Here is a 57671-nt window from a genome sequence, read left to right on the forward strand (position 1 = left end):
AACCTGTATACCTGCATGTTGAAACAACCAATGGTGCGTATGCGAACCATTTTGATCAACGTGTCTTTAATGCTGGAACGTTTTTAAGAAATATCAAAGTAGTCTTTGAACATGCCAAACTTAAGGGCGGTGGCAAAGAACCATTCAGAGTGGGTTTGAAACTACAAGATAATGGATGGGTTTATGTACAAGGACTGACACATTATGAAGTGAACGAGGATAATGAATTCTTGCTCGCTGGTTTTAATTATGAAGGGCAATTAGCGGCAGCACTTGAAATCAGTGCTGTACCGTTTGAAATATAAGGAGGACGTATCATGTCAGAGGAAAGTCATGTATTAGTTATATTTCCGCATCCTGATGATGAGACGTTCTCATCAGCAGGAACATTAGCACATTATATTGATGAGGGTGTTCCAGTTACGTATGCTTGTTTGACTTTAGGTCAAATGGCACGTAATTTAGGAAATCCGCCATTTGCGACACGTGAATCTCTGCCGAAAATCAGAGAGCGCGAGTTGGAAGACGCAGCAAAAGCGATTGGTATTAAAGATTTAAGAAAGATGGGTTACCGTGATAAAACAGTGGAATTCGAACCACATGAAAAAATGGACGGGATGGTTAAAAGTCTGATTGATGAATTGCATCCTTCAGTAATCATTTCATTCTATCCAGGTTATGCGGTACACCCAGATCATGAAGCAACAGCAGAAGCGGTAGTTAGAACAGTAGGACGTATGCCTAAAGCAGAACGTCCACGTTTACAATTAGTTGCTTTTAGCAATGATGCGATTGATGAGTTAGGTATGCCTGATATCATTAACGATATTACTGATTATAGAGAAGTAAAATTAGATGCATTCAAAGCACATGCATCTCAATCTGGACCATTCTTGCATCAGTTAGCTGAACCGCAAGTTCCAGATACAGCCAAAAGTTTCTTAGAACAAGAAACATATTGGACTTACAATTTTGAATCATGAGTGGAGGGGCACACAGATGACTGAATTTGATTTATCGACACGAGAAGGTCGTTGGAAACACTTCGGTTCTGTTGATCCTATTAAAGGTACAAAACCAACAGTAAAAGAAGAAATGACAGATCTACAAAGCACGCACAAAGATTTTTTATTTGAAATTGAAGAAGTCGGGATTAAAAATTTAGTATATCCCGTGATTATAGATGAATATCAAACGGCAGGTACTTTCGCATTTTCAACTAGCTTAACGAGAGAAGAAAAAGGTATTAATATGAGCCGTATCCTAGAAAGTGTTGAGAAACATTATGATAACGGTGTAGCATTAACATTTGATAATCTGCATACGGTATTAGATACACTTCAAAAACACATGAAACAAACTTCAGCAGGGGTAGATGTTTCAGGTAAGTGGTTCTTTAATCGCTATAGTCCCGTTACGAACTTAAAAGCTGTCGGCAATGCGGATGTAACGTATGGCATGGCAGTTGAAGGGGACAAAGTGACACGTAAAGAGCTGACAATGGAAGCGAAAGTAACTACTTTATGTCCATGTTCAAAAGAAATCAGTGAGTATTCTGCGCATAACCAACGCGGAGTAATTACTGTAAAAACGTACTTGAATCGTGAAGCGACACTACCGTCTGACTATAAAGAAGTAATTTTAGATGCGATGGAAGCTAACGCAAGTTCAATTCTTTACCCAATCTTAAAACGTCCAGATGAAAAACGCGTTACAGAACGTGCTTATGAAAACCCTCGTTTTGTGGAAGATTTAATCCGTTTAATCGCTGCAGACTTAGTAGAAGTGGATTGGATTGAAGGTTTTGACATTGAATGTCGTAATGAAGAATCTATTCATCAACACGATGCTTTTGCGAAGTTGAAATATAGAAAATAATAGAATGAAACAAGGCCTTCTTAAGAATGGTATGACATTGCTTGGGAAGGTCTTTTAATATGTAGAAAATGGGCGTGAGTTTAAAAGTTCACTGAATTCATGATAAATATCGCAAATAAAAATAGAGCACTGCATCTAACCTGTTGGGACTTCAGGTTGCTTGTGAGGAGGGACAGCCTCGTAAGCTAAGCAGCGCTCTATTTTTTAGGGTGATCGACAATTTACGTCAGGGGAAACATACTTGTCGATTTTAAATTCAATGATTAGATTAACTGTTAATGCCGTCGCATGCATATTTTAGGATATGTTCTATGATTAATTTAGGAGGTTAGTTGCGACTTTAAGCATTGTTTATGTCGGTGTAGAGGAAACGTCTGTCCTTTTGTTTGGGTGGGTAGAAAGGTGTAACGATTATTTATAGAATATGCTTTTAGGATTGATTTAGGATGCATACATTACTTGCGTTTCCTCTACATTGATTATTGTATGATATCTCTACATAAAATACATGAGGCTATGGTATCAACTTTATCTAGGACTAATTGCCGAGAGCGTTACAATTGATTTTTGAGATTGAGTTGTTCAATAAAATGACTCAACAAAGCGATTAGACGATTTTTTCACGTACTTTACCTGAAATATAATCCACAATACCGACCATAATGACTAAACCGATTAAGATAATGCCGACACGGTCCCATGAACGTGTTTGTAAGGCGAAGATTAACGGTGTACCGATACCGCCTGCACCAATCAAACCTAAAATGGAAGCGGAACGCAAATTCAACTCAAAGCGATATAAAATCAAGGATAAGAATGTCGGTAAGATTTGTGGGACGACCGCAAAGACTAACGTCTTCATTTTATTCGCACCGCTCGCTTTTAATGACTCAGTAGCACTTAAATCGATGTTTTCAATATCTTCTGCGAATAATTTACCAAGCATACCTACTGAGTGAATACCTAGTGCGAGTACACCAGAGAATGACCCTGGTCCAACGGCTTTTATAAAAATCAAAGCCATCACAATCTCTGGAAAGACACGAATGATACTTAAAATAAATTTACTGACGCCTGATACAGGTCTGAAACGTATAATATTTCTTGCACCTAAGAAGGCTAAAGGAATACAAATGACTGCTGCGATAATGGTACCTACAACCGCAATCGCAAAGGTTTCTAATAATCCGCGTAATAAATCTTCACCGCCAGGCTGATAGACAAATCCCCAATCTGGATGTGTTAAACCATGCATAATGGATCCAAGGATTTGTTGCGACTTTTGTTTGATTTCTAAGGCGGGCATACCCGCAAAGGCCCAAACCAATAAGGCTATTATTACCACGGAAATAATGCCATACTTTAACTTTGTGCGAGGACTGCCATAATGTTTTAATAATTCTGCTTTAGATTGTGTCATGTGAGTTGTTCCCTCACTTTCGAACTGATGTAATCAATAATCACCACAATGACCAATGTAAATAAAATAATCATAGCCGTACGGTCATACTGGAATAATCCCAGCGTCTGATCGTAAAACAATCCGATACCTCCGGCACCGACTAAACCTAACACTGCAGCGGCTCGAATATTGATTTCGAACGCAAAGAGTACGTAAGAAACATAAGAAGCTAAAGCTTGCGGTACAACACCGAATATAATCCACTTTGTTTTATTCGCACCGACAGCCGTCATCGCTTCAAGTGGTCCAGGTTCAATAGCTTCTAGTACTTCATATAATAATTTCGCGACAATACTGATTGTTAAAACAATCACTGCTAATACCCCGGGGATTTGGCCGATACCAAAGACTGCTACAAAGATAGCGGCTAATAATAAATCGGGGATAGTACGCACGATATTTAAGATGAAACGTGCTGGCATCGCAATCCATTTAGAACGTGAAATATTTTTTGCACACAATAAGGCAATAGGTACTGCGATGATAGAACCGATAAATGTCCCGACAATTGCCATTCTGATTGTATCTAACATGGGATTAAGTATCTGTTCAAGATAACTCCAGTCAGGTGGAAACATTTGAGTGAATAGGGTCCCGATTTGCGGTAAACCATAAATCAAATCACTAAAGCTGAATCCCGTATATAAGACACTCCAAAACACTAAAAACAATACCAATATAGTGGTCATCGCTGTTTTAAACGACATTTTATGATTCAGCATTTCTGCATAATTTTTGTCGGGTGTCATATTAATTCACCCCTAACTTCTCATCATCATTAATCGAACGTCCATAAATTTTATTGAATGCTTCATCTGTTGCTTCATCGACTGCACCGTCAAAGACTAATTTACCGTCACGTAAGCCAATAATACGTGTGCCATATTCGCGTGCTAAGTCCACAAAGTGCAAGTTAATGATGATGGTAATTCCTAATTCTTCATTAATACGTTTCAAATCATCCATGACTTGTTTAGTTGTTAAGGGGTCTAAAGAAGCCACAGGCTCATCTGCCAGAATAATAGAAGGTTCTTGGCAGAGTGCACGAGCAATAGAAATGCGCTGTTGTTGACCACCTGATAATTCATCTGAACGTGATTTATATTTATCTAAAATGTTTACACGGTCTAAAGCCTCTAATGCTTTGATTTTATCTTCTTTAGGGAAAAGGCCTAAGACCATTTTCCAAGTAGAGTGATAGCCGACCCTGCCACTCAGCACATTACGCATTACAGAAGAACGTTTCACCAAATTAAAGTTTTGGAAAATCATGCCGATATTACGACGCATTTCTAATAATTTCTTACCTGATGCTTTGGAGATGGATGTTCCATCAATCACAATATCGCCTTCGGTAATATCATGCAGACGGTTAATCGCCCGTAATAAGGTTGATTTACCAGCACCCGATAGCCCGACGATAACCGCAAAATCACCTTTTTCAATATTTAAGTTGATATGGTCTAAACCGACATGGCCATTATCATATACTTTACTTACATCTCTGAATTCAATCTGACTCATAATAGTAGTCCTTTCTAAATTAAGTATCGAGATAAAAACATAAGCGTACTCAAAAGATTAACTTCTGCACATACTTGCTAACAGAGTTCAATCTTGCTGAGATACGCTTAGGTTCAGTCAGTTTTTCTTAACTTGAATTATTTCATTTCTTTAACTTTTTTGTCGTACTCTCTTACTGTATCGAAGTTAGAATCTTTACTGTCTGTATAGCCTTCATGTGAATAAACATCACTGATCACTTGATGTCCTTCTTTTGTTTTAGCAATATCTTTAAAGGCTTTTTTCAATTTGTCTCTCCATTTTTGATCCATGTCGCTACGTACTGAAATCGTGTCATTTGGAATGTCTTTTGTTAATTTCAATACTTTTGTATCTTTGTAGACATTAGGTTCATCTTTTTTCACAATTTTACGTGCATCTTGGAATACAGCAGCCGCATCTACATCGCCATTCATCAATGAGATAATCGCTTGATCATGACCTTTCATGTTAACGACTTTCATATCTTTAAGGACGTTCACGCCTTCTTTATCCATTTCAACGGCAGGGAATGTATAACCCGCTGTAGAAGTAACATCTTGTAATGCGATTTTCTTACCTTTTAAATCTTTCACGCTGTTAATGCCTGAATCCTTTTTCACTAAAATTTCTGATTTGTATTTGTCTGTTAATTCTTTAGAATCAGAACCATCTTTGTTTACACCGAAACGTTGTGCTTGTAGTAATACATCAGCAGCTTTTTGATCATGCGCTAATGTATATGCAGTAGGAGGTAAGAAACCAACATCTACTTTTTTAGATTTCATCGCTTCTACAATTGTGTTGTAGTTTGTAGAAACAGAAACTTTTACTGGGATGCCTAATTCTTTAGATAATAATTTTTCTAAAGGTTTCGCTTTCGCTTCTAACTTATCCGCGTTTTGTGAAGGTACAAACTGTACAGTTAATTCTTTAGGTTTGTAATCTCCGCCTTTACTGTCGCTTTCTTTCTTGTTGTCTAATGAACTTCCTTTTCCACATGCTGAAACAAATAAAATAACTGCCATCATCAAAATAAGTAATACCTTAAAAGATGAACGTGCTTTCATTACGCTGTTAACCCCTTCCATATGTATAAAATTTGATACAGGTTCATTATATACACGGTGTAAATATGATACAATATATTAATTGTTAAGTTTGGGTAAATATTTAATATAATCAATTATTTAGTTTAATATTGTTAAATCTAAATTTAGTTATTGTAAATTTGCGTTCATCTTATGTCTCTAAACTATGACAGGTTCTATAATAAAGACAGAATTTACATTTGGAGGTATTTTAAAAGTGAGAAAATTAAACAAAATTTTTGCAGCTTTAGCTATTTCTACAATTTCCATCACTACTGTTACAATTGATACATACTCAAATGCTGCACAAGCAGCACCGACTATCGGTACGAACCAAAAAGGAGAAGTAGTATTTGATAATTCACACGGGCAAACTGCGGGAGCAGCAGATTGGACGATTGATGGCGGCTTCTCAGATTATGCAAACAGTATTACGCAACAAGGGTATAAGGTGACAGAACTGCGCGGGGAATCTAATATCACACCACAAGCCTTAAAAGGTAAAAAGATATTGGTTATTCCAGAAGCAAACATTCCTTTTAAAACCTCAGAACAAAAAGCAATGACTGATTTCACACAACAAGGAGGCAGTATTCTATTTATTTCTGATCACTATAACGCCGATCGCAACTTAAACCGAATTGATTCATCAGAAGCGATGAATGGTTATCGCAGAGGCGCATATTCAGATATGACAAAAGGTATGACGGACGGGGAACGTAAATCTAAAGCGATGCAAGATGTTCAAAGTACAGATTGGTTAGCACAAACATTTGGCGTACGCTTTAGATATAACGCTTTAAATAATTTAACAACCTCTCATATGTTACAAGGGAAAGAAGGTTTAGGAATCACAGACAATGTCAAAAGTGTCACAATGCATGCAGGTTCTACACTTGCGATTACAAATCCTGATAAAGCTAAAGGAATTGTTTTCACACCTGAGGGTCTGACTGCTAAGCAGAAATGGGGACATGCGGTAGACGAAGGTGTTTATAATGGCGGCGGTCAAGCAGAGGGGCCTTATATTGCGGTTTCAAAAGTCGGAAAAGGTAAAGCAGCCTTTATTGGAGATTCTTCATTAGTAGAAGATAGTTCTCCTAAATATAAACGTGAAGATAACGGTCAAGCTAAGAAGACATATGATGGGTTTAAAGAAGCAGACAACGCACAATTGCTTAAAAATCTTACGACATGGTTAGGTAAATCAGAAAATGCAGATTCAATTACAGGATTAGGTGTTTCAAAAGATAAAGCCACTGCACTAAAAGATTTCGAGCAACCTGAAAATTCTACAGAACCGCAACAAGAGCCTTGGAATACACCACCAAGCCATTATAAGTGGTATGACCGTTCTACTTTTGCGGCAGGCAGCTTTGGTGCAAAAGAAAATAAGGATGATACTGTAAAACCAGAACAACCAGAAGACAATCAAGAACCGGATGGCAACACATCTAATACGAAATTAAACAGCAGCGGGGTGTCTTTCGAATTACCAAGTAATTTAGAGGCGGGCAGTACATTTTCAGTTAAAGTAACATTAAAGCATCAACCGAAAAATCAAACACTCTCTAATATACGTCTAGGTATTTATGCAGAAGGCGGTCAACAATTAGGTATATTTGGAGAAAATACAACGCCAGGTTACAGTACACCGCAACAAGTGAAAACAGATAGTCAAGGCAATGCTGTATTAACATTCGAAGGTAAAACAGCTTCTGATTTTAAAGGTGACGCAAATGTAAGGTTAAAACAAGGCGATACAACGATTAAGACACAACCTATTCAAATCAATTAACGTATTTCAGGAGGAATCACAGTGACACAGATAGCTTTTTACATCGTCAGTGATGTGCATGGATATATTTTCCCGACGAATTATCAAGAAAGACAACAACAATTGCCGATGGGTTTATTACATGCGGAACAACTCATCAATCAGGATAAAGTCAATTACCCGCTTCACGTTCTCATTGACAACGGTGACTTCTTACAAGGTTCTCCGCTGGGTCATTATCTAGCCAAAGAACTTGGTTCAGCAAAACAATTAGCGTATATTTATAACCATTTCAAATTCGATGCAGGTGTGATCGGCAACCATGAATTCAACTTCGGTATGTCGTATTTAAACCAGACACTAGAGGCACTCAATTATCCTGTACTGTCTGCTAATATTTTAAAAGATGGCGAACCGTTCACAGGCCACGGTGTACGCTATATTGAACGCGGCGGGTTGATTATCGGAATCATCGGATTAACGACACAATATATTCCTCATTGGGAACAAGCAGCACATATTGAAGGTCTTACCTTCGAAAGTGCAGCAACCGCTTTAGAACGTTGGCTGCCAGAAGTGAAAGCGCATGCGGATATCATTGCGGTTTGTTATCACGGTGGTTTTGAATGTGATTTAACAACAGGCGAACCGACGGAAGACCTGACAGGAGAAAACGAAGGTTATGCGATGTTGAAACAGTTCCATCAAGATATTGACTTACTCATCACAGGACATCAACATCGTGAAATTGCGGAAACTGTTTATGATATCCCAGTCATCCAGCCCGGTGCGAAAGGTGAAAAGGTAGGAAGAATCATCATAGACGTTGAAAGAGGCAAAATACAAAATGCGGAAGTCAGTCTGCTTAGTAATGAAACATTAACACCTGCTTCTGATACAGAGCCTGAATTCGCACAAAAAATGGCCGCATTTGATGCGGAAGTGGATGCTTGGCTAGATGTGCCGATTGCGCGATTAGAGGAGACGATGATTGTAGATGATGCATTTGTCGCCCGCACAACACCGCATCCTTACATTAATTTCTTAAATTACATCTTAATGGATGTGAGCGGTGCTGATATTGCAGCATCTGCGTTGTTTGATTTGTCTAGTGGATTCGGAAACGAAGTGACTATGCGGGATGTCTTAAATAATTATCCATTTCCTAATACGTTCAATGTACTTGAACTGACAGGACAGGATATTAAAGATGCGATTGAATTAACTGCAGAATATTTTTCTGTCAAGGATGGCCAAGTCACTGTGAACCCAGAATTCATTTATCCTAAGCCGCAACATTACAATTATGATATTTACTCAGGTATCAGTTATACCATTAAAGTCAGCAACCCTGTCGGTTCACGTGTCGTGCAATTAGATTATCAAGGGAATCCGATCCATATGAAAGAGACTTATAAGGTTGTCTTAAATAACTATCGTGCAGTAGGCGGGGGGAATTATCCGATGTTCAGTGCGGATAAAATTGTTGAAGATATTCAAACTGAAGGAGCACAACTGATTATTGATTATCTGCAAGCGCACCCAGAACTTAAGATTCCAAATGTTACTGATTTCAAAGTGGAAGTATAACTAGGTGTGTATTTATATGAATAGTACCAATTGGATACATCCAAATAATAAAGCCTAAGAAAAGATCTGGATTTTCCTTGGCTTTGAAACACAAACGTGTATTAGAAGGTTTATTAAATAGTAAAAGGACGATTTTCATTTTGCGAAAATCGTCCTTTTGAATATTGGAACATTTATATTCTGACATTCATTTTATTGATTATTAGATTAAACTTCTTGAACGTCTACATCGATTTTTTCGATACGGTTATAAGCACCGTGGTCTACAGGACCTACGAAGTCGTTCATTTTCCAACCATTTTTAATTGCAGATGCGACGAATGCTTTTGCGTTAACAACTGCATCTTTAGGTGATTGGCCGTTTGCTAGGTTAGCAGTTGTGGCTGCTGCGAACGTACAACCAGCACCATGGTTATAACTTTGTTGGAACATATCTGTTGTTAATTGATAAAATTTATCGCCGTCGTAGTATAAGTCATAAGATTTTTCTTGATCTAATGCTTTACCACCTTTGATGACTACATTTTGTGCACCTTGATCATAAATGATTTTAGCTGCTTTTTTCATATCATCGATAGATTTTAATGTGCCTAATCCAGATAACTGACCAGCTTCAAATAGGTTAGGTGTTGTAACTGTTGCTTTAGGTAATAGATATTTAATCATTGCATCTGTATTACCTGGGTTGAGTACTTCATCTTCACCCTTACAAACCATAACCGGGTCAACAACGAAGTATTTCGCACCTGACTCTTCAAATGCTTCTCCTGCACGTTTGATGACTTCTTCAGTACCTAACATACCTGTTTTGACAGCGTCTGGTCCAATAGAGATTGCTGTTTCTAATTGTTTGTTAAATACGTCGAAAGGAATTGGTGTTACATCGTGTGACCATGTTTCTTTGTCCATTGTCACGATTGCTGCTAAAGCAACCATTCCATAAGTGTCTAATTCTTGGAATGTTTTTAAATCTGCTTGCATGCCGGCTCCTGCACTTGTATCTGAGCCTGCAATTGTTAATACTTTTTTCAATGCCATATGTTCATACACTCCCTAACGTTTCTTTTACTCTATAATAACATGTTTACAAGGGTGGATTGAACTTTTTGATATATCGTGTGTTATCATAGTTTTGAGGTGATACCATGGAGTGGTCTGAAGTATTTCATGATATAACAAGTCGTCATGATTTCAAAGCAATGCATGATTTTTTAGAAAAAGAATATACGACAAAAATAGTTTATCCTGATAGAGAAAATATATATCAAGCGTTTGATTTAACGCCTTTTGATAAAGTAAAGGTCGTTATCTTAGGCCAAGACCCATATCACGGCCCTAAACAAGCGCATGGACTAGCATTCTCTGTTCAGCCAGAAGGAAAGTTTCCACCTTCTTTACGCAATATGTATAAAGAACTAGAAGATGATATCGGCTGCAAGAGAACAGTATCTCACTTGCAAGATTGGGCGAAAGAAGGCGTGTTATTATTAAATACTGTCTTAACTGTGCGTAAAGGTGAAGCTCATTCACACCGTGGTATCGGTTGGGAAATCTTTACGGATGAGATTATTAAAACCGTTTCTGAACAGCGTGACCATGTGGTCTTTATTTTGTGGGGTAAACCTGCACAACAAAAAGAGAAGTTAATAGATACGTCTAAACATGATGTGATTAAGTCAGTACATCCAAGTCCATTATCAGCGTATCGCGGTTTCTTTGGATCTAAGCCGTATTCTCAAGCGAATGCTTATTTAGAAGCACATCATCAAACACCAATAAATTGGTGTGGTGAGGAGGCTATGGATGAATAAAGAGAAGTTAATTGCGTTAATTGAACGTGAATTAGTACAAGCGGATGAAGCGGCGAGTGAAGCGGAATTCAGCAAGCATATGTATGCGATTCATACACTGACTTCACTGTATACAGATAGTGATTCAAGTGACGTGCCTGCACGTTCATCAAAACAAACAAGTATGACGTATCAGCAAGCGCCTTCAGTGACGTCTCCAAGTTATACGACAAGTTCACATTCACAAGTATCAGCGGCAGAAATTAAAGCGATGGGTGGGAAAGTGTCATCACAACAGAACTCATCGAATTTATCGACACCACCGGGGAACTCTAATAAAATGGTAACTGATGACGAATTAGGAAATGGCGATTCTATTTTTGACTTTTAATGACAAAGGAGAGACTTTATATGAACTTTAAAACGATGAAAACGTTCGTAGCAATCGGTGCTGGGTGTGCAGCACTTTCAGTTGCGACTGGTGCGTTTGGTGCACACGCATTAGCAGATAAATTATCACCGCATTATTTAGATGTGTGGAACAAAGCAACAACGTATGAAATGTATCACAGCTTAGGTTTAATCGGTATTGGTATCTTAAGCGGTACAACTAAATTGAACTTAAAAGCTGCAGGCTGGATGATGCTTGGCGGTATTGTTATCTTCAGTGGCTCATTATACACTTTATCATTAACACAAATTAAACCATTAGGTGCAATTACACCAATCGGTGGAGTGTTATTTATCGCTTCTTGGGTAACTTTACTCGTACAAACACTAAAATTAAAAAAATAAACTAATAAACGGTTCAAAAATTCACCTCACAGGGTATAATGTATCGAATGAGGTGAATTTTTATTATGGGAAAAATAGAGAAAAGACACCATAAAAAAGTAGACCGAGGAGATTTACAACAAAACCTATCTGAGAAATTTGTATGGGCCATTGCCTATGGTTCATGTATAGGTTGGGGGTCATTTATTTTACCAGGGGACTGGATCAGTCAATCTGGTTCTATCGCAGCAGCAATCGGGATTACAATTGGTGCATTACTAATGATTATTATTGGCGTGAGTTATGGCGCATTAGTGAAACACTTCCCAGTATCTGGGGGTGCATTTGCGTTCAGTTATTTAAGCTTCGGGAGGTATGTCAGCTTCTTCTCATCATGGTTCCTGACATTCGGTTATATTTGTGTGGTCGCATTGAATGCCACCGCGTTTAGCTTACTCTTGAAGTTTATGATGCCGGGCGTACTTGAACATGGTAAGCTATATACCATCGCTGGATGGGATGTTTACATTACCGAAATTATTATCGCAACAGCTTTACTTTTACTCTTTACATTTATTACCATTCGTGGTGCACAAGTTTCAGGTAGTCTGCAGTACTACTTCTGTATCGCAATGGTAGTCGTTGTTTTATTAATGTTTTTCGGATCATTTTTCGGTAGTGGTTTCTCATTGAGCAACTTACAACCTTTAGCTGAGGAGAAAAAAGGATGGTTTACATCAATTATTATGATTGTAGCTGTCGCACCTTGGGCGTATGTCGGATTTGATAATATTCCACAGACCGCGGAAGAATTCGACTTTGCGCCGAATAAAACATTTAAATTGATTGTTTATAGCTTGCTTGCGGCAGCTGGCACATACGTTTTAATGATTTTATATACGGGCTGGTTAAGCAGCCGTGGCGCAGAAAACAGCGACTTATGGGTAACAGGTGCTGTGACACAACAATCCTTTGGCTATATTGGTTTATTTGTCTTAGCTGTAGCAATTACTATGGGGATTTTCACAGGACTTAATGGTTTCTTAATGAGTTCAAGTCGTTTGTTATTCTCAATGGGACGTTCAGGTATTATGCCTGGTGTATTCAGTAAAATCCACCCAAGATTTAAGACGCCATATGTCGCAATCTTATTCTTAGGTGCTTTAACATTAATTGCACCTTGGTTAGGACGTACTGCATTGACATGGATTGTAGATATGTCTTCAACAGGTGTATCTGTCGCATATCTTGTGACATGTTTATCAGCAACGAAATTATTCAGTTATAATAAAGAAAGTAATACTTACGCACCGATTTATAAAACATTTGCGATTGTCGGTTCAATCTTTGCGTTTATTTTCTTAGGATTACTTTTAATCCCAGGATCACCAGCCGCTTTATCAACACCATCTTATATTGCGTTGATTGTATGGTTAGTTCTAGGCTTAGCATTCTTCGTTGTACGTTATCCAAAATTAAAAAATATGGATAAAGACGAACTGAGTCGACTAATCTTAGATACAAGTCAACAAAAAGTAGATGAAATCTTAGATGAACCAGACTCTGAACCTACTCAAACAAAAGCATAAATTATATATTAAGAGCGATGTTCTAATTAGAGGTTCATCGCTCTTTTCTTATGAAATCATAAGTTTTAAAAGATACAACTGTACTATAATCACGCATAATTACTTGCATTAACTAAAGGAATAATATAAGTTATTAAAAACAAATAAAATGGAGATTCCATGGTATTTGTTGAAAATCCACTTAGGAGGAACGATATGGAAAAGATGGTCGAGCAGTTTATCGATCAATTTGGTTACCTCGGTGTATTCTTATTAATCGCATTAGAAAACATTTTTCCACCCATTCCATCAGAATTGATTTTAACTTTCAGCGGTTTCTTGACGTTACATTCTGATATGAATATCGTAGGTGTAATTATTGCGGCAACATTGGGTTCTGTATTCGGAGCAATTGTACTTTACTTTGTTGGTCGTTTATTATCTACAGAACGTTTACAGAAATTAGCGAATGGTAAAACTGGAAAAATTCTGCGTTTTAAAGCGAGTGATATCGAAAAGGCAGATGACTGGTTCGATAATCACGGTAAAAAGATTGTTTTCTTTGCGCGATTTATTCCTGTCATTAGAAGTTTGATCTCTATACCAGCAGGAACGACCAATATGCCTTTAACATCGTTTATTATACTTACCACACTTGGTACATTAATATGGAATACAGTGCTCGTAATTTTAGGTCAGCAAGCTGGAGAAGCATGGCCGAAAATTTCAGCCGCATTTGATTCTTTCTCAAATATCGTACTTATTGTCTTAGTTATTTTACTTATTATTGCGATTATCTATTTTGTGAAGAATCGTTTTAAAAACTCAAAATCAGATGAATAATCAATCGCCGTTATTTCCTCAGTAGTAAAAAGGGATAACGGCGATTTTTATATTATAATATGTATGAATATGTAGTTTGATGTCGTTATTTTAAGACTGAAAAGAAAGGCACTATTTTGTCTGAAGAAATAGTGAGGTGACACCATGAATATCACAAAATTAGTTGTAATCACTGTAATAATTGGAGTAATACTTGCGGTGAACTATAAGCTGGATATCTTTGAGCCTATCCCATTGATACTTGGAGCAGCTTGTGTAATGGTATTTAATATCGTTATGAAACGATTTAAGTCGAAAGATAAGTAAAATAAATACGCATACCTTCTAAACGATGAAAGTATGCGTATTTATTTTATGGTTTTAGTTATGTTTATTTGCCTTTCTGATTTGAATCAAATATAAGACAATAAAAGTAATGACACCATACTCTAGTAAATCGATACAGTTATTTTTGTCTAGTAATGCAGGACTATGTGATAAGTAGTTGGTTATTATCAAATAGCCCCCGCATATTAGAATAATAATAAGCGTAATTAAAAATATTGAACGTGCTTCCAATTCATGATGTTACTTCCTTCATGATGTTAAGTGTCTAGAAATGCATATAGACAGGGAATAAGTCCCATTGTGAATATACAAAAATGTGATCTGGTTGAATATTTAAGGTGTGGCTTAAGGTGTTGATAAGTACTTCTTTTGGCTGTTTACTATATAAATTATAATAATACTTTCCATTTTTCTCAGTCACAAAACGCCAAGCTCCTAAATGTTGCAGGGGTTGAATATCAGGCTTTCCATCCATTGATTGTATAGATACTGAATAGCTGAGATAAATTTCATCTACTTGAGTCGGACAAGTTGTTTTAATACGATAGTTGATGATAAATGTGAGTATGAATAATCCTAATAAAATAAGCAACATAAACTTTAACGGTACAGCAGCTATAGAATTTTTATAGCTTTGTTGAATCAAATACATCCATAAACCAAGGCATATAAACATGATGGCCATGGTGATGCCTAAGAATATATTTTGAAGATGTTTTAAATAAAGATTCTCTGTCATTCGAGTATCCGTACTGTTATAAATCGGGTTGTCTTTATCTTTTAAATACGTATAGACAATGGCGTATCGAGATAAGTCGAGCTTTTTAGTAGTAATCGCAAAGAATGGAGAAGTGTCTTTAATGTTATGTTCATTTTTAAGATGCTTAGTTTCTATAAAGTGCGTTTGAAGCTGAGTGTCCTTAACTTTCGGATTGTGCTTAAATGTATAAACACCATTAATGACACCTGTTAAATAATAACCTTCTGCTTTTTTCTGTTCTAGAAATTTCTTCTCAGAAAGCGAACCTTTAAAAACAAGTTTGAACTTTTTCATGATGTTATCCTTCTTCCTGATGTTATGTATACCTTTATTTACATTTTAAATTTTCAGATAATTAAACGCAAGCGCTTTTATATTATTTTTATGTAGAACAAGCTTGTTTTGATACTTAAATTAATTATTTTGAAGTGGGAGAGACGTAGAAACAACCCCTTATAAAGCGCATTTCACAATAGCTTTTATAAGGGGTTGTGATAGATTAGTGTTTTGTTTTAGGCGTTAGCTTGCTTTTGCTGGTAATGACTAAGCGTGCAATCTGATCAGCAAAGAGTAAACCCATTGCGATAGCTCCAGCGATTAAAGTAACCTCCAACATTGTAGGTACAGCTTTGCTGAATTGTAATATAATCAAGCTTTTGGTTGTATCAAAGGCTAAGCCTCCAGGTACTAATGGAATAATACCAGGAATCATAAAAATAATGACAGGTTCTTTCTTTAAACGTGCCATAATATGACTGATTAAGCCGAGTGTGAGACTTGAAAAGAAAGAGGCGTAAATAGTATGGATATGGAGTCCGGAATATAAAATAATATAGACCGTCCAACCACATGCACCTACAAAACCTGCATAAAAGTACATGCGTTTCGGTGCATCGAATATAATACAGAAGAACAGTGACGCAATATAACTAAAGAAAAAATGTGAAATCCAAAATAGCATCTTGTCATCACCCTCCTAAAATATTAATAGCATTGTGCCGACACCGGCGCCTATGCCGAATGAAGTCACTAATGCTTCTAAAGATTTGGTTGTAAACATCATCATATGACCGCCGAATAAATCTTGAATTGCATTCGTAATCAAGACTCCAGGTACAATCGGCATGACGGCCGCGATGATAATCGCAGAAAGCGATCCGTCTGGTACTAAGTTATGACCGAGTATCGCAATGCCTCCAATGACAACAGAGCCTAAAAACTCTGGGATAAGTAAAGTTTTTAAGTTCGCACGATATAACATTTCGACTAACAAATATCCCAAGCTTCCAGCAAAAATAGTAGCAACAATATCTACAAAATTACCAGTCTGTAAATATAAGAAGCTGATTGAAATAATTGCGGCTGCGATGCCTTTATAAATTAAATCATGGGTTTGTTTGGCATCATAAATCCTTTTTAAAGTCTCATAGGCTTCTTCTAGGTCAATTTTTCCTGCCGAAAGCTTACGAGAAACAGAGTTTGTCTGTGAAATTTTGATTAGATTGGTATCACGTGACTCAATACGATACATGCGTGGTGTCGTTTGATTATCTAATAAAAAATTGATAACTGTATTTGTGACGAAGCTGTTGCTTTCGTAAAAACCAAGTGTTTCGGCAATACGTGTCATTGTTCCCTCTACACATGTGCCTTCAGCGCCGGACTCTAATAAAATACGTCCTGCTAACATGATAGTATCTTTCGCAAGGCGTTCTTTCGGGGTATCTTCTATATAACTTATTCTATTATCTAGTTCCATAACATCACTCATTTTCCTTTGTTGTATATGTAATATTAAACTTTTTAGAAAATTCAATTAGTATACCTATTATGTCGGAAAATACATAGAGAAACAACCTAAGATTTCGTTTCGATTATGTAAACTTTTTTCAAGAACAGTGACATAGGAGAGTGGAAAGAGGTTAAAATGATATATACAAACAATAAATGATAAATGTAAAATATTATGTGTATAATTTCTAATTAGGTATCATAATATGCTTGCATACTATATCTAATGTTTCAAATATTTCAAAACGGTTAAAGTTATAATGGTTAGCTGTTAAAGCATGTTAACTGAGTAGCGACAGTAGCTGCTTATCAGTTAACCAGCTAAACAAGTAGTGGCAGAGTTCTCCAAGGACACTACACGAGGGATGAGCGGCACTGTATTTCAAGCCATACATGTGTACGCTTAGACGGCAGAAGCTACCGACATTAAGAGTGGATGATGCCGAGAAGAACGTGCCGCTAACGTACAGGCTGTGTCGACAGCGTACATGTGGTACATAGGTGTCGTTCAATTCTTAATGCTGGTCTAGTCTTCTGCTTTAATTAATGAATAACACCATTACTATAGATTACTTGAAGAGAACTTACAGCGAGAGGGGCGTTGTAGAGTTCTCTTCCATCTTAATAACGTACGTTATCTTGTAGCCCTTGGAGGAGTTTATACATAGAAGTGCACCTGTTCTTTGATTTTAGAGCAGGTGCTATTTATATATGAAAGAAGGGACTGATATCGATGTCAGTCCCTTAGTTTCGTTATATTATTTTGTGTAGCGTTATTTAAATACTGAAGAATTTTTCTAGACTGTCTTCAGGTAATCTATGGCCGATAAAGAAGCTACCGAATTCTCCATAACGTGCTGTTGTTTCATCGAAACGCATTTCATAAACGATTTTTTTGAATTGCAGTACATCATCAGAGAATAGTGTAACGCCCCATTCGTAATCATCAAAGCCGACTGATCCTGTGATGAATTGTTTGATTTTACCTGCATATTTACGTCCGATCATACCGTGGTCATACATCAATTTTTGACGTTCTTCCATTGAAAGCATGTACCAGTTATATGTTTCGTTACGACGTTTATTCATTGGGTAGAAGCAAATATATTCTTTTTCTGGTAATTCAGGGTAAAGACGTGCTTTTACATGAGGGTTCTCATATGGGTCTTCGTCTGATTTTCCAGCAAGATAGTTACTTAATTCAATGACAGAAACATATGAGTATGTCGGGATTAAGTAATCTGCGATACGTAATTTGTTCAATGCTAGTTCTATTGCATTCAATTCTTGCATTTCAGGACGTAATACCCAAAGTAAAATGTCAGCTTTTTGACCTGTTACGTTATAAAGTACATGGTCACCGTTATGATGCTCACGTACTGAACCTAATTTTTCTAAGAAATCTTGGAATTCTTTGACAATTTCTTGACGGTCTTCATTAGGTACAAGACGTAATGTCGGCCAATCGATTGCATATAATAAATGGAGGCTGTACCAACCATCTAATGTTTCTGCTGCTTGACTCATTAATATCGCTCCTTTTGAAATATCTTTTAATTCAATTCAAATTTTATCATAAAGACAGAGACAAAGCATACAAATCGATTAAAGGTCGGAACGTGGAAATTACTTCGTAAATGGCGTATAATTATGGATGAAAAAATATTAAAAAGCGAGATTTTCAAGGAGGATATTATGCCTAGTTTATTAGATGTATTGAAAGACAAACTTTCAGGAAAGAATGTACGTATTGTATTACCTGAAGGTGAAGACGAACGTGTATTGACTGCAGCAACAAAATTACAAGCTTCAGATTTCGTAACACCTGTTGTATTAGGTGACCAAGACAAAATTGAAGCATTAGCGAAAGACAAAGGTTTAGATATTTCAGGTATTGAAATCATCACACCTTCAACAAGCGACTTGAAACCAGAATTAGTAGACGCATTTGTAGAACGTCGTAAAGGCAAAGCGACAAAAGAACAAGCTGAAGATATGCTTAACAATGTAAACTACTTCGGTACAATGCTTGTTTATGCAGGTAAAGCTGAAGGACTAGTCAGCGGTGCTGCACATTCAACAGGCGATACAGTTCGTCCAGCACTACAAATCATCAAAACTAAACCAGGTGTTGCGAAAACATCAGGTGTGTTCTTCATGATTAAAGGCGAAGAACAATATGTTTTCGGTGATTGTGCAATCAACCCTACATTAGAAGCAACAGACTTAGCTGAAATTGCGGTAGAAAGTGCAAAAACAGCGAAAAGCTTCGGCATGGATCCTAAAGTAGCATTATTAAGCTTCTCAACAAAAGGTTCAGCAAAATCAGACGATGTTGAAAAAGTAGCGGAAGCAACAAAAGCTGCACAAGAAAAAGCTGAATCAGAAGGCTTAAAAGATGTTGTTATCGATGGTGAATTCCAATTCGACGCAGCAATCGTTCCAGAAGTGGCGGCTAAAAAAGCACCAGATGCACAAATTAAAGGTGACGCAAATGTATTCGTATTCCCAAGCTTAGAAGCAGGTAACATCGGTTACAAAATTGCGCAACGTTTAGGCGGATATGAAGCAATCGGACCTGTTTTACAAGGTTTAAATTCTCCAGTAAACGACTTAAGCCGTGGTTGCTCAACTGAAGATGTATACAACTTATCAATCATCACTGCAGCGCAAACATTACAATAATGGATTTAGCTGAACGTTATTTTGACGGTAAAGATTGGCGCTATGTAGACCATTCAACAGGGTTTGCGCCTATGCAATCTTTTGCGTTTGATGACACATTTTCAGAAAGTGTGGGCAAGGATTTATCTTGCAGTGTAGTCCGCACTTGGATTCATCAACACACCGTTATTTTAGGTACACATGATGCACGTCTGCCACATCTGAAAGAAGGCATTCGTTATTTAGTCGATGAACGCGGCTATAATGTGATTGTCCGTAATTCTGGTGGATTAGGTGTTGTATTAGATCAAGGTATTTTAAACTTTTCGTTGATTTTTAAAGGAAAGACAGAAATTTCCATTGATGAAGCATTTAATTTAATGTATTTAGTTGTAAATAAAATGTTCGAAGATGAACATGTAACGATTGAAACGAAAGAAATTGAACGCTCCTATTGCCCGGGAAAATTTGATTTAAGTATCAATGATAAGAAATTCGCGGGTATTTCACAACGCAGAGTCAGAGGCGGCATCGCCGTTCAAGTATACTTGTGTGTGGAAGGTTCAGGTGAAGAACGTGCTGAAATGATGAAGGCGTTCTATGACAAAGCTCTACAAGGCGAAGAAACAAAATTTAAATATCCAGATATCGATCCATCTTGTATGGCTTCGCTTGAAACGTTGTTCGGACATGAACTGACAGTTCAAGATGTGATGTTTAAACTACTCTATGCCATCAAAGATTTAGGTGGAACATTGAATATGGAGCCTATCAGTGAAGAAGAGTGGGAACGCTTTGAGAAATATTTCGAACGTATGATTGCACGTAATGCTAAAATCAACGCTAAAATGGACGATTAAGCACAAAGGGATGTAAATAGCTGAGAAGCTAGGTGCATCCCTTTTATATTGTGCGCCTTGAAAAATATTCTTGTAATTTACCCATGAAAGTGAAAATTATGACCGATATATGAACAAATCGTTTAAATCATCATCAATTTTCGGTAAAATGGGGAAGTAGTTTAATATCAGGTATTAATTTTACAACCTAGGTATGATAAAACAATGCAAAAAATAGGGTATAATAAAACGGTGTTTGAATAAATATATCAAAAGAGAACAAGCTAATTGATAAAAATTAGAATGTCGGAAATAAATTATGGATATATCAATGACAAAAAGACGCAGACAGCATCTTTTAATCCTGTCATTTTCTATCAACCCAGATAAAGAGAGTGACTGGATGTTTTAACATGCAGAGAAACAGGGTGGAATATAGATATACCATGACAAACTAGGAAAGTGCTAAAGGTGATGCGATATGACACGAACAGGCTACGGAGAATCTAATGGGAAAATAATATTAGTAGGGGAACATGCGGTAACATTTGGTCAACCTGCAATTGCGATGCCATTTTCTTCTGGAAAAGTGACAGTAACAATTGAAGAAATGCCAGAATTGGCAGTGTCAACGATGATCAGTGATGTATTCGAAGGTGAAATTGCAGATGCCCCTGAACATTTACATGCTTTAATCAGCAGATTCGAAGAAGAAAATCATATTGAATCACCTGTAATGATAAAAATTGATGCACAATTACCGCCTTCAAGAGGGTTAGGTTCTAGTGCTGCAGTAGCGGTTGCTTTTACGAGAGCAGCATTTGATTTTATGGATCAGCCACTATCTGATGAAACATTAATTGAACATGTAAACTGGGCGGAAATGATCGCACATGGTAAACCAAGTGGCATTGATGCACAAACGATTGTTTCTAATAAACCGACTTGGTTCCAAGAAGGTGTCTTTACGCCTTTAAAAACTTTGAATGTGGCAGGTTATATGGTCGTTTTAGATACAGGCATAAAAGGGAATACCAAAGAAGCTGTCAGCGATGTGCATGAATTAGTGAAAAACAATCAAGAAAATATGGCGTTTATAGAACGCATTGGACGTCTGGTGCATAAAGCAAATCAAGCGATTAATACACATAATTTTGAATCTTTAGCAGAGATTTTTAATGAGTGTCAAACATACTTATCTACATTGACTGTCAGTCATCCGAAGATTGACCGTTTACTGCAAGTGGCGAAACAAGCAGGTGCAGTAGCTGGAAAATTGACAGGAAGCGGACGTGGCGGCAGTGTGATTACTTTAGTGAAAGATTATGCGACAGCGAAAAAAGTCGCTCAAGCAGTTAAAGAAGCAGGCGCGCAACATACATGGATTGAGAATTTAGGAGGTTAATTCAATTGGTGAAGACGGGCAAAGCGAGAGCGCATACCAATATTGCGCTGATTAAGTATTGGGGGAAAGCTGACGAAGCATTGATTATTCCGATGAATAACAGCCTATCGTTAACTTTAGATAAATTTTATACAGAAACACGCGCAACATTTGATGCGCAATTAGATCGAGACTACTTCTACTTAAATGGTGAAGAAGTGGATGAAAAAGAAACTCAAAAGATTTCAGCATACTTAGATCTTGTCAGAGAACGTGCAGGAACAGCGTTGCACGCACGTATCGATAGTACAAACTTTGTACCGACAGCAGCTGGTTTAGCTTCTTCAGCGAGTGCTTTTGCGGCTTTAGCTGCTGCATGTAATGAAGCGTTAGAAATGAACCTTTCTGATAAAGACTTATCACGCTTGGCACGTCGTGGTTCAGGCTCAGCAAGCCGCAGTATCTTTGGCGGATTCGCGGAATGGGAAAAAGGACATGATGATGAATCCTCTTATGCACACGCGATTGATGCAGATCATTGGGAAGATGACTTAGCGATGATTTTTGTAGTCATTAATCAAAAATCTAAAAAGGTTAAAAGTCGTGCAGGGATGTCGTTGACTAGAAATACATCACGTTTCTATCAGTATTGGTTAGATCATGTAGAAGCGGACATCGCTGAAGCAAAAGCTGCCATTGCCGATAAAGATTTTGACCGCTTAGGTCGTGTCTTTGAAGAAAATGGTTTACGTATGCATGCGACAAATTTAGGTGCACAACCGCCATTTACATATTTAGTACCTGAAAGTTATGATGCGATGGCTTTAGTGCATGAATGTCGTGAAGCAGGTCTGCCCGCATACTTTACTATGGATGCAGGACCTAATGTAAAAGTGTTAGTACAAAAACAACATCAACAAGCTGTGATTGATAAATTAACAACGTATTTTGATTCAGACCAGATCATCGCAAGTGATATCGGTACAGGCGTTGAAATTATAAATGAGGAAGATGAGCTATGATTCAAGTCAAAGCCCCAGGTAAACTTTATATTGCAGGTGAATATGCGGTAACAGAACCCGGATATAAATCCGTGTTAATAGCAGTAAATCGTTTCGTTACTGCCAGCATTGAAGCTTCTGGAGACAATGGTGGTTCTATTCATTCTAAAACATTACACCATGAACCGATTACCTTCCAAAGAGAAGGTGATAAGATTTCTGTATCTGATGCAGATGCGGCGAAACAACTAGCTTACGTCATTACGGCAGTAGAAGTGTTTGAACAATACGCTAAAAGCTGTGGTAAAACATTAAGACACTTTAATTTAGTGATTGATAGTAATTTAGACGATGCTTCAGGCCATAAATATGGCTTAGGCTCAAGTGCTGCAGTATTGGTTTCAGTGGTTAAAGCTTTAAATGAATTTTATGAGTTAGACTTAGCTAATCTGAATATTTATAAATTAGCGGTCATTGCGAATATGAAACTACAAAGTTTAAGTTCATGTGGTGATATCGCAGTCAGTGTTTTTACAGGTTGGCTTGCTTATAGTACGTTTGATCATGACTGGGTCATGCAGCAGATTGAAACGTCATCTGTCGCAGAAGTTGTGAAGAAAAACTGGCCAGGTCTTTATACAGAACCGCTTCAAGCCCCAGAAAACATGGAAGTCTTAATTGGCTGGACCGGCTCACCAGCCTCTTCTCCTTACTTAGTCAGTGAAGTGAAGCGTCTCAAATCAGATCCTGATTTCTACAGCCGCTTCCTGGAACAATCGCAATCTTGTGTAGAACGTCTCATCTACGCATTCAAAACCAACAACCTAAAAGGTGTGCAAGCGATGATCAGACGCAACCGTTCAATCATCCAAATGATGGATAAACAAGCGATTGTAGACATCGAAACACCACAATTAAAATTACTATGCGATATCGCAGAAACCTACGGCGCAGCTGCCAAAACATCAGGTGCAGGCGGCGGAGATTGCGGTATTGCGATTATCGGCGACTCAAAACATCGCCAGTCTATTTATGAAAGCTGGAAAGCCTCTCACATTAAGCCTTTACCTTTCCACGTTTATCAAGGACAATAAGACATCAGGCTGTCTCACCGGTCAACTTTACGGTGCGGCAGTTTTTTGATGTTTAAAGCGGTCACAAAATCGTTGCTTGAAAAATTACGGAAAAAGAGTAAAATAGATAAAGTTGAAATAGTTTAAAACAAATTATAGAGATAAAGTGAGGTGGACAGAGCAGTGAAAAACAAATTTTTGATTTGTGATGATTGCCAAGCCGTAAATTGCAAATCCTTGGAAAGAAAATTAAAGAAACTAGATCCAGATGCTGAAATAGAGGTGGGCTGCCAATCATACTGCGGTCCAGGTCGCAGAAAGACATTTGCTTTCGTGAATAACCGTCCATTAGCCGCATTGACGGAAGATGAATTGATGGAAAAAGTTGAGAAGCAACTTCAAAAACCTCGCGACCCTGAAGAGGAAGAACGTTTACGTAAACGTAATGAAGAACGTAAACGCAGAAAAGAAGAACAAGATCGAAAATTAAAAGAAAAATTAGCCAAACGTAAACAAGCAAAATAATGATACAAAGTATATAAAAAACAGGCCCGTATGACTGGTGTGCTACCAGACAACGGGCCTACTTTCTTATCGTTATAACTATCGCGAGATTCGTTTCTATATTGACTGTTTAATGAACATGATGTGACTGCACTCGTGATGTTTGATTCTTTTAGTAAACTTCCACATAAGATCTGCACGCATTTAAGACATCTTTAGTATAGAAGTGACGTAAATTATCTTTAGTATAAGACGGGATTAATTCTTTACGTTTCACCCATTTATCAATCAGTGAAGGTGGAATACCATCTACCACCATTTCTGATTCATCTGTAACTAAAGTGTCCCAATCTAACGTAACAGGTTGTGAGTCAATATAAATGTTACCAAAGCTCGTATCATCCATATTTTAATCACCTTTTATTGAATTTTTAGTCCCTTAAGCATAATTAGATAGGGTACCTTGAGTTTCTTCTTGCAAAATTCATATACCCCGCTTATATATGAGTTATTCATCTTTTTTACAAAAACTTTACTTTTTGTTCAATTTTAGTGTAAATAGGGCGGAATTAATACACGATATGGGTTAGAGCGCCTTCATGAATTTTGCTTAATACGTAAATATCGAGCAAAGAGGTTTTAAGTATAATAAAAATTAGAGTATGAAAAAAGGGTTTTAAATGTAAAAGTTAAAGACAATGAAAAAACAGGGTAAAGATGATAAGTACAAGGTAAAATGAGAGTGCGTTTTACCACAATTTGAGAAACTATATGATATAATTAATTTATTCATTTTGAAAGTTGAACTATGTAAGGAGACGTGATTAACGATGCGTACAGTGAGAGAAGCAACACCAGCAGATGTTGTCGGCATCAGAGATGTGGCAACAAAAGCATGGTATGACACGTATTTAAATATTTATGCTGCGACAACAGTCAATGAATTGCTTACAGCAGCTTATAACGAGCAGCATTTACTTAAACGATTAAAAGAACAATTATTTTTAGTGGCAGAAGAAGAAGGCGAAATTGTCGGGTTTGCGAACTTTATTAACGGCAGCGAACTTTTCTTATCTGCACATTATATTCACCCTAAAGCACAACGTAAAGGTTATGGTACGGCGTTGCTTGAGAAAGGGTTAGAACACTTTAAAGGAAAATATGATGCAGTGTATCTTGAAGTGGATAACCAAAACGAAGAGGGTGTTGAATACTACCGTCAACAAGGATTTGAAATGGTGCGTGCGTATAACCGTGAAGTATACGGTGAAGTAATGGACCTTGCCTTGATGAAGAAAGCATTTTAATGAAAATAATGCTAACACGATGGAGGGATACTCATGGCTGAGACAGATTACGGTACTCAAAAATTATATGAAGAGAAAGTATTCAAAGATCCAATTCATCGCTATATTCATGTCAAAGACCAAGTGATTTGGGATTTGGTGAAAACAAAAGAGTTCCAACGCTTGCGTCGTATCAAACAACTCGGTACGTTGTATTTATCTTTCCATACAGCAGAACATAGCCGCTTCGGCCATTCATTAGGCGTCTATGAAATTGTACGTCGCATCATCGATGAATCATTTGCGGGACGTGAAGCATGGAATAATGATGATCGTCTGTTGGCATTATGTGCAGCACTCCTTCATGATTTAGGCCATGGTCCGTTCTCTCATAGCTTTGAGAAAATCTTCAATACCGATCACGAGGCATTTACACAAGCGATTATTACAGGGGATACAGAAGTTAATGCGGTGTTAAGTAAAGTATCACCGGATTTCCCGAAAGCTGTTGCTGATGTCATCAATAAAACACATCCGAATAAGCTGGTGATTTCTATGATTTCATCACAAATTGACGCAGACCGTATGGATTATTTACAACGCGATGCTTATTTTACAGGAGTCTCTTATGGGATGTTTGATATGGAACGTATTTTAAGGTTAATGCGTCCAACTAAAGATGAAGTGTTGATTAAAGAAAGCGGGATGCATGCGGTAGAGAACTTTATTATGAGCCGTTACCAAATGTATTGGCAGATTTATTTCCATCCGGTAAGTCGAGCTGGAGAAGTGATTTTAAACAATTGCTTGAAACGTGCGAAGGAATTATATCAATCAGGTTATCAATTTAAATTGTTCCCTAAAGACTTTATTCCGTTCTTTGAAGGAACGATGACGATTGAACAGTATGTAGAGTTGGATGAAGCGGTCGTACTTTATTATTTGAAAGCTTGGGTTAAAGAAGATGATACCATTTTAAGCGACTTAGCACGCCGTTTTATTAACCGTGATTTATTTAAACATCTGCCGTTTGACGGCTCGATTATTACGATGAATGAATTAAGAGAGCTGTTTGAAGCGGGCGGTATTAATCCAGATTATTACTTCGTCAGTGAATCTTTCTCTGATTTGCCTTACGATTATGACCGCCCGGGGTCTAATCGCCAACCGATTCATCTACTGCAACGTAATGGCAATATTAGAGAAATCAGCAGTCAATCTATGATTATTCAAAGTATTACAGGCATTAATCGCCAAGATTATAAATTATATTATCCTAAAGAACTGGTGCATCACATTGAAGATGACAAAGTTCGTGAACGTATTCTCAGTATTTTGAACGAATTGAATTGATAGTCAAACGATTGTGTTCGAAAAGTATCAGATGATACGGTAAAATAGATAAAGGTAATTAAAAATGGAGGTGTGGCTTGTGGCAGAGAATAAGGGTTTTCAATTCAATATTATTAAAAATGACCCGTTAGATGGCCATAAAGGAACGAATATCGGGGCAATCAGTTTGGATAACGTTGCACCTGTATTTATAGATTTACAAGAGAAAGAAGCATTTATTGATATTGGTGCGATGCATGCACGTGCAGATGTTGAAAAGGGTGTTAAATGGATTACAGATAAAGAAACTGTTGAAGGCCCTGAAGCAAAAGCTTATTGGTTATGCTGGGTGACAACTGAACGTGGTGAACAAGGTGCTTACTATGCTGGATTGACAGCTTGTTATTTATTAGTGAACAAGAAAATCCGCAGAGGTTATAAGAGTATGCCTGAACATGTCAACATGATGGATAAATCTATGAAACATAAAATTGTCATTGATCATATCGGTGATGAAAATATTGAGATTATCCGTGATTTCTTAAAAAATCATGATAAAGACATGTGGAATAACTCAAGTGATGAATTAAAAGAAGCACTACACGATAAATAAAAGCAATCATTAAAGGCAGAAATCACGTCATGTGGTTTCTGTTTTTCTTTCTTAATACTAAGTTATTTTTATACTTAAAAAGGATAAGTATGTTAGAGTGTAAGTATTATATTTTGAATAATCACAATAGTTAAATAATAAAAGGGGAGAGGGCATATGAGTTCAGAATTAATCAAACGTTTACAAGAGAAAGAAGAACGTATGGTCGAAATCAGACGGTATTTACATGCACATCCGGAGTTATCATTTAAAGAAGTAGAAACGCCAAAGTATATTGCGGATTTCTATAAAGATAAGGATTGTTTAGTAGAAACAAACGTCGGTGACAATGGGGTGAAAGTCACTATAGATAGCGGTAAACCAGGGAAAACGATTGCGATTCGTGCTGACTTTGATGCTTTACCGATTGAAGAGGCAACAGGACTGCCATTTGCGTCAGAGAATCCAGGCGTGATGCATGCGTGCGGGCATGATGCACATACGGCGTATATGTTGATTTTGGCTGAAACGTTGATTGAAATGAAAGATCAATTTTCTGGAAAAGTGGTCGTGATTCATCAACCAGCTGAAGAAATGCCGCCAGGTGGTGCCATCGGTATGATTAAAGATGGTGTGCTAGAGGGCGTAGACCATGTCTTAGGTGTACACGTGATGAGTAATGGTGAACGTGGTACGATTTATTATCGTGAAGGCAACGTGCAAACTGCACGTGGTTACTTTAAATTAGTCATTCACGGTAAAGGTGGACACGGTTCTTCTCCACATGACGCAAATGATGCGATTGTAGCGGGGGCGAACTTTGTGACAACGGTACAAAGTGTAGTCTCAAGACGTATCAGCCCATTTGAAACAGGTGTCGTTTCAATCGGTTCTTTCGATGCGAAAGGTCAGTTTAATATTATTAAAGATAAAGTGGAAATCGAAGGTGACGTGCGTGGCCTGCATGATGAAACGAAAGATAAAATCGCACAAGAGTTACAACGTGTCGTCGATGGTTTAGAAACAACATTTGGTGTGACTTGCGACTATGAGTATCTAGATGATTATCCAGCAGTATACAATGACCCAGACTTTACAGAGTACGTAGCTGAGACCTTAAATAACGCAGAGCGTTCTGCGATTCAAAAAGTAGAACGTTGTGATCCATGGCCACCTTCAGAAGACTTTGCATACTATGCGAAAGAAGTACCAAGTGTATTCATTTATGCAGGAGCAGCACCTGAAGAAGGTGAAGTTTATCCGCATCATCATCCTAAATTTAATATCAGTGAATCTTCAATGATGACAGCGGCTGAAGCTGTCGGTACGGTTGTATTAGATTATTTGAAGGATGAATCTTAATAAGCAGAAAAATTTAATTGATTTTATGATGTACAGCACATACAGTGTGAATTTAGTCACTGTGTGTGCTGTATCTTTATGTTATAATTTGGTATATTAATGAATAATTCAGAATAGGGTGAGCGCGTCTTTGAATCAAAACATTCGTATCCAAACATTACAGACGATTGAACGCGATGATGAGTTTGATGAATTTGAATTTGAAACAGATGGCACTTGGCAAGAGAAGCGGAATGCTGAATTTATCCGCTATGATGAACAAGTTGAAGACTTGACGGTGCATATTACATTGAAAATTCAAGAAGATGAAGTTAGATTAATGCGCAGCGGGAATATTAAACAGAACCTGCATTTTGTTGAAGGAAAAGACACCGTATCTTTATACGAGATACCGACAGGCAAAATTCCTTTAACTATTCGTACTTTAAGCATTCATCATTACGTACAACCAGACCAATCAAAACTTAAAATTCGTTATGAACTCTTCCAAAACAAAGAGAAGATGGGCACATACCTTTACCAAATTACCTATAAGGAGCTGAAGTAAGTGAATATTATTGATCAAGTCAAACAAACATTAATTGAAGAAATAACAGCAAGTGTTAAAGCCGCTGGACTTGCAGAAGAAGTTCCTGAAGTCAAAGTGGAAATTCCGAAAGACCCTAAAAATGGGGATTACTCTACAAACATTGCGATGGTGCTAACAAAAATCGCAAAACGTAATCCACGTGAAATTGCGCAAGCTATCGTGGACAATTTAGATAAATCTAAAGCGAATGTTGAGAACATCGAAATTGCAGGACCTGGTTTTATCAACTTCTATTTAAATAACCAATACTTAACGGCGATTATCCCTGAAGCTTTAGAAAAAGATACAGATTTTGGTCGCTCTGAAAAGAAAAAGAACCAAAAAATCTTAGTGGAGTATGTTTCTGCGAACCCAACAGGTGATTTGCATATCGGACATGCGCGTAATGCGGCAGTCGGTGATACGTTATGTAATATCTTAGATGCGGCTGGTTATGATGTTACACGTGAATATTACATCAACGATGCCGGTAACCAAATTACGAACTTAGCACGTTCTATCGAAGCACGTTACTATCAAGCTTTAGGTAAAGAAGCAGAATTACCTGAAGATGGCTACCATGGTAAAGATATCGTGAATATCGGTAAAGATTTAGCGGAAAAACGCCCTGATCTACAAGAACTCCCTGATGATGAGCGCTTAAAAGTGTTCAGACAATTAGGTGTCGATTATGAAATGGAAAAACTTAAAAAAGACTTAGCTGATTTCAATACACACTTTGATGATTGGTTCAGTGAAACAACGTTATATGATTCAGGCGAAATCAAACGTGTCTTAGAGTTAATGAAAGAAAATGGTCATACGTATGAAGCGGATGGTGCGACTTGGTTACGTACAACGGACTTTAATGATGATAAAGACCGCGTATTAATCAAAAAAGACGGCACATACACTTACTTCTTACCAGATGTGGCATATCACTATGACAAATTCCACCGTGACGGCGGCCAAGATATCTTGATCAACTTATTCGGCGCAGACCATCATGGTTATATTAACCGTCTGAAAGCATCTGTTGAAACATACGGTATTGATGCAGAACGTCTTGAAATTCAAATCATGCAGATGGTGCGTTTAATGCAAGATGGCGAAGAAGTTAAAATGAGTAAACGTACGGGTAACGCGATTACATTACGTGAAATCATGGATGAAGTCGGTATTGACGCGGCACGTTACTTCTTAACAATGCGTAGTCCAGATACGCACTTTGATTTTGATATGGAACTTGCGAAAGAAAACTCAGCTGAAAACCCTGTTTATTATGCACAATATGCACATGCGCGTATTTCATCTATCTTAAAACAAGCGGGTGAACGTGGCGTAGTGCCATCTGAAAATGCAGATTTCAGTGTTATTAAAAATGATAAAGCGATTGATTTATTGAAGAAAGTTGCAGAATTTGAACCGATGATTGAAAGTGCTGCAGAACAACGCGCACCACATCGTGTAACCAACTATATTCAAGAATTAGCAGCAGCTTTCCATAAATTCTACAACGCTGATAAAGTCTTAACAGACGATGAAGCTAAAACACAAGCTTACGTTTCTATGATTGCGGCAGTACAAATTACATTACGCAATGCCTTGGCATTAGTAGGTGTAACTGCTCCGCATACGATGTAAGATTATATAAAGAAGCATTCTTGACGGGTGCTTCTTTTTTTATTTTTAAACTTGTAAAATTTTTGTAAGATTCATCTTCTCAGCCCGCGTAAATATGCTAAAATGAGATTTACAATACAAGTATGAGGAGAAATTGATGAAACAGAAATTATGGGTGTTTTTAATCTTAATTATCTTAGTTGCGGCTGGGTGTTCAGCACCGAGTAATAAAGAGAAAGCAGACAACAAAAACCAATCAGAAGAAAAGACAAAACAAACGCAAAAATATCATCGTATTATCTCGTTGATGCCAAGTAACACTGAAATACTCTATCAACTCGGTTTAGGTAAAGAAGTTATAGGAGTGTCTACAGTGGATGACTATCCGAAGAGTGTTAAACATAAACAGAAGTTTGATGCGATGAAACTCAATAAAGAGCAGTTATTAAAAGCAAAGCCAGATTTGATTTTGGCGCATGAATCACAAAAAGGTATGGGTGATAAAGTATTAGGCGATTTAGAGAAAAAAGGCATTAAAGTCGTCTACATACCTGAAGCACATAACTTTGACGAAATTTATGGTACGTTCAAACAAATCGGTAAAATCACAGGTCGTGAATCACAAGCTGACACATTAGTTTATGATACAAAACATCGTGTTGACGCTGTGTTGAAAGATGTGCCGAAGCATGAAAAAGCACCGACTGTCTTTTTAGAAGTCTCACATGAACCAGAGATTTATACAGCCGGAAAAAATACATTCTTCAACTATATGATTGAAGAACTGCATGCGAAAAATAGTTTCGCAGATCTAGAAGGCTGGAAGAAAGTCAGCAAGGAAAGTATTATTAAACATGACCCAAATGTTTTAATTACGACAGAAGGTATCACACGTTCGGATTACTTGAAAATTATTCGTAAACGTGGCGGCTTTGAGAATTTAGAAGCTGTGAAGAAAGGCCGAATTGAAGCGGTAGATGGTGATACGATTTCAAGACCAGGTCCTCGTATCGACCAAGGCCTTAAAGCATTAAGAGATGCGATTTACCGCGATGAAAAATAATATGAAACAAACCACTATTATTATAGGATGGTGTCTCGCGTTAATCGCGAGTATCGCAATCAGCTTGTTTTGGAATTTAGGCAGCTGGTCGGACCCCTTAAATCATAGTATTTTGTTTGAAGTGCGCTTACCGAGAGTGTTCGAGGCATTGTTAGCTGGTATCGGTTTATCGATAGCCGGCCAGATGTTTCAAACCGTTTTGAATAATCCGCTTGCAGATAGCCTGACTTTAGGCTTAGCGAGCGGTTCTGTTTTAGGTAGCGGTTTAGCTGTATTTATCGGTTTAAGCAGTTTATGGATTCCGTTCGCTTCAATTGTTGCAAGTATGTTAACTTTAGCTATTGTTTTAGGGGTGACTGCCGCAATTTCACAAGGTTATATGATGCGCGCGTTGATATTATCAGGTATCATGATAGGTGCATTATTCAATGCGTTTTTATATCTATTGATTCTACTTGATGAACGCAGAATGAAAAGTATTGTGATGTATATGTTCGGCGGTTTTTCTAATGCAGAATTGCATGAAGTATACGTGATTGCACCCATTATGATGTTATGTATCGTGCTACTAGGCTTACTGCTGCCGAAGGTAAAGTTACTGCAAGTCGGAACGTTGAAAGCACGTTCTTTAAGTTTGAATGTCAGACAAATGATGTTTATGGTGTTAACTTTATCATCTATCATGACAGCTATTATTGTCTCGTATACCGGCATTATTGGTTTCATCGGTATGATTGTGCCACAGCTGATTAGAAGAACGACGCAGACTACATTAGGTGTACAAATGTTGCTGAACGGCGTTGTCGGCGGTACAGTGATGGTCTTTGCGGACACGTTAGGTGCACAATTATGGAATCCGATTGAAATTCCAGCAAGTATCATTCTTGCTTTATTAGGAATACCTGTACTCGGGTATTTAATCGCAACCCAGAAACACTCGTATGAATAATCTGATGAATAAAGAAATAATCACAGATGCCAAATAGGCATTTATAGGAGAGAAGCTTATGAATTTAGAGGGGATTAAGGCAGTCGTATTCGATTTAGAAGGCACGCTGTTGGATCGTAATAAATCAAGAGAGAAGTTTATTGAAGAACAATATGAACGATTTCATGATTATTTAGTTCATGTTCAAGCGCGTGATTTTAAAAAACAGTTTATTGAATTAGATGATGACGAAGATCATGATAAGCCTGAACTGTATAAAGCGATTATCAAACGATTTCATGTCGATCGTTTAACATGGAAAGATTTGTTCCGCGATTTTGAAACACATTTTTATCGTTACGTGTTCCCTTACCATGATACACAATATACACTAGAGCGTTTAATCCAAAGAGGTTATTTGACAGGTGTGATTGCGAATGGTAAATCTAAAATTAAACAATACCGTTTAGAAAACTTAGGTATCTTATCCTATATTCATTTTTTATCTACTTCTGAAATGGTAGGGTTTAGAAAGCCGCATCCTAAAATCTTTGAAGATATTATGGATCAATTAGATGTTAAGCCTGAAGAAGTGATGTACGTCGGTGATGATGCCTTAAATGATGTTGCACCAGCCCGTGCAATGGGTATGGTCAGTGTATGGTTCAATCATGAAGATGATGAAGTAGAATTGGCACCAGAACCTGAAGAGATGGACTTTGAAATTTCAACTTTGGAAGAATTGCTAGAGATATTACCAAAAATCGCCCCACATTCTAAGGAGAGTGAAAAAGCAGATGGAACTATTTACGACGAAGGATAATACGACGTTAAATTATATAACAAAGGGAAGCGGACAACCTGTTGTGTTGATTCATTCCGCTTTTGAGAACTATTCGATTTTCGATGATATTGCGACGCAATTATCATATGATTACCAAGTCGTCAGCGTAGATTTACGTGGACATGGTTATTCAGATAAACCTTTAAATATTGATTTTGCAGATTATGTAGAAGATATTAAAGACTTGTTAGATTACTTATATATCAAACATGCATTCTTTATCGGTCAAGAACTGGGTGCGACGATTGCGGCAGATTTTGCGTCTAAATACGCTGAGTATAGTGATGGTATTATTTTAATCAACCCAGCAACATTACAAGCAGAATTGCCAGAAGCGCGTTTATACAGAAAGTACGCAGATCAAATCAGAACGTTAGAAGAAAACAAACAACAAAAATTCTTAGATAAACATACGTATGGTTCACCGAAAAAAGCAGGAAAAATGTTGAAACACTTTTCTGATACGTTGACATTAATGACAAGACTTGAAAAAGAAGCGGTAACAAAATCATTTGAACAAACTGAAATTGATTTAGACTTACATCAAATTAAAGCACCGGCATTAATTATCGTCGGAAAATATGATGAACGTTTAACACCACAAGAGTTAGATACTTATACAAAAGGAATCGCTCAAGCACAAGTTGAAACGTTTGAACATTCAGGATTGTATCCGATGGGTGAAGAAAAGAAAGCTTTCTTAGAAACTGTAACAGCATTTATCAATGTGAATGAAGTATTAGAAGATGAGCAGAAACGCGTGACTACGCAACAGTAAAGTTTTTAATCATTAATATTAGCAATTAAACTCCAATATATTATACAATATTACAAAAGATTACATCTAGAGACTGATTACATCAAGGGTAATTAGGGGTATAGTGTAATAAGCGCAGAAAAAGTTACAAGAAATTTACAAAAAGAGAGCAAAGGAGTTATTGCTTATGAAAAAATTACTTTCAGCGGCTATTGTTTCTGCAACAGTGGTAACTGGACTAGGCATCTCTCAAGCAGATGCAGCGTCTGGAAATACGATTCAAACCGTTCAACAAATCCACCACGGAGATACTTCTCTAGAAGGCGTTAAGCTAGGTCAAAACATCCAAGATGTTTTGAAATCACAAAAACTCACAGGGTACTCTTATAAACCTGATAAAACAAAACACTATTATGAGTTTAACTCTGACAAAGGCTTATTGATTGTGACTGCTGATGGTCAAAAAGATCGCGGCAAGGTAACACACGTTACTATGAAATACAACAAAGCAGATGGCCCAAGCTTTAATACTGTACGTAAACAGTTAGGCAATACGGTCACTTGGAGATATAACTATAATGAAGTTACAGGAAACTTCGGTTACATTAAAGATAAAGATACTTCTTATCAATTTACAAGCCAATCACCAAAAGATAAAAACTTAAAACTTTATCGCATTGATATTGGTAAATAAGTATACATGAAATAAAGGCAGGGGTGTTGTACACTCCTGTCTTCTTTATATTGATTGAACTAAGCAATTGTGCCATGATAAATTAGTAAGGATAGTAAATTTAAAGGAGTCACATCATGCGACCGAATGACAAAATTTTATTAGAAAATATCAGTGATTACTTCAACTATAAAGGGATTGCGCCAAACATGATTGACGATATTAAAGAGAAAATTCGTCAAGATTTACCGAAATCTGAAGCGCATGACGTCGATTATATCGAATATCGTAAAAAGGCACCGGCAGAGATTATTTTAACCATTCAAAGGAACTTATTTGGTTTACAGCTGAATCCGATTCTCTTTTTCATTATCAATTTCTTATTAATCTCTTACCTGTACGATAAACAGTTCGTGCCATTTCAGGCTGCGACAGGATTATCACTCATTTATTGTTTAATCATTTTTCCAATTACTGTTTTTGTATATTTCAGGATTGTGCGAAAGAATTATTTATATAGCAATAAAGCTGAAGTGATGATAGGGATAGGCATTGTGATTGTGGCGGCTATTTTAGTGGCACTGCATGGTTTGAATATTGATCTTGGTGTTATAGTCGTAACGAAATATGCGCATATTTTTGTGTTCTTTTTCGGCTTAATTATGGCTGGTTTAGGCCTGTATTATAAGCGTTTTGAATTTACAGGTGTAGGTTTATTGTTAGCACAAAAAACGATTGATGCGGTTATTTTAGACCCTAATATAGCGCAAATCGGTACGATTATCATTTGGGTATTAATCTTGGCGGTTATTATCTTTTATTCAATCAAGTTATCTACACGAGGGAAATAATAAGAGTTGTCCAAATAAAATACAAAATGACAATAAAATACGTATTTTCGTTGTAAACAAAAAGCGTGGTGCTTTGAATGTATGTCATTCTAAGCATCACGCTTTTTGTATTATCCTTTATAATCTATCGTCAGCTGATCAGATTTTGATTTCTTTGTTTGCAGTTAAGATACGCTCGTTAATACGATTTAATAATTCATTGATTTTTTCACGTTGTTTAGAATTTACTAAGATTAAAACAGTTCTTTCATCTTGTTCGTTACGTTTTTTATCGAAGTAATCTTCTTGTGATAAATTTTTAACAGCTTTAACAACTTGTGGTTGTTTGTAGTTTAAGTGATTAATAATATCTTTTAAGAAATATTCCTCGTCATCTGATTGATTAAGGAAAGTTAACACTGCAAACTCTTCGAAGCTGATTGTAAACTCTTTTTTAATAATGCTTTTCATCTTGTCAGCATATGTCACCATTGCTAAAAGATCAGATGAATTTTTAATTTTTGATACTGCCATTTGTATTTCCTCCCTTGACATTCCCATTATCGTAGTATTATTGGCAAATAGACTAATATTAACATTAATTTCATAATTGGGACTAGATGCTATTGCATCAAAATATTCCTGCCCCTATTATTTATTTAATTATAACTAAATAAAAATGAAATGTAAACAAAAAAACATTATAAAACAATGGCTATTTCAAACAAATGATACTTTCAAAAAATTACCCAATGAACCCAGAAAATTTATTGAACATCATTTGAATTACACATTATAAATTAAGATAATGTCTATTTTTTCTATTTAGCCTTTTGATATGGGTTAATTATATAAGAACTCTAGTTTAATGTGAAGTTTTTGGGTTGAGCAATAACTTTTTCTCCCGGTAATAAACCTTCACTAATAATAACCATACCCGATTTTTCATGGTATTTAATAATTCTTTTAACCATTTGTTCATTTCTTTTAATTAATATTGCGTTTTTATCATATAGTACGTCCTTTGGAAGGGCAATTAAGTGCGTAGGAATCGTAATTTGAAAGTGGGTTCCTACAGGTATAACACCATTAGTAGAAATTTGAACTTCGTAATAAGATTTATTTGTTTCACTTTTTGTAACATCAGGATAATGACTAATACTCAAAATTTTGCCTTTAAACTGTTCCGTTGTTTTTGTTTTAATTTCAACAGATTGGTTAAGTTTCAATTGTTTGAGTTCAGTCTCAGAAATATAAGCTTTAATTATACGCTTTGAACTGTGAATTTGGGCAAATAATTGATTTTTCTTACTTGGATGCTTATCTAATAATATGGACAATGCCTTCTGACATACTGAAGACTTGTGTTCTGAGTCCAAGCTGAATACGATCATATTCTTGTTCCAAATAGGTATGCATATTTAGGAAGTTTTGACGATGCTGATGACTATCTAAAGTATTCAAATGCTTACGTACTGCAGTTAATTGTTGTTCAAGTATTTTATTGTAGTATTCGAACAAGGGCTGATCTTTTTTTATCATTTTACCTTCAGCACTATACCAGTCATGGATGCTTCCCATACGAGCATCATAGTAAAAGGATTGTGTTGTTTCAGCAGATTGAATACCAGAAAATTGAATCGGTCGGTTATAGGTTGCGGTGTACGTTTTAACGTTTTGAGTTGCCTGAAGTGTGTAATGTCGGAATGCGGCATATAATCCGACGGCAGTTGCGCTTAAAAGGAGAAGGAGTATTAAGGCAATCAACCAGGGGTGTTTAAACAAAATTATGCTCACCTCATCTTATTTAATTTCTTGGTTATTATACAATGTAAATAATGGTTGGTGCAACGCCTAAATTAATTATCTTGTCGCATATTTTTAATAAATATAAAAAAAGTAGAAAAATAACACAAATGCACTGAAAAACGACGAATATCAACTTAATCTCGTTATGCTCTGTGTTAAGTAATAGGTAAATTGTGTCACTTTTTATTTGTAAATTGTAAAAGTTGTAGATTTTTTTGAAATATCAATATATAATTTGTTGAAACGAGATGTTTTACATAAAGCGATTTATGAAAAGTGGGAAAAGGGGGGCGCATCATGACAAAAATGACTATTATTCGGGTGTTAGACGAGGAAACATTTTTTATAGATGCAGGACATAGTGCTTGTATTAAACAGCACCAATTTATAGAAGTATTGAACGCTAAGCATTCATATAAAAATTTAGCGCAAGTCGTGGATGTTTATGATGATTATGCTTTATGTAGAAAGTTAGGTAGTAAACGCGTGTTTTTCGGAGATGTAATTCAACCGAGGCAATAATCAAAAAATAGCCGAGTTTACTCAAATGTTGAGCAAACTCGGCTATATTTAATTAGAAGATAACATGTGTTTCTTTTTCTACGATTTGTGCTCCTTTAATCGCAATGATTTTACCTGATGGAGGATTTAATACATTGCTTTCTAACAAAGTGCTCATCGCATTACGGATGGATTCTTCAGATACTTGTTGTTTAATATCTGGAACTTGGAATTTGACCGGTTTGTGTGCTTCATTGATATAAATCAATTCTAGTGATTTTGTCATAATCTGATTCTCCTCTTATAAAGTTTCTACTGTTGTGACTTCGATGTTGTCGTATGTTTCACCTGTTAATTTTTCAATAGCTGATTTGAAGCTGTTTAATTGTGCTTCAGTGCTTTGTGGGTTTAAACGGGCAAATCTACGACGTTTGATAACTGGTTTTGCTTCTTTTTTGTCTTCGACACGAATAAGTGTCACTGCAAGTTCTTTGATTGTTTTCATTTCTGTTCACCTCCTTGCTCACTCTATATATCGAAATTTCTAGAAAAAAAGCACACCCTTTTGTAAAATTAATTTCAAAAACTTTTGAAGGAGTGTGTGACGGGGTAATTAAACAGGTATATAAAGCTTCTTCTCTAAGGTAGATGAATCATCGCAATATCTATAAGATGATGAAGTTTTTAGAATAGATTTCACACAATTGATTATAGTATTATTAAACATAGACACTTGATATATGGTCGGAATCTTCAATGATATTGAAGAAAGATATATGAAGTATATACAACAAAGAAAGAGGTGACGCTGTGGAAATTATTGAAGGTCTTTTGGTCTTTATAGCAGCAATTATTTTAAGTTCATTAATCCATTCATTATTTCTCCCTAAAGTACCACTAGCGTTTATCCAAATCATTTTAGGAGCGCTGATCTTTTTAACACCAATTCCGGTAAACTTTAGATTTGATACAGAAGTTTTTATGGTTGCGTTGATCGCACCCTTACTATTCATTGAAGGTGTTAATGTATCGCGTGTGAGTTTGAAGCGCTACATAAAACCAGTAATGATGATGGCGTTAGGTTTAGTATTTACAACAGTCATAGGGGTAGGGTTCTTTATTCATTGGGTATGGCCAAGCTTACCCATGCCAGCCGGCTTTGCGTTAGCTGCTGTTTTATGTCCGACAGATGCGGTAGCTGTGTCGGCAATTACGAAAGGGAAAATTCTACCAAAAGGTTCTATGACAATCTTAGAAGGGGAGTCATTGTTAAATGATGCGGCAGGTATCATTTCATTCAAAATTGCTGTCGCAGCACTGATTACAGGCGCATTTTCTATTACGGATGCGATTGGTCAGTTCTTAATTACTTCAATCGGCGGTTTAGTTATTGGTCTGATTGTCGGTATTATCTTAGTTCGTTTACGCATTGTATTGGCACGTAAAGGTGTAGAAAGCAATAATATGTTTGTATTCATTCAGTTATTGACACCATTTGTGTCATATCTTGCGGCAGAAGTCTTCCATGCTTCAGGTATTATCGCGGCAGTGATTTCAGGACTGGTTCATGGTTTTGAGCGTGATCGGATTAATCAAATCAGTAACCAGTTGAAATTGAGTTATACACAAACATGGAACTTATTGAGTTATGTATTAAATGGCTTTGTATTCTTAATTTTAGGCTATATTGTACCTGAAACTGTTAAAAACATTATTAAAACAGAGCCGCAGAACCTAGTCTTCTTACTTGGAATTACAGGTTTGATTGCCTTAGCGGTATATGTATTTCGTTTCTTATGGGTGTATGTTTTATATCCATATTTCTACTTACCAGTCAGTCCATTCCAACGCGCAATGAATGATGGTGAGAATAAAGAACAAGGAGAAACGAAACCTAAACGTAGTAAATACGCGATGATTATGACTTTATGCGGAGTACATGGAACGATTTCATTAGCCATTGCTTTGACGTTTCCTTATATGCTTGGAGAACGTACATCATTTGTTTATCGTAATGACTTACTCTTTATTTCTGCAGGTATGGTGGTATTAAGTTTGGTAATTGCTCAAGTTTTATTACCGTTAATTACGCCAGTCATGAAGAAGGTCGAAGTGGAAGGTATGAGTTTCAGAGAAGCTCGTATCTATATTCTTGAACAGACAATTGACTACTTAAGAAGACATGCGACGCCTGAAACTTCATTCAATTATGGTAATGTCATTAAAATTTATCATGATCGTATTGCTTTTATGAAAGTGATTGACGATGATGATGAAAACTCTAGAGAACTTGAACGCTTACAAGGGATTGCGATTGATACAGAGACAGAAACATTAAACGAGCTCGTGAAAGAAGGCAGAATTACACAAAGTGATTTTGATAACTATATGCGCTATGCCGAACGTACACAAGTGTATCGTCAAGCTTCATTGATTCGCAGAATTATTATGCGCATCAAAGTAGCCATTTTAAGACGTCGTGTGCGTGTACAAACAAACGCATCTTCCTCATTAGATGTGCAACAGAACTTAAAAGAAATTTCGAATATTATGCGTATCGTTCATTACAATGTAGTCAAACGATTAACAAAAGAAGCTAATGCTGATAACAAATTAGAAATCGGCACAATTTGTGATAGTTATTTAATGCGTTCAGATAATCTGACAGCGGCTAATATCTTCTCAAATAAAACGGGTCATCGTAATAATGTAGCTAGAATCAAGCTCAATGCTTTACGTGAACAACGACATATTTTGAATGAATTGGTCGAAGATGAAGAAATCAGTGAAAAAACAGCTTTAAAATTACGTGAAGCGATTAACTATGATGAAATGGTCTTAGTGGACCGTTTAACATAATTATAAATAGAGCACAGCCTGCATAACAAACAGGCTGTGCTTTTTCATATAGTAAGATAAAAGAAAGAACTATTATAAATTGTTAGATAGTTGAGAATAGTTAACTTTTATCTATTTAACAATTGATAAATCTTGTAAAAGAAAGGTTTAATCGGTTTAATAAAGTCGCCGACATATTCTTCAACATGGGCATTAAAGCCTTCTTTGAATTTTTGAACACCGAAATCTTCAGCATCTTCACTGAAATCTCCTGTAATACCGTAAAAATTATAGCGATCAATACCTTTATTTTTCGCAAATTGAATCATTTCCCATTGGAGTCTGTACGCACCCATATAGGCATTGTATTTAGGGTTTGAACCGCTGGATAGGTAGTAAACTTCATGAGGGTTATAGATATAGTAAGCTGCAGCTAAGTCTAATACAGGTCCATCTGTTTCTATCAATTTTTTCGTTTCAGTAATTTTTCGTTCTTGTGCTGCTAATTGCTTTTGGTATTGCGCATATTTATTTTTGTTTTTCTTAGAATTAGGGTTTTCTTTTAATGCCGCTTGAACATTTTCAATATCTGTATTTAACTCAGCGACTTTCGCATTTTGTGCCTCTAATAATTCTTCTAAATCGATGTAAGCCAGCTTTAACATACTGTTATCAGCGTATGTTTTCTGCATTCTTTCAAAATAACTTTGATCTCTGAATTTGAAGCCGTGTTTTTCTTCAGCCATTTTAAATAATTTAAAAAATCGATCTGTTTCATCAATTGATAAATCACGGACTTTCACCTGCATTTCATAGGTTTTCTTAATATTATGGCGTGTTTGATAATCCATTTCTTTTAACAATTGTTTTTCATCTTTGTTTTCTAGGTTTAAGACAGACAACCATCTGATCTGACTTGTTTGAGAATAACCTGTAGTAAACCCTTGATGACGGTAACCTAATAAATTCATCACATTCATAAAAGTTTCGTTATCATAAGATTCAAGGATTTCTCCGTCACAACTTCGAATATTTTCTAACAGGTAAGGATCAGTTAAAGCATATAAGCAGTTATGCTTTTTTAGATATGTCGTTAAGTTTTCATAAAAAAATCTGACTAACTCATGGTCTTTAAAGTTCATGACTGGACCGCGATGTGTATAGAAATATTTAAAGAACTTTAAACAACGTGCCTCAGTCAGTAAACAAGCAGCTAATACATCACCTGTTTCATTTTTTACGCCGACTAAATGTACATTATTTTGATGCTCATTTTGATAATTGAAATGTGAGGATGATTGGGTATAATGTGATGCGTTTTCATTAACAAAATTTTCAAATTCTTGAATGTTTAACTTAGAAAAATTCAAAAAAAGACCTACTTTCATATAGAGTTTTTTAACATTGATTAGATATACACAAAAAAATCGATTGATTAAGTAACCGCAATTGTTAACTTATCAACCGATATCAATATTGTTTAAAACTAAGCGGAGGGAGAAGGATTCGAACCAACGCAAGCACTGACGTGCTCCTAATTAATAAATAAATATTAACCCCCTTAAACCAGACTTGGGTATCCCTCCATGAATAACTAAATTAATCATAACTTTAGTTTTTCTAAAAGTAAAGGAAATTTATAAATATTTTGTAGATAAACAATTGAAGATATTTAAAGAAATATAATAAATGACTAAATTTTTTGTTGTTTATATTTAAAAGGGTGAAGATGTGATCTTGTGATGAAAGATTGAGTGAATTAAACACAAAAAAAGCGACAGCTCTTGAGGGGAACTGTCGCTTCGAAAATCGATGTCATCGCAAGCACCGATTTTCTTAAAGTGGTGTGTGGTCCAGTGGGAGGAAAGACCACAGCTTATTTATGTTTAGGATAGATTATTTATGGATTAGCGGAAATGGAATGGACATACTAGGAGGTCTTTTTCCGCTAATTGAAAGGATAAATTGTTTACTTCATGCTTTGATGAACGGTTTCAATGTTAGATTCCATCATTTTGTAGTAGGAATCTCCTTTACTGCCTTTTTTGCCAATAGAGTCTGTGTAGACTTCTCCTGAAATTGGAACGCCTGTTTCTTCACTCAAGCTCTTCATGCTTTTATGATCGACACTTGTTTCGACTAATAGATTTTTCAAGTTGTGATCTTTAACGAATTTAATTGCTTGTTTCATTTGTTCAGGTGTTCCTTGTTTTTCAGTGTTAATTTCCCAAATATAGCCGGGAGTGATGCTATATTGTTTTGAGAAATATTTAAATGCGCCTTCACTTGTGATCATAGCGCGTTGATCTTTAGGAATGTCATCGAACTTGTCGTGACTGTCTTTATTTAACTTTTCAAGCTTGTTGATATAAGCATCACCTCGTTTTTCGTAGTCTGCTTTGTGTGCTTTATCATGATTGATTGCAGCTTGCTGAATTGTTTTTACATATTTGATGCCGTTCTCTAGATTTAACCAAGCGTGAGGATCTTGTTTTGTCTCATCGCCTTCAGCACCGTTCAGGTAAATTGGTTTTACATCTTTAGAAACGCGTACGACACTATCATCTTTAGTTGTTTTGCCAGCTTGGTCTAAAGCATTTTTAAACCAACCATTACCTGTCTCCAGATTCAATCCGTTATAAAGGATGATATCTGCGTCTGTTAAGGCTTTGATGTCTTTAGGTTTGACCTCATATTCATGAGGATCTTGGCCGATAGGAACTATGCTATGTATATCCGCATGGTCCCCGACTACGTTGTCGGCCATGTCATATAGTATTGAATTGGTTGTGACGATTTTAAGTTTATGATTATCAGAGGCTGTTGAGTTTGAATCTTTGCCTCCGCCGCATGCTGCTAACAGTAATAACATGATAGCTAATAATGGTACTAATTTTTTCATGATGTAACTCCTTTTTTGATTTTGAGAGTCAATTTAGAATAGATAAATGTACCGACATAAATAGCAAACGCACACAAGACAATTGTTGCACCACTAGGGATGTTATAAATGTAGCTGAAATACATACCGATTATTGAACTGATTACACTGATCAGACTGGCTACAATCATCATAGACCATAATTTCTTGGTGATGAGAAAAGCTGCTGAAGCGGGTGTAATCAACAGTGCAACAACGAGTATAATACCCACAGTTTGAATGCTTGCAACTGTCACAAGTGACAAGAGCAGCATCACAAAGTAGTGGATGGCTGTTGTGTTTAAACCGCTCATTCTACTAAAGGTTGGATCGAAAGTAGAAATCATTAATGGGCGGTAAAAAATGATGATAAGCAAGAGTACTATTATGCTGACCACAATCGTCGACCAGTATGCACTATTGGTAATCGCTAGCAAATTACCGAATAGAATATGATACAAGTTCGTCGTACTATTGATCAAGCTGATAATAATAACTCCGGTAGCTAAGAATGCTGTGAAGCTGATGCCGATGGCTGCGTCTTGTTTAGTTTTACTTCGTTCAGAAATAAAACCGATGAATAGACTGGCTAGCATTCCAGTAACTAAAGCTCCGACAAACATCGGAATTTTGAAGAGGAATGATAGTGCAACCCCTGGCAATACAGCATGGCTCATCGCATCACCCATGAGTGACAACCCTCTTAAAACAATCAGGCTGCCGACTGTTCCGCACACAATGCCGACAAAAATGGAAATAATCAGAGCGCGGTTTAAAAATTGATATTGTGTGAGTTGTTGTATAAATTCGTACATAAATTTGACTCTCTTTCTAATTCTTTAATGGCGCTGTGGTTGATTCATGAATGTCTCGTTTAATCGTTCTGTGGTCATTGCTTCTTCGCTTGGTCCGAAATAACGTAAAGTTTGATTGAGCAGAATGACACGATCGAAATAAGTAGTTGCTTTTGATAGATCATGATGCACGATTAAAATTAATTTGCCTTCGGCCTTTAAGCCTTCTATTTTACGCATAATTAATTGTTCACTCGTAAAATCAATTCCTACAAAAGGTTCGTCTAATAAGTAAAGTTCGCTCGTCGACATCAAGGCGCGTGCAACTAATACACGTTGCAGCTGTCCACCGCTTAATTGAGAAATTTGGCGTTTACGTAAATGTGTTAATTCCATTTCTTCTAATAATTGAGTTAAGCGTTGTTTAATTTGTGCAGAAGGGCGTTTAAACCACCCAATCTCTTTATAAGCGCCTGATAGTACGACATTTTCAACATCAATTGGAAAATCTAAATCTAAGTAGGCTTTTTGCGGTATGTATGTGATGTTCTTAAGTTGTGATTCGACTGGTTGATTGTTCAACAATTGGACACCTTGTGATTTAAACTCTCCGATTAACGCTTTGATTAATGAGGATTTTCCTGCACCGTTCGGACCCATAATACCGATAATTTCACCGTGAACAGGAATAGACAAGTTGATGTTTCGCAAGACATGCTTATTGCCTAAATACAAATCCAAATTCTCAATTTCTAACAATATCACACCTCCTAAAAGAATTTTTAGGGTAACCTAATTTATTTCATCATAAGACATGAATTTTCGCGTGTCAAGTCTTTTCGTGATACAATAAAGTGAATCTGGATGGAAGGAACGGTGACAAGATGTTAACGGAAGAAAAAGAAGATTACCTCAAAGCGATTTTGAATAATGGCGGCGCAACTTCATTCGTTACAAATAAAAAACTTTCTCAATACTTAAATATTAAACCCCCATCCGTGAGTGAGATGGTCAATCGTTTAGAAAAAGCGGGCTATGTAACTACCAAACCTTATAAGGGTGTCAAATTATCCGAAGAAGGTTTCAACCATACATTAGAAATTATTAAGCGTCATCGCTTATTAGAACTTTTCTTAATCGAGATATTGAAATACAACTGGGAAGAAGTGCACCAAGAAGCAGAAGTGCTTGAACATAGAGTGTCTGATTTGTTTGTCGAACGTTTAGACTCATTGTTGAATTATCCGACAACATGCCCACATGGCGGTATCATCCCAAGAGATGGTGAATTTGAAGAAATTTACAATGAATCCTTAAAAACATTCCAAGCAGGAGATCAAATCGTTATTCGTCGTGTACGAGACCGTACGAAATTATTAATTTATCTTTCTAGTAAATTTATTTCAATCGGGGATGCAGTGACGGTGATATCTCGTGATGATACTAACGAAGTTATTGCTATTCAAAAAGGGGATGACCCATTAATTATTTTAAGTTATGAAAACGCGGCACATATTTTTGGAGAATTAGCGGACGTATAAATAGAATAGGAATCAGAGTGGTTCATCATTGGCGTAATCTATTTAGGTTACGTCTTTTTTGTCGTTCTAATTAATGAGATGTATATCATTCTTTGTACCTATGGATAATTCAAAAAATCGTCATATAATAATAAAAAAGATAAAAGAGGTATAAGGATGAAGGAGAATACAGCACATCAATCAGAAAAAATAGTGTTAGTTGTCAGCTTACTGATCTTTTTGTTTATAATGATTGGGAATTATTTAAAGTTAGATTTTTTACGATATATGGATCAAACGACATTACGATGGTTTATTCAAACGTTTGGTGAACCGAAAATGCAGTTTGGTCATGGCTTTCTTAATGATTATATGAATGCACTGGCTACATATGGAGATGTTTTAACCTTTGTAGTGATGTCTATTGTCATTGCGATTATTTTATTATTCAAGCGTTACTATGTATTAAGTTTATGGTTGTTAAGCACAGTGGCTTCAGGAGGTATCTTAGGTATTATTTTTAAGGATGTCATTCATCGTCATCGTCCGTATGACCATTTGTTAGCAGATACAGGTTTTTCTTTTCCAAGCGGGCATTCATTATCTAGTACGCTGATTGTGATCATTATATTTGCGGTGTTTTTACCGAAAGTGAAACATCGTGCAATTCAAGTGACAATTGCTGGTTTGCTTTCAGTGTTATGGGCAAGTATTTTATTTTCAAGAATGTACTTTCACGCACACTTTTTAACTGATGTGATAGGCGGTGTCTCTTTAGGTATCGTTTGGGTAATGGGTGCTATATTGATATATCGCTTGTTATTCATGAAGTTGCCTCAAATCAATTTACTGCGAAAAGGTAAGATGTTTTATATAAAATAGTAAAATAAAGAAGCTTTGCGGTGTCGCAAAGCTTCTTTTGTTCATCTATTCATCTCTATTAAATTTGTTTGCCCCAAATATTTAAGTCTAAGCGTTGATTGTCGATGTGTGCGATTTGCGGCATTTCTCCCCAAAGAACGTAGCCTTGTTTTTCAAATAATTTATTACATGGTATGTTTTGTGCGAAAACATAGCCAGTTAAGAAGCGAATCCCTAACGCTTTGGCTTCTTGTTCTAGACGTTGCATCACTTTAGTACCAATACCTTTCCCACTAATCTGTTGATCCAAATAGATACTGACTTCTGCAGTTTCATCATAAGCAGGTCTGCCGTAAAAGTAATTCAGACTCGCAAAACCAATTGGGCGCATTTCTTCATCGTATACTGTAAACAATGGACGCATGGCATCGTGTTTATCAAAGACGTGTGCCATTTCTTGTTCTGTCATTTCATCAATATCTGCTGTGATGTTACGTGCAGCGATGGCTTGATTATAAACTTTTGTAAATAAAGATAAATCGACTTGTGTTGCTGGACGAAGCTTTACCATTTTTATCACCTTAATTCTGTAAAAGTAGAATAGTGATAATAGCGTACACGATATAAACGTTAAAGGCAATCCATAACAAACTGAAAATTACGACAGGGATGCCGGTTAATTGACGTAAAGCTAAACCATCCCAGTCGATGACATGTTTCGTAAAAGTCAAAGTAATAATCGTCCAAGTCGATTGTAGCAACTCTCCGAACAGCACACCTAAAATAAAGTGGTAAATCAATGATAAGATAATGACAATGAATTCAGGTTGACCGTTTTGAATTAAACCATAAATCATGACTCCTAGTAAGAGCGTGAGTAAAATAGGGATACCTTTTCTAGAAGTAATCAGCACAAAATAAATAAAGATACCTAGATAGCTGAATACGAAGAGTGAAGGATAATGATAATAACCTGCAAAGAGTCCGACTGCCAACATCAACGGAGGCATCACATAACCGCCAAGTGTCGTAATTATCATCGTCACTCTACTTCTAGCTCTGGTGACCGCAAAGCCTTGTCGCGAGGTCTGTATACGTTCTCTAGGAGAAGTAACAATCACTAAATCCTCTGTATGACCGCCACTGATTTTGTTAAATAGAATATGACCGAATTCATGTGTCAGTACCGGAATGTAATTTAATATAATGTCTAGAATCGCAAAACTTGGTTTATGACGATTGCGATGCACGAATAGATAAGCAATGGCGATTAATACCACCCAATATAAATGGAGCGTCATAGAAGTGCTCAGAATATCTTTAATCAACTGCATAATTTAACCTCTTCTTGAATTAGAAAAAGTTGAGATACATGACCTCAACTTATGATTTATCTTCATTGTATGAATTTTTAGCATTTACGTCTTGCGTCTTCGGACCTATTTTAATCATTCGGCACATCTTTGATGTAACGTGCTGGATTACCTGCGACAACTTGATTTGCGGGTACATCTTTAGTGACGACGCTGCCTGCGCCGACAACAACATTATCGCCAATGGTAATACCTGGCAAAATAATCGCACCTGCGCCGATCCAAACATGATTACCGATTGTTATAGGGTAGCCTAACTCTAGTCCAGCGGCACGTGTTTTAGGATTTAAAGGGTGAGTTGCGGTAATCAACTGAACGTTAGGACCTAAGAGTACGTGATTGCCAATCGTAATTTTTGCGACATCTAACATCGTCGCATTAAAGTTCGCATAGAAATGGTCTCCAATTGTAATGTTATAACCATAGTCAAAGTGGATATCTGGCTCAATGAAGACTTCTTCACCGCAAGCCCCTACACTTTGGCGGAATAAATGCATACGTTCTTTAATAGAAAAGGCATTGTTGATTGCTTTTGTTGCGTGGCGTGCTTTATGACGTTCCTTTACTAACTCAGGATCTCTTGAGTCATAGAGCTGACCGCTCAACATTTTATCTTTTTCACTTGTCATAGTATCTAACCTCTTTGATTCTCATAATAAATTCAGATTACCACTTATAGTGAGGAATGCAATCAATTCAACTGGCGTGTATAATAAGATGAAATGAACTTTTATTAATCAGAGGTGCAAGTTAGGAGTTTGAAGCGATGAGTATTCAACATAAGCATAAACAGAATAAAGTAGATATTTTGTCTGTTCAATTTGATAACGTCACAATGGACGAGATGAAAGAAGCGGTCATGCATTTTAGAGAAACAGATACAACTGATAACATGTTTGTTGTGACTGCAAATCCTGAAATTGTAGATTACGCATTAGATGATCGAAGTTATTATGATTTAATCAGTGAAGCAGATTATATCATTCCAGACGGATCAGGGATTATTCAAGCAGGCAGAATATTAGGTACCCCGTTAAAAGAACGTGTGCCAGGTATCGAATTTATGGCAAAGTGTTTAGAAATTGCTGAGCGTTATCATCAGCGTGTCTTCTTATTAGGTGCATCTGAAGCTGTAGTCGCAAAAGCCAAACAAGAGCTACAACATCGATATCCTCATGTGACTTTCGATGCACATCACGGTTATATTGACTTAAAAGATGAACAAGTGGTTCGTAAAGTAAGTAAATTTAATCCAGATTATGTTTTTGTCGGTATGGGTTATCCTAAACAAGAACAATGGATTAAACAACACCGTCATCGCCTTCAACATACATTACTGATGGGTGTCGGCGGATCCATTGAGATTTATAGCGGTACAAAAAAGCGTGCACCTCTATTCTTCCGTAAAACGAATCTTGAATGGTTCTATCGCTTGATTACAGATTGGAAACGTATGGCAAGAATGCGCAGATTACCTAGATTTGTATCCAAAGTTTTTCGTAAACGTTTGAAGCGTAAATAATATTTAAATGAGCCTTCTCTAACAATACAGAAAAGTTAGAGCAGGCTTTTTTATGAACAAAATATGATATCTACATAATGTGTATTGAATATTTAGAAAAATAAAGTAATATTGTATCATTCACATATGAAGTGTCTTGATAAGCATGATTGAGACATGATTTGTGACAATCATTTCTTTAAGAGCATAAACAACAAACATCAAGAGGTGACAACATGAAAAAGGGATTCTATTATTGATTTTCGATTTAGTTTCGACCTTTGGTTCGGAAATCTTTTTCTTTGCTTGTTCGTTTTATATTTTAAGAGAAACAAGCAATGGTGCATTATACGGTTTTGTTATAGGTATGATGGCTGTAGTTCAAATTGTGTTAGGTCCAATTATGGGGAACCTAGCCGATTATAAAAGTAATCGAAAGATGATCTTCATTGCGCAATTATTAAGCGTGCTATCCATCACTGTGTTTTTAGTGGGGTATCAAAATCATTTATGGGCACTGGTTATTTTAATGATGATGCTTACTGCGACTGATGTGCCAGTAGGTTTAATCATTGAATCTAATTTAGCGAAGATAACAGGGGAGCAATTAGAGCGCTTTGTGTCTTTAAGGAATATTGTAATTATGGCCACATCATTCTTAGCGCCAGTAATCGGCGGTATTGTGGTAGGATTCCTTTCTATTGAACAAATGGGATATGTGATTTTAGTGACTGAATCACTCGCCATGTTGACGATAGCATTTATACCTTTAAACAGACATGTGGAAAAAGAGAACCAAGCTTTCATCAATAATTTCAAAAAAGGTTTTCACTACATATGGGCTAAAAAGGATTTAGCGACGATGGTGGTTTATTTGGCAGTGATTAATATTATTTTGTATGCGATACCGATTGGCATTTCAATGTTAGCCATTCAAAAGATGCATGTATCTTCAAGTGCATTTGGATGGATAGAGGCTTCTTTAACAATCAGCATGGTGTTAGGCAGTATCATTCTTGCGATTTTCCCGCCTAAACAAAATTTACGTTTATATTTAATTGGATCGAGCTACACGATTGCGATGATTTTCTTTGCGTTGGCATTGATTACGATGATGGCAATGGGAAATTTAGCTGGGGTGTTAGCGTTAATTGGCGTTTATATTGTATTAGGTTTCAGCGCACAATACAGTAATATTCCACTTCAAATCTACTTCCAAAAACGTATCGAGGAAAGTTATAAAGCAAGGGTCTTCTCTGTCAGCTTTGCGCTCAGTCAATTCACCAAACCTTTAAGTATTATGTTCTTCAGCTTTATTCTTGGTTTCAATTACACGCTTGTATTTCTGATTACAGGATTAGTTTTCGTCATGATAGTAGTTGTATTTACTAAAATTGTGCCAAAAGATGTGTTTGATAACGGCATCAACATGCCATCAAAAGAAGGGGTATAATAGAAATAAATACAAGCAGAGGAGTGACATGCGTGGCAAGACATAAAATTTATGATATGGCATTCGCAAGTGTTTATCCGCATTATGTGACAAAGGTTGAGAAAAAAGGGCGTACAAAAGATGAATTGCATGAAGTAATCACTTGGTTAACAGGATATGATGAAGCAGGTTTACAACAAGTATTAGATGAGCGAGTACCGTTTGAAGATTTCTTTGCGCAAGCACCTGACTTAAATCCGAACCGCAAGTTAATTACGGGTGTCATTTGCGGCATTCGTGTTGAAAACATTGAAGCACCTTTAATGCAGGAAATTCGCTATTTAGATAAGATCGTAGATGAGCTCGCAAAAGGTAAGCCATTAAATAAAATAATGAGGAAATGATTTAAAGAATAAAACGTTTTCAAGTTTTACAAAATGATGAACTTATAAAAAATATATTGCAGAATCGTAATCGTTACGATACAATGTACTTAATTTAAAAACGGATTCGATGAAAAAGATATGAAATACAAGATTTAAGTCAGAGATAGAAAGTCAGCGGCTGGAAGCTTTCTAATTACTTAAACTGTGTTTTACTCCTTTTGAGATGTATGTGAAAGCATACCGACTAATGGCATGTTACGCCATTCTAATGAGGAAGCAAGTTGAGACTTCTAGGAGAGCAACTCTTATTTTAAGTCTTATTTAAGTACTTGTTTCGAATGTGGGTGGTACCACGAGCATAAACTGCACTCGTCCCTGTTATCAGAGGATAAGTGCAGTTTTTTTATTGAATAAAATCAACCATTAGAATTTAAGGAGGCAATAATTATGGCAGAACAAGTTATCGTTACTTTACCAGATCAACGCAAATTGGAGGTGGCACAAGGCACAACACTTTACCAAGTTGCGCAACAAATCGGCAGTTCTTTTGCGAAAAAAGTTGCGGTTGCGAATGTGGACGGCACATTATATGGTTTGAACGAATACATCGGAGAAGATTGCCAAGTTGAATTCTTGACATATGAAGATGAAAAAGGGTTAGAAGCCATTCGTTATACTTTAGGTTATTTAGCAGGTGAAGTCCTAGAAAAACACGGTGCAAAAGTTGCGGGATTCGGTGTAAACAAAGAACAATTCTTTGTAGACTTCAAACCTGAAGAAAACTTGAAAGCAGCGGATTTAGAAAAAGTTTCTAAAGACATTCAAAAAGCAGTAAGCGCCAATCATCCTATTGAAATCCGTGAATTATCTAAATTAGACGCATTAGACCAATTTAGTGAAAATGCCTTTATGCAACATCATATTGAACAAGCCTCAGAACCTGTGAAAGTTGCGGTTCATGGAGACTATGCAGCAGTCATCGACCAACCTTTAGTGCATAATTTATCTAAAGTGAAAAACTTCAGTTTGCAAGCCGTATCTGCGACTAACTGGTTAAGAGATGTGAATAACGAAGCGTTACAACGTGTTTCTGGTTTCGCGTTCGCAGATGCAAAAGCCTTAGAAGACCATCAAGCATTTATTGATAAATATGAACAAGTGAACCATCGTCGTTTAGGTAAAGAACTAGATATCTTCTCATTCTCAGAATTTGCGCCAGGTATGCCATTCTATGCGCATAACGGCCAAGTGATTCGTTTGGAATTACAAAATATGTTGAGACAATTACAGTTTGAAGCGGATTATGAAGAAGTCTATACTCCATTTATCATGGACGAAACTTTATGGAAAAACAGTGGACACTGGGATCACTACCAAGACAATATGTACTTCACTGAAGTTGATGAACAAACTTATGCGTTAAAACCAATGAACTGTCCTGGACATATGTTGATTTACAAAAATCATTTACATTCATATCGTGATTTACCAATTCGTATGGCTGAGTTCGGACAAGTACACCGTCATGAATTAAGCGGTTCTTTAAATGGTTTATTCCGTGTAAGAACATTCAACCAAGATGATGCACATATCTTTGTACGTCGTGACCAAATCGAATCAGAAATCTTAGATGTCTTAGGTTTGATTCATAAAGTTTATAGTGTCTTCGGCTTCGATTACAGTATTGAACTTTCTACTCGTCCAGATGACTTTATGGGTGAAATCGAACTTTGGGATTTCGCTGAACAATCATTAGAAAATGTATTGAATCAACATGGTTTTGAATATACAGTCAATGAAAAAGACGGCGCGTTCTATGGTCCTAAAATTGATATTCACATCAAAGACGCATTAGGACGTAGTCACCAATGCGGTACTGTACAACTAGATTTCCAAATGCCTGAAAAATTCGATTTAACTTTCGTTAATAAAGACGGAGAAAAAGAACGTCCAGTGGTTATCCACCGTGCAATTTACGGTTCTAGCGATCGTTTTATCGGTATCTTACTTGAACACTTTGGCGGAAACTTGCCATTATGGTTAGCACCTGTACAATTAGAAGTGATTCCTGTCAATGCAGACTTGCATTTAGATGCGGTAAAAGACTTGAAACGTCAATTGAAAGCTGAAGGCTTCAGAGTAGATCTAGATCTTTCAGACGAAAAAATGGGTTATAAAATCCGTCAAGCACACTTAAGAAAAGTACCATATACACTTGTTGTGGGAGATAACGAAGTAGAAAATGGTACAGTTGCGGTAAGAAAACGCGGTGCTTCTGAAGAAACTAGCGTAGATGTGAAAGACTTCATCGAACAATTGAAAGCAGAAAGAGATGTTTTAAACTCAGTAGAGTAAGTTTAAAACGATAATTGAATATAAAAAATACGCATTGCAGTAGAAAGGGTAGCTGCAATGCGTTTTATTTTTAAGGGTTATTATTTTATAGTTTCATGTGTTTCAATTAAGTAGTTGAGGGAGCTTAATTGAACACAGGTTTTTTGACATTTTTATTAATGAGGGTAGGATTCAGAATGCAGGGCTAATCACGTTCTGAATCGTCGTGTGATTTTCAAGATTGAGTTTAAACGTTTTGTTTGGGCTCATTTCCATATAACAGGTGTGCGTTTGATCGATGATTATCATTCAGAGCGACTTAAACTCTGTTTTATTTGAGTAAGGGTTGTGTTGTAAGTTTGAAATAGTAACGTGAAGCATAAGAAAGTTGAGGGCACTGCTGGTGGTGATGAATTGTGGGAATTCAATCAGCAGAATATATGCATTGTTACCTTATTTCAATACTTAGCGCGTTTTAAATTTTTAACGCAGTTTTATTTTAACCATCAATTGCTGTTATAGGCATACTGATTACTATTTGGCACTTAATTTGAACTTACCGGTTGTTGTTAGGGTTATTGTGTAGCTATGACAGCATCTTGCAATGTTTATGATTAGCTTTTTCAATCAAACATTTTAAAACAGGAGGTTGCAAGAGAATTGTTGCTGTATCAGCTTTGTGCGTATAGAATGGGCTGTTTTCTTATACGTAAAGCACATTGTTATAATTGGGCTGTTTTCAATAGACTACTATAGTGGTGAGTGTAGCGTATTGAAAATTTTTATAGAAATGAATGGTTGTTTAATAAGGTAAGTTCAATTTAATGTTATATGGAAATAAAAAAACTCGCTCCTGTTTACATGCATCACCTCCTTGAAAAGTCTTTACGAGTTTCAAAGTAGGTTAGTAAACAGCACCGAGTACCTTACACCAATCCTAATATATTCTATTACGATTCAATATTGCGATCGAACACGAATATTGAAATGACTTCATCATCTTCTAAATTAACATCTGTAAATAGTTTTACAAATTTCGCGCCTACCAATTCTTCCATTTCTGTAGGTGGATGTTGGTTGTAAAGTTGTTTAATTTCTTCTGTACGTCCAAATTTAAGCATTCTTTCGAATTCCTTACTTTGAGTATTACGCAAATAGAAGTTTTCAACTTTACTTAGGCTTCCTGTCATATGGGCAACCGCCCAGTTATCTTTGAAAAACACTTTGATTTGTTCGGGACCTTTGCCGATGTGTTCTTTACGATACGCACGGACAAGGTTCGCAAATGCTTGTGTCTTATTTTGTTTAGCTATATCAATCACCTGCTTACTTGAGAAATGATATGACATATTGAAGTTCAGGCTGATTAGATTTCAATATTTTGATACACCTTCACTTTAAAGAAAATGAAGTGTGCAGCAAGACTATTGAAATGATTACTTGTATCAAAATGTCATTGTATGAGAGCATCCGACATTAATCAAGTGTGCAATATTATTTTGCCTGTTGTTAATACACTTGTACTTAATGGTAATACTTTTTTTCTTTGATTTAAAGAGGTTTGCCTAAAGTTTTTTAAGTAAAAAGATTCAGAAATATCAATATCGCTTTAAAAGAGTGAAGTAGAAGAAGAAAAGAAAAAGCAGTTTATACTGCGATTTCTTTTACAGCTTCAATTGTTTATTTCATCACAAATCTTTCTTCGTCTAAGTTTTTACGGAAAGCTTTTTGGTCTGCTTTAGATTTCTTTTTAAAGTCTTTAAGGAATTGTTCGTACTTAGGCAATACTTCCTCAACTTCACCGAATTGTTTCAAGCGTCCACCTTCAATCCAAGCGATTTTTGTACAGAATTGACGGACTTGGCCGATGTTATGGCTGACGAAGAAAATCGTTTTGCCTGCTTCTTTAAATTCGTGGATTTTGTCTAATGATTTTTGCGTGAATGTTTGGTCTCCGACAGACAACGCTTCGTCAATCACTAAAATATCTGGATCAATCGTGACGTTGATAGAGAAACCAAGTTTAGCACGCATACCACTTGAATACTTTTTAACGGGTTGGTAAATAAACTCTCCCAGTTCACTAAATTCAACGATTTTAGGTGTGAGCTTTTTAATTTCTTTACGTGTAAAGCCCATGCACAACATTTTAAATTCAATATTTTCTAATCCTGTCAATTGTGCGTTAAGCCCTGCATTGATCGCAATAACACTGACTTCACCATTTTTCTCAATTGAACCTGCAGTGTTGGATAAAGATCCGCCGATAATATTGCTGAGGGTTGATTTGCCTGAACCGTTGATGCCGACTAAACCGATAATATCACCTTTATACGCTGTCATTGAGACATCTTTTAACGCGTAAAATGTTTTGTTCTTATGATTAGGAATGAGCGCATCTTTGATTCGTTCTTTGTTATTACGATAGATACGATATTCTTTTGTAATATTATCCATCTTTACAGATACATCTTTCATTGTATAACCTCTTCCTTAACCTCTATTTACTCTATTATAGTACATATTGCGATGCCGAGCGGTCAAAACGCATATGAATTCTTCAACGCTATAAATTTTACCATTTCTTGAAGAATTGGTCATTATTTTCGTCGTTAAAGTCATTTCTTTGCCATTAGTAATGAAAATTATTCCATTCTATATTATAATTACGTATAATGTTGAGATGGATATATTTCAAGCATAGAGAAAAAATTACATAAGCATATGTAATGAAATGCGCAAATCGTTTGAAAGCGTGGTTTGAACATGGGAGCATTAATAACTGTTCTGAAAGAACATATTAAAGGATTTTATTTGATCCACAGGTTAGCACAATTTGAGTTGAAAATTGCTAACCATAATAACTACTTAGGTATGGCGTGGGAG

Annotated in this window: 61 protein-coding genes and 1 pseudogene (2 of these 62 cut by a window edge); 37 read left to right on the top strand and 25 right to left on the bottom strand. The window is 36.4% G+C overall.

Annotation, left to right across the window (positions count from 1 at the left end):
• The 3 genes in view from KRR19_RS06600 to folE2 are tightly spaced (at most 16 nt apart) and all read left to right on the top strand, a layout consistent with a single transcriptional unit that may run on beyond the window.
• A protein-coding gene (locus KRR19_RS06600) for a YojF family protein (RefSeq protein ID WP_182475557.1) crosses the window boundary here: on the top strand, window positions 1-305 show its 3' portion. 55 nt of this gene lie to the left of the window's left edge; only the last 305 of its 360 coding nucleotides appear in the window; its start codon lies beyond the left edge, outside the window; its stop codon occupies window positions 303-305.
• 12 nt (window positions 306-317) lie between these two features.
• Window positions 318-983, top strand: a complete 666-nt coding sequence (gene bshB2, locus KRR19_RS06605) for a bacillithiol biosynthesis deacetylase BshB2 (protein WP_057510138.1) — start codon at window positions 318-320, stop codon at window positions 981-983.
• Window positions 984-999: 16 nt separating this feature from the next.
• On the top strand, window positions 1000-1878 hold the full coding sequence (gene folE2 / locus KRR19_RS06610; protein ID WP_023015484.1) for a GTP cyclohydrolase FolE2: 879 nt from the start codon (window positions 1000-1002) through the stop codon (window positions 1876-1878).
• Between the two features lie 607 nt (window positions 1879-2485).
• On the opposite strand, the gene phnE (KRR19_RS06615) is transcribed toward folE2, so the two are convergent.
• The 4 genes from phnE (KRR19_RS06615) to KRR19_RS06630 all read right to left on the bottom strand — a co-directional run bounded on the left by phnE (KRR19_RS06615) (window position 2486) and on the right by KRR19_RS06630 (window position 5952).
• On the bottom strand, window positions 2486-3298 hold the full coding sequence (phnE, locus tag KRR19_RS06615; RefSeq protein WP_096754495.1) for a phosphonate ABC transporter, permease protein PhnE: 813 nt from the start codon (window positions 3296-3298) through the stop codon (window positions 2486-2488).
• Complete coding sequence (gene phnE / locus KRR19_RS06620; RefSeq protein ID WP_111440398.1) at window positions 3295-4089, bottom strand: phosphonate ABC transporter, permease protein PhnE; 795 nt, start codon at window positions 4087-4089, stop codon at window positions 3295-3297. Before phnE (KRR19_RS06620) ends, phnE (KRR19_RS06615) begins: the two co-directional genes overlap by 4 nt.
• A 1-nt stretch (window position 4090) precedes the next feature.
• Complete coding sequence (phnC, locus tag KRR19_RS06625) at window positions 4091-4864, bottom strand: phosphonate ABC transporter ATP-binding protein (RefSeq protein ID WP_156666619.1); 774 nt, start codon at window positions 4862-4864, stop codon at window positions 4091-4093.
• 137 nt (window positions 4865-5001) lie between these two features.
• Window positions 5002-5952 (bottom strand): phosphate/phosphite/phosphonate ABC transporter substrate-binding protein, encoded by a 951-nt coding sequence (locus tag KRR19_RS06630; protein WP_105966390.1) that lies wholly within the window; start codon window positions 5950-5952, stop codon window positions 5002-5004.
• A gap of 187 nt (window positions 5953-6139) precedes the next feature.
• Between KRR19_RS06630 and KRR19_RS06635 the strand changes: the two genes are divergently transcribed.
• Window positions 6140-7771, top strand: coding sequence for a DNA-binding protein (locus KRR19_RS06635; RefSeq protein ID WP_253901113.1), 1632 nt, complete (start codon window positions 6140-6142; stop codon window positions 7769-7771).
• A 21-nt stretch (window positions 7772-7792) separates the two neighbouring features.
• Entirely contained in the window at window positions 7793-9340 is a 1548-nt protein-coding gene (locus tag KRR19_RS06640; RefSeq protein ID WP_216733547.1) for a bifunctional metallophosphatase/5'-nucleotidase, read from the top strand.
• A 207-nt stretch (window positions 9341-9547) separates the two neighbouring features.
• Here KRR19_RS06640 and thiD read toward each other — a convergent pair whose 3' ends face one another.
• A complete protein-coding gene (gene thiD, locus KRR19_RS06645) occupies window positions 9548-10378 on the bottom strand; it encodes a bifunctional hydroxymethylpyrimidine kinase/phosphomethylpyrimidine kinase (RefSeq protein WP_023015477.1) in 831 nt (276 codons plus the stop codon).
• A 107-nt stretch (window positions 10379-10485) separates the two neighbouring features.
• Between thiD and KRR19_RS06650 the strand changes: the two genes are divergently transcribed.
• The 5 genes from KRR19_RS06650 to KRR19_RS06670 all read left to right on the top strand — a co-directional run bounded on the left by KRR19_RS06650 (window position 10486) and on the right by KRR19_RS06670 (window position 14315).
• On the top strand, window positions 10486-11151 hold the full coding sequence (locus KRR19_RS06650) for a uracil-DNA glycosylase (RefSeq protein ID WP_057510139.1): 666 nt from the start codon (window positions 10486-10488) through the stop codon (window positions 11149-11151).
• Window positions 11144-11521: a DUF5327 family protein gene (locus KRR19_RS06655; RefSeq protein ID WP_002481371.1), complete on the top strand. Its 378-nt coding sequence runs from the start codon at window positions 11144-11146 to the stop codon at window positions 11519-11521. The genes KRR19_RS06650 and KRR19_RS06655 overlap by 8 nt, the downstream gene beginning before the upstream one ends.
• Window positions 11522-11541: 20 nt before the next feature.
• A complete protein-coding gene (locus tag KRR19_RS06660; protein WP_002481372.1) occupies window positions 11542-11925 on the top strand; it encodes a DUF423 domain-containing protein in 384 nt (127 codons plus the stop codon).
• A gap of 65 nt (window positions 11926-11990) precedes the next feature.
• Window positions 11991-13493, top strand: a complete 1503-nt coding sequence (locus KRR19_RS06665) for an APC family permease (RefSeq protein WP_002481373.1) — start codon at window positions 11991-11993, stop codon at window positions 13491-13493.
• 195 nt (window positions 13494-13688) lie between these two features.
• The gene (locus KRR19_RS06670; protein WP_023015475.1) at window positions 13689-14315 is read left to right on the top strand and encodes a DedA family protein; all 627 of its coding nucleotides are present in this window, start codon (window positions 13689-13691) and stop codon (window positions 14313-14315) included.
• Window positions 14316-14907: 592 nt separating this feature from the next.
• Here KRR19_RS06670 and KRR19_RS06675 read toward each other — a convergent pair.
• From KRR19_RS06675 to hemQ, 4 genes are all read right to left on the bottom strand, one after another.
• On the bottom strand, window positions 14908-15696 hold the full coding sequence (locus KRR19_RS06675; protein WP_057510140.1) for a hypothetical protein: 789 nt from the start codon (window positions 15694-15696) through the stop codon (window positions 14908-14910).
• Between the two features lie 205 nt (window positions 15697-15901).
• On the bottom strand, window positions 15902-16363 hold the full coding sequence (locus tag KRR19_RS06680; RefSeq protein WP_002481378.1) for a threonine/serine exporter family protein: 462 nt from the start codon (window positions 16361-16363) through the stop codon (window positions 15902-15904).
• Between the two features lie 15 nt (window positions 16364-16378).
• Window positions 16379-17161 (bottom strand): threonine/serine exporter family protein, encoded by a 783-nt coding sequence (locus tag KRR19_RS06685; RefSeq protein WP_216733548.1) that lies wholly within the window; start codon window positions 17159-17161, stop codon window positions 16379-16381.
• A gap of 809 nt (window positions 17162-17970) precedes the next feature.
• Window positions 17971-18720, bottom strand: coding sequence for a hydrogen peroxide-dependent heme synthase (hemQ, locus tag KRR19_RS06690; protein WP_023015472.1), 750 nt, complete (start codon window positions 18718-18720; stop codon window positions 17971-17973).
• Window positions 18721-18888: 168 nt separating this feature from the next.
• Here hemQ and pta point away from each other — a divergent pair, with 168 nt between their 5' ends.
• From pta to KRR19_RS06720, 6 genes are all read left to right on the top strand, one after another.
• Entirely contained in the window at window positions 18889-19878 is a 990-nt protein-coding gene (pta, locus tag KRR19_RS06695; RefSeq protein WP_057510141.1) for a phosphate acetyltransferase, read from the top strand.
• Complete coding sequence (locus KRR19_RS06700; RefSeq protein WP_002481382.1) at window positions 19878-20717, top strand: lipoate--protein ligase family protein; 840 nt, start codon at window positions 19878-19880, stop codon at window positions 20715-20717. Before pta ends, KRR19_RS06700 begins: the two co-directional genes overlap by 1 nt.
• Window positions 20718-21177: 460 nt before the next feature.
• Window positions 21178-22101, top strand: a complete 924-nt coding sequence (mvk, locus tag KRR19_RS06705) for a mevalonate kinase (RefSeq protein ID WP_002481383.1) — start codon at window positions 21178-21180, stop codon at window positions 22099-22101.
• Window positions 22102-22106: 5 nt separating this feature from the next.
• Window positions 22107-23102 carry a diphosphomevalonate decarboxylase gene (gene mvaD / locus KRR19_RS06710; protein WP_060803733.1) on the top strand — a complete coding sequence of 332 codons (996 nt, stop codon included), beginning with the start codon at window positions 22107-22109 and terminating at the stop codon, window positions 23100-23102.
• Window positions 23099-24175 (top strand): phosphomevalonate kinase, encoded by a 1077-nt coding sequence (locus tag KRR19_RS06715; RefSeq protein WP_023015468.1) that lies wholly within the window; start codon window positions 23099-23101, stop codon window positions 24173-24175. Before mvaD ends, KRR19_RS06715 begins: the two co-directional genes overlap by 4 nt.
• 162 nt (window positions 24176-24337) lie before the next feature.
• Window positions 24338-24679, top strand: a complete 342-nt coding sequence (locus KRR19_RS06720) for a YuzB family protein (protein ID WP_002481386.1) — start codon at window positions 24338-24340, stop codon at window positions 24677-24679.
• A gap of 151 nt (window positions 24680-24830) precedes the next feature.
• Here the strand turns inward: KRR19_RS06720 and KRR19_RS06725 are convergent, their stop codons facing one another.
• Window positions 24831-25064, bottom strand: a complete 234-nt coding sequence (locus KRR19_RS06725) for a hypothetical protein (protein WP_002481387.1) — start codon at window positions 25062-25064, stop codon at window positions 24831-24833.
• 424 nt (window positions 25065-25488) lie between these two features.
• Between KRR19_RS06725 and KRR19_RS06730 the strand changes: the two genes are divergently transcribed.
• The 12 genes from KRR19_RS06730 to KRR19_RS06785 all read left to right on the top strand — a co-directional run bounded on the left by KRR19_RS06730 (window position 25489) and on the right by KRR19_RS06785 (window position 36537).
• The gene (locus KRR19_RS06730; RefSeq protein WP_057510144.1) at window positions 25489-25965 is read left to right on the top strand and encodes a GNAT family N-acetyltransferase; all 477 of its coding nucleotides are present in this window, start codon (window positions 25489-25491) and stop codon (window positions 25963-25965) included.
• A 33-nt stretch (window positions 25966-25998) separates the two neighbouring features.
• Window positions 25999-27297, top strand: coding sequence for an HD domain-containing protein (locus KRR19_RS06735; RefSeq protein ID WP_057510145.1), 1299 nt, complete (start codon window positions 25999-26001; stop codon window positions 27295-27297).
• Window positions 27298-27361: 64 nt separating this feature from the next.
• Window positions 27362-27889 (top strand): YwhD family protein, encoded by a 528-nt coding sequence (locus tag KRR19_RS06740; protein WP_156666612.1) that lies wholly within the window; start codon window positions 27362-27364, stop codon window positions 27887-27889.
• Between the two features lie 156 nt (window positions 27890-28045).
• Window positions 28046-29230: a M20 family metallopeptidase gene (locus tag KRR19_RS06745; RefSeq protein WP_023015465.1), complete on the top strand. Its 1185-nt coding sequence runs from the start codon at window positions 28046-28048 to the stop codon at window positions 29228-29230.
• 130 nt (window positions 29231-29360) lie between these two features.
• Window positions 29361-29777 (top strand): YwiB family protein, encoded by a 417-nt coding sequence (locus tag KRR19_RS06750; RefSeq protein WP_023015464.1) that lies wholly within the window; start codon window positions 29361-29363, stop codon window positions 29775-29777.
• Window positions 29778-31442 carry an arginine--tRNA ligase gene (argS, locus tag KRR19_RS06755; protein ID WP_057510148.1) on the top strand — a complete coding sequence of 555 codons (1665 nt, stop codon included), beginning with the start codon at window positions 29778-29780 and terminating at the stop codon, window positions 31440-31442.
• 136 nt (window positions 31443-31578) lie between these two features.
• Window positions 31579-32484 carry an ABC transporter substrate-binding protein gene (locus tag KRR19_RS06760; RefSeq protein ID WP_060803726.1) on the top strand — a complete coding sequence of 302 codons (906 nt, stop codon included), beginning with the start codon at window positions 31579-31581 and terminating at the stop codon, window positions 32482-32484.
• 1 nt (window position 32485) lies between these two features.
• On the top strand, window positions 32486-33433 hold the full coding sequence (locus KRR19_RS06765; RefSeq protein WP_057510226.1) for a FecCD family ABC transporter permease: 948 nt from the start codon (window positions 32486-32488) through the stop codon (window positions 33431-33433).
• 58 nt (window positions 33434-33491) lie between these two features.
• A complete protein-coding gene (locus KRR19_RS06770) occupies window positions 33492-34235 on the top strand; it encodes an HAD family hydrolase (protein WP_060803725.1) in 744 nt (247 codons plus the stop codon).
• Window positions 34210-35034, top strand: coding sequence for an alpha/beta fold hydrolase (locus tag KRR19_RS06775; RefSeq protein ID WP_023015460.1), 825 nt, complete (start codon window positions 34210-34212; stop codon window positions 35032-35034). Before KRR19_RS06770 ends, KRR19_RS06775 begins: the two co-directional genes overlap by 26 nt.
• Before the next feature lie 166 nt (window positions 35035-35200).
• Entirely contained in the window at window positions 35201-35707 is a 507-nt protein-coding gene (locus KRR19_RS06780; RefSeq protein WP_156666610.1) for an SA0570 family protein, read from the top strand.
• 116 nt (window positions 35708-35823) lie between these two features.
• Window positions 35824-36537 carry a hypothetical protein gene (locus tag KRR19_RS06785; RefSeq protein WP_002481399.1) on the top strand — a complete coding sequence of 238 codons (714 nt, stop codon included), beginning with the start codon at window positions 35824-35826 and terminating at the stop codon, window positions 36535-36537.
• A 138-nt stretch (window positions 36538-36675) separates the two neighbouring features.
• Here KRR19_RS06785 and sarA read toward each other — a convergent pair whose 3' ends face one another.
• The 3 genes from sarA to KRR19_RS06800 all read right to left on the bottom strand — a co-directional run bounded on the left by sarA (window position 36676) and on the right by KRR19_RS06800 (window position 38301).
• Entirely contained in the window at window positions 36676-37050 is a 375-nt protein-coding gene (sarA, locus tag KRR19_RS06790; RefSeq protein WP_216733549.1) for a global transcriptional regulator SarA, read from the bottom strand.
• A gap of 326 nt (window positions 37051-37376) precedes the next feature.
• Window positions 37377-37856 (bottom strand): efflux RND transporter periplasmic adaptor subunit, encoded by a 480-nt coding sequence (locus KRR19_RS06795; RefSeq protein WP_216733550.1) that lies wholly within the window; start codon window positions 37854-37856, stop codon window positions 37377-37379.
• A complete protein-coding gene (locus KRR19_RS06800) occupies window positions 37837-38301 on the bottom strand; it encodes a hypothetical protein (RefSeq protein ID WP_216733551.1) in 465 nt (154 codons plus the stop codon). Before KRR19_RS06800 ends, KRR19_RS06795 begins: the two co-directional genes overlap by 20 nt.
• Window positions 38302-38622: 321 nt before the next feature.
• Between KRR19_RS06800 and KRR19_RS06805 the strand changes: the two genes are divergently transcribed.
• Window positions 38623-38847 carry a hypothetical protein gene (locus KRR19_RS06805; protein WP_002481402.1) on the top strand — a complete coding sequence of 75 codons (225 nt, stop codon included), beginning with the start codon at window positions 38623-38625 and terminating at the stop codon, window positions 38845-38847.
• 52 nt (window positions 38848-38899) lie between these two features.
• Here the strand turns inward: KRR19_RS06805 and KRR19_RS06810 are convergent, their stop codons facing one another.
• Both KRR19_RS06810 and KRR19_RS06815 read right to left on the bottom strand, forming a co-directional pair.
• Window positions 38900-39112: a DUF2922 domain-containing protein gene (locus KRR19_RS06810; RefSeq protein WP_002481403.1), complete on the bottom strand. Its 213-nt coding sequence runs from the start codon at window positions 39110-39112 to the stop codon at window positions 38900-38902.
• A gap of 15 nt (window positions 39113-39127) precedes the next feature.
• Complete coding sequence (locus tag KRR19_RS06815) at window positions 39128-39331, bottom strand: DUF1659 domain-containing protein (RefSeq protein ID WP_070626135.1); 204 nt, start codon at window positions 39329-39331, stop codon at window positions 39128-39130.
• Between the two features lie 305 nt (window positions 39332-39636).
• Here KRR19_RS06815 and KRR19_RS06820 point away from each other — a divergent pair, with 305 nt between their 5' ends.
• On the top strand, window positions 39637-41685 hold the full coding sequence (locus tag KRR19_RS06820; protein WP_216733552.1) for a cation:proton antiporter: 2049 nt from the start codon (window positions 39637-39639) through the stop codon (window positions 41683-41685).
• Between the two features lie 107 nt (window positions 41686-41792).
• Here the strand turns inward: KRR19_RS06820 and lif are convergent, their stop codons facing one another.
• The 5 genes and pseudogenes from lif to KRR19_RS06845 all read right to left on the bottom strand — a co-directional run bounded on the left by lif (window position 41793) and on the right by KRR19_RS06845 (window position 46137).
• Window positions 41793-43034 (bottom strand): lysostaphin resistance FemAB family serine transferase Lif, encoded by a 1242-nt coding sequence (lif, locus tag KRR19_RS06825; RefSeq protein ID WP_216733553.1) that lies wholly within the window; start codon window positions 43032-43034, stop codon window positions 41793-41795.
• Window positions 43035-43155: 121 nt separating this feature from the next.
• Window positions 43156-43250, bottom strand: a pseudogene (locus KRR19_RS06830).
• Between the two features lie 383 nt (window positions 43251-43633).
• Window positions 43634-44566, bottom strand: a complete 933-nt coding sequence (gene mntC, locus KRR19_RS06835; RefSeq protein ID WP_216733554.1) for a manganese ABC transporter substrate-binding lipoprotein MntC — start codon at window positions 44564-44566, stop codon at window positions 43634-43636.
• Entirely contained in the window at window positions 44563-45399 is an 837-nt protein-coding gene (locus tag KRR19_RS06840; protein ID WP_031262628.1) for a metal ABC transporter permease, read from the bottom strand. Before KRR19_RS06840 ends, mntC begins: the two co-directional genes overlap by 4 nt.
• Window positions 45400-45423: 24 nt before the next feature.
• The gene (locus KRR19_RS06845) at window positions 45424-46137 is read right to left on the bottom strand and encodes a metal ABC transporter ATP-binding protein (RefSeq protein ID WP_023015455.1); all 714 of its coding nucleotides are present in this window, start codon (window positions 46135-46137) and stop codon (window positions 45424-45426) included.
• 125 nt (window positions 46138-46262) lie between these two features.
• Here KRR19_RS06845 and KRR19_RS06850 point away from each other — a divergent pair, with 125 nt between their 5' ends.
• Both KRR19_RS06850 and KRR19_RS06855 read left to right on the top strand, forming a co-directional pair.
• Window positions 46263-46919: a metal-dependent transcriptional regulator gene (locus KRR19_RS06850; RefSeq protein WP_216733555.1), complete on the top strand. Its 657-nt coding sequence runs from the start codon at window positions 46263-46265 to the stop codon at window positions 46917-46919.
• A 156-nt stretch (window positions 46920-47075) separates the two neighbouring features.
• A complete protein-coding gene (locus tag KRR19_RS06855) occupies window positions 47076-47780 on the top strand; it encodes a phosphatase PAP2 family protein (protein WP_156666605.1) in 705 nt (234 codons plus the stop codon).
• Between the two features lie 58 nt (window positions 47781-47838).
• Here the strand turns inward: KRR19_RS06855 and KRR19_RS06860 are convergent, their stop codons facing one another.
• From KRR19_RS06860 to KRR19_RS06870, 3 genes are all read right to left on the bottom strand, one after another.
• Entirely contained in the window at window positions 47839-48330 is a 492-nt protein-coding gene (locus KRR19_RS06860; protein ID WP_002481412.1) for a GNAT family N-acetyltransferase, read from the bottom strand.
• A gap of 10 nt (window positions 48331-48340) precedes the next feature.
• Window positions 48341-49093, bottom strand: a complete 753-nt coding sequence (locus KRR19_RS06865; protein ID WP_070864492.1) for a M50 family metallopeptidase — start codon at window positions 49091-49093, stop codon at window positions 48341-48343.
• A 110-nt stretch (window positions 49094-49203) separates the two neighbouring features.
• Entirely contained in the window at window positions 49204-49761 is a 558-nt protein-coding gene (locus KRR19_RS06870; protein WP_023015453.1) for a sugar O-acetyltransferase, read from the bottom strand.
• A 137-nt stretch (window positions 49762-49898) separates the two neighbouring features.
• Here KRR19_RS06870 and tarA point away from each other — a divergent pair, with 137 nt between their 5' ends.
• From tarA to thrS, 4 genes are all read left to right on the top strand, one after another.
• Entirely contained in the window at window positions 49899-50654 is a 756-nt protein-coding gene (gene tarA, locus KRR19_RS06875; protein WP_057510157.1) for an N-acetylglucosaminyldiphosphoundecaprenol N-acetyl-beta-D-mannosaminyltransferase TarA, read from the top strand.
• 235 nt (window positions 50655-50889) lie between these two features.
• Window positions 50890-52086: an MFS transporter gene (locus tag KRR19_RS06880; RefSeq protein ID WP_207021109.1), complete on the top strand. Its 1197-nt coding sequence runs from the start codon at window positions 50890-50892 to the stop codon at window positions 52084-52086.
• Between the two features lie 32 nt (window positions 52087-52118).
• Complete coding sequence (locus KRR19_RS06885; protein ID WP_023015450.1) at window positions 52119-52469, top strand: DUF2200 domain-containing protein; 351 nt, start codon at window positions 52119-52121, stop codon at window positions 52467-52469.
• Between the two features lie 429 nt (window positions 52470-52898).
• Window positions 52899-54806, top strand: a complete 1908-nt coding sequence (gene thrS / locus KRR19_RS06890) for a threonine--tRNA ligase (protein WP_156666603.1) — start codon at window positions 52899-52901, stop codon at window positions 54804-54806.
• A gap of 929 nt (window positions 54807-55735) precedes the next feature.
• Here the strand turns inward: thrS and KRR19_RS06895 are convergent.
• Both KRR19_RS06895 and tagH read right to left on the bottom strand, forming a co-directional pair.
• Window positions 55736-56107, bottom strand: coding sequence for a Na-translocating system protein MpsC family protein (locus KRR19_RS06895; RefSeq protein ID WP_023015448.1), 372 nt, complete (start codon window positions 56105-56107; stop codon window positions 55736-55738).
• A gap of 358 nt (window positions 56108-56465) precedes the next feature.
• Window positions 56466-57263, bottom strand: a complete 798-nt coding sequence (gene tagH / locus KRR19_RS06900; RefSeq protein WP_002481421.1) for a teichoic acids export ABC transporter ATP-binding subunit TagH — start codon at window positions 57261-57263, stop codon at window positions 56466-56468.
• A 288-nt stretch (window positions 57264-57551) separates the two neighbouring features.
• Here tagH and KRR19_RS06905 point away from each other — a divergent pair, with 288 nt between their 5' ends.
• Window positions 57552-57671: the beginning of an ABC transporter permease gene (locus tag KRR19_RS06905; protein WP_023015447.1), read on the top strand. 684 nt of this gene lie beyond the right edge of the window; 120 of the gene's 804 nt are visible here — the first part of the coding sequence; it begins with the start codon at window positions 57552-57554; the stop codon falls past the right edge of the window.

Origin of the sequence: Staphylococcus sp. CWZ226 (assembly GCF_018986355.1) — a bacterium.
Classification (GTDB): Bacteria; Bacillota; Bacilli; order Staphylococcales; family Staphylococcaceae; genus Staphylococcus; species Staphylococcus simulans.

Bases quoted from the DNA above. Each gene is read 5' to 3' on its own strand.
- bshB2 (WP_057510138.1), top strand. From the start codon at position 318: ATGTCAGAGGAAAGTCATGTATTAGTTATATTTCCGCATCCTGATGAT.
- folE2 (WP_023015484.1), top strand. From the start codon at position 1,000: ATGACTGAATTTGATTTATCGACACGAGAAGGTCGTTGGAAACACTTC.
- phnE (WP_096754495.1), bottom strand. From the start codon at position 3,298: ATGACACAATCTAAAGCAGAATTATTAAAACATTATGGCAGTCCTCGC.
- phnE (WP_111440398.1), bottom strand. From the start codon at position 4,089: ATGACACCCGACAAAAATTATGCAGAAATGCTGAATCATAAAATGTCG.
- phnC (WP_156666619.1), bottom strand. From the start codon at position 4,864: ATGAGTCAGATTGAATTCAGAGATGTAAGTAAAGTATATGATAATGGC.
- KRR19_RS06630 (WP_105966390.1), bottom strand. From the start codon at position 5,952: ATGAAAGCACGTTCATCTTTTAAGGTATTACTTATTTTGATGATGGCA.
- KRR19_RS06635 (WP_253901113.1), top strand. From the start codon at position 6,140: ATGACAGGTTCTATAATAAAGACAGAATTTACATTTGGAGGTATTTTA.
- thiD (WP_023015477.1), bottom strand. From the start codon at position 10,378: ATGGCATTGAAAAAAGTATTAACAATTGCAGGCTCAGATACAAGTGCA.
- KRR19_RS06650 (WP_057510139.1), top strand. From the start codon at position 10,486: ATGGAGTGGTCTGAAGTATTTCATGATATAACAAGTCGTCATGATTTC.
- KRR19_RS06655 (WP_002481371.1), top strand. From the start codon at position 11,144: ATGAATAAAGAGAAGTTAATTGCGTTAATTGAACGTGAATTAGTACAA.
- KRR19_RS06660 (WP_002481372.1), top strand. From the start codon at position 11,542: ATGAACTTTAAAACGATGAAAACGTTCGTAGCAATCGGTGCTGGGTGT.
- KRR19_RS06665 (WP_002481373.1), top strand. From the start codon at position 11,991: ATGGGAAAAATAGAGAAAAGACACCATAAAAAAGTAGACCGAGGAGAT.
- KRR19_RS06670 (WP_023015475.1), top strand. From the start codon at position 13,689: ATGGAAAAGATGGTCGAGCAGTTTATCGATCAATTTGGTTACCTCGGT.
- KRR19_RS06675 (WP_057510140.1), bottom strand. From the start codon at position 15,696: ATGAAAAAGTTCAAACTTGTTTTTAAAGGTTCGCTTTCTGAGAAGAAA.
- KRR19_RS06680 (WP_002481378.1), bottom strand. From the start codon at position 16,363: ATGCTATTTTGGATTTCACATTTTTTCTTTAGTTATATTGCGTCACTG.
- KRR19_RS06685 (WP_216733548.1), bottom strand. From the start codon at position 17,161: ATGGAACTAGATAATAGAATAAGTTATATAGAAGATACCCCGAAAGAA.
- hemQ (WP_023015472.1), bottom strand. From the start codon at position 18,720: ATGAGTCAAGCAGCAGAAACATTAGATGGTTGGTACAGCCTCCATTTA.
- pta (WP_057510141.1), top strand. From the start codon at position 18,889: ATGCCTAGTTTATTAGATGTATTGAAAGACAAACTTTCAGGAAAGAAT.
- KRR19_RS06700 (WP_002481382.1), top strand. From the start codon at position 19,878: ATGGATTTAGCTGAACGTTATTTTGACGGTAAAGATTGGCGCTATGTA.
- mvk (WP_002481383.1), top strand. From the start codon at position 21,178: ATGACACGAACAGGCTACGGAGAATCTAATGGGAAAATAATATTAGTA.
- KRR19_RS06715 (WP_023015468.1), top strand. From the start codon at position 23,099: ATGATTCAAGTCAAAGCCCCAGGTAAACTTTATATTGCAGGTGAATAT.
- KRR19_RS06725 (WP_002481387.1), bottom strand. From the start codon at position 25,064: ATGGATGATACGAGCTTTGGTAACATTTATATTGACTCACAACCTGTT.
- KRR19_RS06730 (WP_057510144.1), top strand. From the start codon at position 25,489: ATGCGTACAGTGAGAGAAGCAACACCAGCAGATGTTGTCGGCATCAGA.
- KRR19_RS06735 (WP_057510145.1), top strand. From the start codon at position 25,999: ATGGCTGAGACAGATTACGGTACTCAAAAATTATATGAAGAGAAAGTA.
- KRR19_RS06740 (WP_156666612.1), top strand. From the start codon at position 27,362: ATGGAGGTGTGGCTTGTGGCAGAGAATAAGGGTTTTCAATTCAATATT.
- KRR19_RS06745 (WP_023015465.1), top strand. From the start codon at position 28,046: ATGAGTTCAGAATTAATCAAACGTTTACAAGAGAAAGAAGAACGTATG.
- KRR19_RS06760 (WP_060803726.1), top strand. From the start codon at position 31,579: ATGAAACAGAAATTATGGGTGTTTTTAATCTTAATTATCTTAGTTGCG.
- KRR19_RS06765 (WP_057510226.1), top strand. From the start codon at position 32,486: ATGAAACAAACCACTATTATTATAGGATGGTGTCTCGCGTTAATCGCG.
- KRR19_RS06770 (WP_060803725.1), top strand. From the start codon at position 33,492: ATGAATTTAGAGGGGATTAAGGCAGTCGTATTCGATTTAGAAGGCACG.
- KRR19_RS06775 (WP_023015460.1), top strand. From the start codon at position 34,210: ATGGAACTATTTACGACGAAGGATAATACGACGTTAAATTATATAACA.
- KRR19_RS06780 (WP_156666610.1), top strand. From the start codon at position 35,201: ATGAAAAAATTACTTTCAGCGGCTATTGTTTCTGCAACAGTGGTAACT.
- KRR19_RS06785 (WP_002481399.1), top strand. From the start codon at position 35,824: ATGCGACCGAATGACAAAATTTTATTAGAAAATATCAGTGATTACTTC.
- sarA (WP_216733549.1), bottom strand. From the start codon at position 37,050: ATGGCAGTATCAAAAATTAAAAATTCATCTGATCTTTTAGCAATGGTG.
- KRR19_RS06805 (WP_002481402.1), top strand. From the start codon at position 38,623: ATGACAAAAATGACTATTATTCGGGTGTTAGACGAGGAAACATTTTTT.
- KRR19_RS06810 (WP_002481403.1), bottom strand. From the start codon at position 39,112: ATGACAAAATCACTAGAATTGATTTATATCAATGAAGCACACAAACCG.
- KRR19_RS06815 (WP_070626135.1), bottom strand. From the start codon at position 39,331: ATGAAAACAATCAAAGAACTTGCAGTGACACTTATTCGTGTCGAAGAC.
- mntC (WP_216733554.1), bottom strand. From the start codon at position 44,566: ATGAAAAAATTAGTACCATTATTAGCTATCATGTTATTACTGTTAGCA.
- KRR19_RS06840 (WP_031262628.1), bottom strand. From the start codon at position 45,399: ATGTACGAATTTATACAACAACTCACACAATATCAATTTTTAAACCGC.
- KRR19_RS06850 (WP_216733555.1), top strand. From the start codon at position 46,263: ATGTTAACGGAAGAAAAAGAAGATTACCTCAAAGCGATTTTGAATAAT.
- KRR19_RS06855 (WP_156666605.1), top strand. From the start codon at position 47,076: ATGAAGGAGAATACAGCACATCAATCAGAAAAAATAGTGTTAGTTGTC.
- KRR19_RS06860 (WP_002481412.1), bottom strand. From the start codon at position 48,330: ATGGTAAAGCTTCGTCCAGCAACACAAGTCGATTTATCTTTATTTACA.
- KRR19_RS06865 (WP_070864492.1), bottom strand. From the start codon at position 49,093: ATGCAGTTGATTAAAGATATTCTGAGCACTTCTATGACGCTCCATTTA.
- KRR19_RS06870 (WP_023015453.1), bottom strand. From the start codon at position 49,761: ATGACAAGTGAAAAAGATAAAATGTTGAGCGGTCAGCTCTATGACTCA.
- tarA (WP_057510157.1), top strand. From the start codon at position 49,899: ATGAGTATTCAACATAAGCATAAACAGAATAAAGTAGATATTTTGTCT.
- thrS (WP_156666603.1), top strand. From the start codon at position 52,899: ATGGCAGAACAAGTTATCGTTACTTTACCAGATCAACGCAAATTGGAG.
- tagH (WP_002481421.1), bottom strand. From the start codon at position 57,263: ATGAAAGATGTATCTGTAAAGATGGATAATATTACAAAAGAATATCGT.